The organism is Lacinutrix mariniflava (genome assembly GCF_001418015.1).
In the GTDB taxonomy this organism is placed as follows: Bacteria; Bacteroidota; Bacteroidia; order Flavobacteriales; family Flavobacteriaceae; genus Lacinutrix; species Lacinutrix mariniflava.
This window is the reverse complement of sequence record NZ_LIQG01000027.1, coordinates 1-57,671: the sequence shown is the minus strand read 5'-3', so window position 1 is coordinate 57,671 and position 57,671 is coordinate 1. Positions and strand designations below refer to the sequence as shown.

Here is a 57,671-nt window from a genome sequence, read left to right as displayed (position 1 = left end):
AAACAGCTAAAGAAAAATATAGTGATTTATTAAAATATAACTCGGACTTAATTAAAAGAGTCAAATTAGGGTATTTAGCTTCTTACCTTGGTATTACACAGGTTAGTTTAAGTAGAATTAGAGCTAAAATTAATTAATAATGTTTTTTAACATTTGTAAAAAGACAACTTAATTTATAATATAATCTTTGTCAAATATTTAAAAAGAATTTATTATGAATTGGATAATTTTAGTTATTGCAGGTTTGTTTGAGGTGCTATTTGCATTTTGTTTAGGTAAAGCTAAAGAATCTTCTGGAAATGAGGTTTATTGGTGGTATGGTGCTTTTTTAATCTGTTTAGGAATTAGTATGACTTTACTAATCAAAGCAACTCAAACATTACCATTAGGAACAGCATATGCCGTCTGGACTGGAATTGGTGCAGTTGGAACAGTTTTATTAGGAATTTTAATATTTAAAGACCCTGTTAATTTATGGAGAATCGTTTTTATTTTAATGCTTATTTTTTCAATAATTGGACTAAAATTTGTCTCAAATTAAGATTATTAAAGTACAACGCATAACATGCGTATATAACAAATAGAAATCGATGAAATGCACTTCTAAATTTAGATTTCGAGTAAACCAACCGAGTAAGCGCGTTAAGGATTGATGCGGCATCCTTTGTGCTATATAAAAAAACACAAATTTAAATTAATGTCCTCGCTTTGTAAAATGAGATCTCAAATCAAGTTTGAAACTGCTTAGCAGAAAGATATAGCGGAAAGCCTGACGTTTTTAAGCTTTTTCGGCTTAAAAAGGGAACGCCATAGTTACATGAATTTTACTCGAAAATTACACGACCATCAAAAAGCTCGTTTACTACTATAGTTGGAGGTGTGTTTACAGAAATAACGTTTCCTGTACTTACTAAACTTCCTTTTAAGGATACTTGCGGATTTACAGTAATATCGTTAGAGCCACGATGGTAAATGGTAACATTATCTGCAATAAGGTTTCGGCCTTCAAATCGACCATCGCCAGAGGCATGATTAACGCGTAGGTTAGTTGTTGTTCCAGAAATATAAACTGTGGTTGTATTATTAATTACTACAGAGATATTTGTTGCGTTTACTTCGAGATTAAAAATACCATTATTATAGAAATCGCCAGAATCGTCTTCGCTTAATAATGCTAAATCTGGATAATTTAAAACACCATTACTTCGTACTGTAAATTGGCTACTGTTCCTTATTTTAGTTAGATTAGGAGCACTAACATATACTTTAGTTAAACCGTAATCTCTTGTAAGATTACAGCCGTTATTGTCGTTTATTAACAATCTACCATTTTCAACTACTGCCGTTACTTCATCAATTAAATTCTCGCCTGTTTCTACTTTTACAGTGTAATCTAGCCCATCTGTAACGATTAATTCTATGTTTTTAAAAACGGTGATTTCTGTAAATGGTGTTACTATAATTTCTTTTTCAATTATATCTCCTGCATTTTTAAAACAATCTGGTGCGTTATCGTTATCGCAACTTGCAAAAAGTAATATTATAAATATGTATGCTATTTTTTTCATCTTATAATCGTATTCCAATTCCTAATTCTACTGCTTCTGCTTTGGCTCCATGAGATTTTAAAGTTAGTGCTCCATAAATTTTATCTCCAAAATAGCGTTTTAGCCCTACTCTGTTATACACACGACCTTCGAAATCGAAAGGATAATATACATAATAACCCAATTGTGTTATTAGTGATGTTTTACTAATAAATAGTTCGTGCCCAACAAAGATACCAACACGCTTATAATCTTCATCTCCACTTACATTATCTTCAGGAAAAGCGACGGCTTTATATTGTATATGTTTTTTTAGAAAATTCGAGAAAAACACATCTGTTCCCACTTGAATAGCACTTTTTCTATTTAATCGTTTATCTGCATAAGCAGATACAACATAAAAAGCGTACTGCCCTGTATTTATAACATCGCTTTCGTTTACTCCTGTTCTAAAGGCAACGTTATACTTTATTTTTTCTTTAAAAAATTTCTCTTCGGTTGATGGAATATATTCTGTTGGATTTTCGGAATCAAAAATATAATTTGCTCCTATATTAAAAGCGATACTATTTATAGAACTATTTGGTGCCTTTACGTTTGCATTAGAATAGTGAATTAAAGAAAAACCAGCTTGAAGACCTATGCCTTTAAAAATATTTTCCTTTTTATAGTTTAACATTAAATAAGTGGAACTTAATAAGTGTGATCCAAAAGCATTGTTTCTAAAATTCTCAACCTTATCATAAGGCGTATCATTATAAGCAAGACCTTGACCTATGCGAAACATAACATTCCGTTTAAAAAAGTAAAAATTATAGTGTGCATAGACTCCTATGTTTTCGCTTAAAAACTCATTATTAAATTTTTGATAGATAATTGATGCTCCAAAATCGGGATAATTAAATCTACTTTCCCAAGCTTTTTTACCAAAAGTTTTTTGATTAAAACTTAATAAAACACCAGAAGGATGACCAGTAATTAAATGTGAAATATCGGTATTGTGTTCTGCTATATTTCCATAGAAATAATTAACATCTATGGTAAAAGGATCTTTTTCTTCTTGAGCAGAAATACTGATAGAAAAAAATAGAATATAAGCGTAAAGTAAATACCTCATCAAGCAAATTTGTTAGAAGGCAAAAGTAAACTAAATATTACTTATTAGATTATAATTTTCAAGTGCTTAATCGAATAAGGTAGAAGACAGGTAACGATCACCTCTATCGCAAACAATGGCAACCACAACGCCTTGGTCTAAGTTTTCTATTAATTTTAAGGCTGTTGCTACAGATCCTCCACTGCTCATGCCTGCAAAAACACCTTCTTCTCTAGCTAAACGCTTGGTCATAGCAGCAGCTTCTTCTTGGCTTACTTCTATTACTTGATCCACTTTTAATGGATTAAAAATACTTGGCACATAGTCTGGCGACCATTTTCGAATACCAGGAATTCTTGAACCATCCATAGGTTGCGCTCCAATAATTTGAATGTTTTTATTCTGTTCTTTTAAAAACGTAGAGGTTCCCATTATGGTTCCTGTTGTGCCCATTGCCGAGACAAAATGAGTAACTTCACCTTTCGTGTCTTTCCAGATTTCTGGTCCTGTTGTTTTGTAGTGTGCTTTCCAGTTATCGTCGTTCTCGAACTGATTTAATAAAAGGTATCCTTTTTCGTCTCGCATTTTAAAGGCGATATCTCTAGAACCTTCAATACCTCTGTCTGATGCTGTTAAAATAACCTCAGCTCCATAAGCTCGCATTGTTTTTACACGTTCTATTGTAGAGTTTTCTGGCATGACTAAAGATATTTTTATACCAAATAGACTTGCTACATAAGCTAAAGCAATACCTGTGTTACCACTTGTAGCTTCGACTAAATGACCTCCTTTTTTTATGTCACCTCGCTTTACGGCTTCGGCAATCATATTATAAGCTGGTCTATCTTTAACGCTTCCGCCTGGATTATTACCTTCTAACTTTAGATATAGCTTAACATTAGGTTTAGACACTAAATTTGAAGCTTCTACTAAAGGTGTGTTTCCTATTTGTTTTAAAATACTCATAACGTTATCTTTTTGTTATTTTAATATCTGACTTGTAGGTAACAATAGAATTTTCTGGAATAGACTTAGTGATCCAAACATTTGCACCAATAATACTATTTTTACCGATTACAACATCTCCTCCTAAAACAGTAGCATTCGCATATATTGTAACATGATCATTAATTGTAGGATGCCTTTTAGTGTTTGCTAATGCTTTTTCTACTGTAATTCCTCCTAAAGTTACGCCTTGATAAATAACAACATGATTATGTATTAATGCAGTCTCACCAATAACAACTCCAGTGGCATGATCTATAAAAAACGAATGCCCAATGGTTGCTCCTGGATGAATATCTGTACCTGTTACTCCATGTGCATATTCTGAAATCATACGTGGTAAAACAGGAATATCTATTTGCCATAAAATATGACTTATGCGATACATGGCAATAGCATAAAAACCTGGATATGCTAAGTATACCTCTCTAACACTTTTAGCAGCCGGATCGTTATTATATGCAGCTTCTGCATCTAATTGCAATTTTGGTTTTAATGCTTTAATTCCGATTACAAATTGCTCCCATTTTGTATTACAAATACCACAATCTAAGGCTTTAGATATATAAAAAAAGGACTCCTTAATATTCTTAAGGAGTTCTATTTGTTTATCTGAAGATTCTAATGCGCAATAGAATAATTCTTTTGCGAGTTCTTCTACTTTTTCTTTAAACCTAAATGGAATTTGCAATGTCTCTTGCATCTTATTATTATTTAAACTTCTGGAGCCAATTCTATTTCTAAATTATGTAAAGCATCTGTAATAGGAATTTGACAACTTAATCTACTGTTATCTTTTACGTTGAAAGCTTCAGACAACATAGCATCCTCATCGTCTTCCATTGCATTAATTTCGTTATCCGAATTCACATAACATTGGCACGAAGCGCACATGGCCATACCTCCACAAATACCAACGGTTCCTTCTGGAGCTAACTCGTAAGAACGAATAACCTCCATAACATTCATTGCCATATCTGTAGGTGCTAAAACACTATGTTTTTTGCCTTCGCGATCTGTAATATGTAAAGTAACATCTTCCATTATACTATAGCCTTTACAACTGCTTTTGGTGATTCTTTTCGTGTTCCATCAAATCCATCTATACCACTTACTGTAGTATATTTTAAAACAAACTTCTTGCCTGGATTTAATATTTTATATGCAGATTGACACATTAATGTTGCTTCATGAAATCCACAAAGAATTAATTTTAGTTTCCCTTCATATGTATTAACATCACCAATAGCAAAGATACCTGGAATATTTGTTTGGTAGTCTACTGTATTTACTTTTATTGCATTTTTTTCGATCTCTAATCCCCAATCTCCAATTGGACCAAGCTTTGGCGACAATCCAAATAATGGAATAAAATGATCTGCTTCTAATTCTATAATTTCATCTCCTTTAGATAAAGTAATACCTTCGATATGGTTTTCGCCTTTTAAGCCAACAACTTCTGCTGGTGTGATTAAGTTTATCTTATTTAAAAGCTTTAATTCTTGCACTTTTTCTACAGAATCTAATGCGCCCCTAAACTCGTTTCTTCTATGTACTAAAGTAACTTCTGACGCAACATCTGCTAGAAAAATAGACCAATCTAATGCAGAATCTCCACCTCCAGCAATCACAACTTTTTTATCTCTGTAAACTTCAGGATCTTTAATAAAGTAATTAACACCTTTATCTTCATACTTCTCGATTCCTTCTAATTTAGGTTTTCTAGGCTCAAAACTACCTAAACCTCCTGCAATAGCAACAATTGGAGCATGATGTTGTGTACCTTTATTTGTTGTAACAATAAAACTACCATCTTCTTGCTTTTCTATCGTTTCTGCACGTTCTCCTAAAGTAAAACCAGGTTGAAATTGCTTGCCTTGCTCTAATAGGTTACCTGTTAAATCTCCGGCTAATATTTCTGGAAAACCAGGAATATCGTAAATAGGTTTTTTGGGATATAATTCGGAACATTGACCACCAGGTTGTGGTAATGCATCAATTAAATGGCACTTTAATTTTAACAATCCTGCTTCAAATACAGTAAATAAACCTGTTGGTCCTGCTCCTATTATTAATATATCTGTTTTAATCATACTATTTTATTTTTTCTACTAAGCCTTTAGTAAATTCATTTAATGTCTCCACTTTTTGTTCAAAATCTCCTTTTATAGTTTTTCTATAAACATTAAGATTTTTTACTAAATCGTCTATATTTTCTGGTATTACGTCTTCAAAAAACTGACGTAATCGTTTTGCTGTAGTTGGTGATTTTCCATTAGTCGAAATGGCAACTTTTACATTACCTTTTGTTACAATGCCTCCCATATAAAAATCACAATATGGCGGATTATCGGCAACGTTTACTAATTTACTTTGCGCACGACAATCGTTATACACTTGCACATTAACTTCTGGAATATCTGTGGTTGCAACAACCATATGCTTTCCTTCGAGATAACTATCGTTATAAGTGTCCTTGATTCTTGTTACGCATCCTGTATCTGCTATTGCAATAGTCCCTTCTCTAAACATTGGAGAAACCATAGTTACATGTGCATCAGGACTCGATTTTAATAAAAATGTTAATTTTTCTTCAGCTACATTACCGCCACCCACAATAAGTACTTGCAGATTTTTAACCTTTAAAAAAATAGGATACAAATTATTCCTTTCCATATGTTCTAAGCTGAAATAGGTTGTGAAAATTGAGGTGCTTTATTTGCTTTTTCATAAACTGAAGATAAATCTACACGTTGATTAACCACTTCTCCAATAATAATGATTGCTGGAGTAGATAATTGCTTTTCTTCAACAATAGCTTCTATAGTATTAATAGTCCCAATGCCGACTTTCTCGTTTTCTCGTGTCCCATTTTGAATGATTGCAACTGCAGTATTTTGTTTTCCTTCCGAAGAAAAAATCTCTACAATTTCTGCTAGTTTTCCCATTCCCATTAAAATAACAACTGTTGCTGTAGATTTTGCCGCTAATGAAATATCGCTAGATATTTGATGTGATTTCGTTGTACCTGTAATCACCCAAAAACTTTCTGAGGCATTACGTTTAGTTAAAGGAATTCCTTGATAAGCTGGCACTGCTGCAGATGAAGAAATACCGGGAACAACCGCAATTTCTATGGCATATTCCTTAGCATAATCTAACTCTTCTGCTCCACGACCAAAAATAAAAGGATCACCTCCTTTTAAACGTACAACATGACCACATCTTAAAGCACGTTCTACTATTAACTCGTTTATTTGACTTTGTTGATACGCATAACATCCTTTTCGTTTTCCAACAAAAATAATTTCTGCTGTTTTAGATGCGTAGTCTAATAATTCATCGTTTACTAAAGCATCATACAAAATAACATCGGCAGATTGTATTGCTTTTATAGCTTTTAATGTTATTAAGTCTGGATCGCCTGGTCCGGCGCCAACAACTGTTAATTTTGGATTTATCATGGAACTTTATTTTTAATAGTATTAACTAGTAGCTACTGCTTTCTGTCTAAAACCTCTTACTTTTTCTAAAAACTGTTCTGCATTTTCTATGTAACGCAATGCAAATTCTTGAGTTGGAGCGTGTACTTTTATTTGATACACTAAATCTGAAAAAGAAACACCTAAGTCTATTTTTTTTGTATCGATAAACAACTCATTAAACTGACTGATTATACCTGCTTGTGTGTTTGTTTTAATGTCTTCTGATATTAATATCGCTTTCGCGGAATTAACCATCGAGCGATACGCTTCGTAGATTGCTCCAGAATAGACCTTGTTATCGAAAGACTGTTTTGCCTCTTCAATTTTTTCATCACTTTCAAGAAATAAAGTTGCAATTAAATCGATAACAACACCGGCACACTCTCCAACACCAATAGCTTTAACGTATTCTTCGTCGGTTCCCCAATCAATAAAATCGTCTTGTGTTAGATTGTCTACATTAGATAAATCTGTTAGTAGACTGTAAAAATACTTTTCACCTTTTTCTATATAATATTCCCCAAATGATTGGCCCTTTCCATTAGCTTCAAAATCATTAAGAATACGACGTAAAGCTTCTGGACCTCTTCTACTTGGTACTTTTACTACTTTATCTGCAAAATAAGCCTTACCATCTCCAAGGTTTGCGCCACCTAAAAGCACTTGTAATGCTGGTGCAACTAATTTATCTTTTGTACGAATAGACATCCCTTGAAAACCAATATTTGCCATATTATGTTGTCCACAAGCATTCATACAACCACTAATTTTAATGACTAAATCTTCGTTAGATAAGTATTGTGGATACTCTGCTTTTATAACACGTTCTAATTCTTCAGCAATTCCTGTACTGCTAGAAATACCTAAATTACAAGTATCTGTTCCTGGGCATGCTGTAATATCTACGGCTTTATTATAACCTGCTTCTGCAAAGCCTAATTTTTCTAATTCAGTATAGAAAAAGGTTAACAATTCTTCTTTAACAAAAGGAATTAATATGTTTTGTCTTAAACTTAATCTCACTTCTCCTGCTGCATATTGTTCTACTAAATCTGCTAATAATCGTGCTTTGTCCGTGTAGAAATCTCCTAATAATACTTTAATACCAATAGCAACATAACCGTCTTGCTTTTGTGGAATAACATTAGTTGCCTTCCATAAATTAAAAGCCTCTTGATCTTTTATCTCAACCTTTGGAGCTTCAATAGAAACTGGAGTTGAAGCGGTGTAATTAGCTTCGTCTATAGTAACTGTTTTAAATTCGATTGCATCTTGCTCTTCTTCAACTAAAGCTTTAAAAGCCTCTAAACCGATATCTTTTAATAAGAACTTCATTCTTGCTTTAGCACGACTTTTACGCTCGCCATAACGATCGAAAACTCTTAAAACACCTTCCATTAAAGGAATAATTTTATCTGAAGCTAAGAAACTATACATTTCGTCTGCATGTCTTGGTTGCGACCCTAAACCACCACCTAACATCACTTTAAAACCTTTTACACCATTTTCAATTTTAGCTATAAAACCTAAATCGTGCATGTACGATAAACCTGTATCTTCATCTGTACCAGAAAAAGACACTTTAAATTTTCTACCCATTTCTTGACAGATTGGGTTACGTAAAAAGAATTTAAAGATAGCATCGGCATAAGGAGAAACATCAAAAGGTTCGTCTTTATCTATACCTGCAGTTTCACTAGCTGTTACGTTTCTAACAACGTTACCACAAGCTTCACGTAAAGTAACATCGTCTCTTTCTAATTCTGCCCAAAGTTCTGGCGTACGATTTAAATCGACATAATGGATTTGAATATCTTGACGCGTAGTAATATGCAATCTACTTCTAGAATATTCGTCTGAAACCTCAGCAATACGACGTAATTGTTTACTTAACACTTTTCCGTAAGGTAGTTTTATACGAATCATCTGCACGCCTTCTTGACGCTGACCGTAAACACCACGTGCTAAACGTAAACTTCTAAATTTTTCTTCGTCAATTTTTCCGTTATGAAAAAGCTCAATCTTATTGGCTAAATCTATAATATCCTGTTCTACAATAGGATTTTCAATTTCTGTTCTAAAACTCTGCATGTCTTAATATGTAAATCCCATAGGGTTAATAGGATAATTAAAATATATTTTTATTTGTCGAAATATCGATTCAATTTTTATTGAATAAAACCTGCGCCTACAGTATTGTTAGATTTCGAATCGACTAGAATAAACGAGCCATTAGTTCTGTGATCTTTAAAAGCATCATAAAAAATAGGCTTGTTTAATTTAAAAGATACCGTTGCAATATCATTAATTGCTAAAGCTTCTACCGTGTCGTCAACACCAGAATAATCTGGATTAATTTTATGATGAATACGATCTACTTTTGCCAACACTTTATTTACACCATGTTGTACAATATATTTGTTACCTGCTTTTAGGTTTTGAGAATCCATCCAAGAAATGGTTGCTGTAAATTCTTTTTCTCTTTTTGGTAAATCGTTAGCTCTAACAATCATGTCTCCTCTGCTAATATTTACATCGTCTTTCAACGTAATTAATACTGATGAACGACGCGAAGCTGTTTGTACTTTCTTGTCGTAGAAAAGAATCTCTTTAATCTTAGACTTCGTTTCCGATGGTAAAATGACAACGTCATCTCCAACGCTTAACTCTCCACCATAAACTTTTCCTGCATAACCTCTAAAATCGTGAAACTCGTCTGTTTTTGGACGAATAACATATTGTACAGGATACCTAGGAGTTCCGACATTAAAGACATCTTGATTATCAATATTTTCTAAATTCTCTAATAATGTCTCGCCTTTATACCATGGTGTTTTATCAGATTTATTAACAACATTATCTCCCTTTAAAGCACTTACAGGAATAAATGTTATTTTCTGGTCTTGGTAGTCACGCTTACTCATTAAAGCTTCAAAATCTGCTTTTATGGCGTTATACTTTTCTTCAGAAAAATCTACTAAATCCATCTTATTAATGGCAACAATTACGGTTTTAATTCTCAGTAAATTATTAATAAAGAAATGACGATTAGTTTGCTCGATCACTCCTTTTCTTGCATCTATTAATACAATCGCAACTTGAGATGTCGAAGCTCCTGTAACCATATTTCTTGTATATTCTACATGACCTGGAGTATCTGCAATAATGTAACTTTTATTAGCCGTAGAAAAGTAAATATGTGCAACATCTATAGTAATACCTTGTTCTCTTTCTGCTACTAAACCATCTGTTGCTAAAGAGAAATCTAGATAATCGTAACCTAATTGCTTACTCTTTTTTTCTATCGCTTCTAACTTATCTGATGTTAATGACTTTGTATCGTAAAGCAATCTCCCAATTAGAGTACTCTTTCCATCATCTACACTTCCTGCTGTTGCTATTTTTAAAACTTCCATATCTATCTTAACCTTCCTAAATGGAAGGACTTCATTTTTTAATTCTTAATTTAAAATTACTTTTTGAGATTTCCGCAGTTTACACTGAGCGCAGTCGAAGTGCGGAAATAAAAAAAAGCGACTTAGAAATACCCTTGTTGTTTTCTTTTCTCCATTGCAGCTTCCGAACGTTTATCGTCTATTCTCGCTCCTCTTTCTGATATTGAAGATTCTCTAATCTCTTGTACTACACTAGAAATATCTGCTGCTTCAGACAATACAGCTGCAGTACAACTCATATCTCCAACAGTTCTAAAACGTACAATTCTTTCTACAACTTCTTCTTCATCATCTCTATAAACAACAGCATCGTCTGCAGACCAGATTAATCCGTCTCTTAAAAAAGTAGCTCTCGTATGCGCGAAATAAATAGATGGAATTTCTATTTGTTCTTTTTGAATATATGACCAAACGTCTAATTCTGTCCAGTTAGAAATAGGAAACACACGTACATTTTGACCTAACTCGATATTACCATTAAGCATATCGAATAACTCTGGACGTTGATTTTTTTCATCCCATTGCCCAAAATCATCTCTTACAGAGAAAATACGCTCTTTAGCTCTCGCTTTTTCTTCATCACGTCTTGCTCCACCAATACAAGCATCGAATTTAAACTCTTCGATAGCATCTAAAAGCGTAGTCGTTTGTAATTGATTTCTACTGGCATAACGTCCAGATTCTTCTTTTACTTTACCTTCATCTATAGAATCTTGAACATCTCTAACAATAAGCTCTAATCCTAACTCCTTAACTAAACGGTCTCTAAACTCTATCGTTTCAGGAAAATTATGACCCGTATCGATATGCATTAATGGAAACGGAATTTTAGCTGGATAAAATGCTTTTTGCGCCAAACGCACTAACGTGATGGAGTCTTTTCCGCCTGAAAACAAAAGCACTGGCTTTTCAAATTGAGCAGCAACTTCACGCATGATGTAAATAGCTTCGTTTTCTAACGGATTTATACTTGATGTATCTTTCATTTCTATATTTTTAGGCGTGTAATCCACACTCTCTATTTTCTAATTGTTTTGTTGGATCGAAGTATTTAAACTCGTTTGGCAAATTGTTTTCTTCTAAATAAACATCCAATTCTTTATCTGTCCAATTGTAAAAAGGACTCACTTTTACGACTCCATTTTTATCTTGAGACACAATATTTATACTGTCTCTAAAAGCCGTTTGACCTTTACGTAAATTTGTAAACCAAACATCTGGTTTGTGCTCAACCATAGCACGTTTAAAAGGCTCCAACTTTACCTGCTCTGTAAACACAGCATGTTTTGGATCGTTAATATCCGGAATACCTAAAACCACATCGCGATGCGCTGTCGTTTGTTTAGGCACATATAATTTAACATTAAGTTCTAATGCTTCAATTACTTCTTCGGCATGCTTATAGGTGTTAGGTGTATTGTAACCTGTATCGCACCAAACAACTTTAATATCTTTTTTAACGTCGCTTGTTACTTTTAAAATAGCAGCCTCATATGGTCTAAAATTAGTTGTTACCACAGGAGATTTTGCAAAATCAATTGCCCATTCCACTATTTCTTTTGGTGTTTTATCACCTAACTGTTTGTTTATTTTATCTAAATCTAAGCTCATTACTTTCCCCATTTAATTTTTTCCCATGCACGTTCGTGAAAGAAGTACAATACCATTTTAGACACTAACTCTATTCCTCCTATTGAGAAAGCCAATGCCATTGTTCCTGTAATTATATACGAAATAGTTACTGTAGTTATAGTTCCTACAGCTCTCCAACTAATCGTTTTTACTAAACTTCTTTTAATATTTTCTGAGGACGTTTGTTCTTCTTTCTCCAAACTTACTTCCGAATTTATTACGTTTTCCATACTATCCTTTTATATTTAATCTAATTACCCTATAGGTTTAGTAGGATAAAGTGCAAACTTATAGATTATTAATCTAGAAATCAAGTATAATAATTAAAAAATTAGGTGTTAAAACTGAGAATCTGCTAATTAGACAAATCGGCAAGCGTAGTATTTCTAAAAATCTCTAGAGTATTATCTCTTACTTTAAGCATTATTTTATTGACTGCACAGGCATTTTCGTCTGGACAATCTTGACACTTTTCGTAAAAGTTTAAACTCACGCAAGGTATCATTGCTATCGGACCTTCGAGAACTCTCATAACTTCCGTCATAGGAATATCTTTAGGGTCTTTTAATAAATAATAACCACCACCTTTTCCTTTTTTAGAGCCTAATAATCCATTTTTACGAAGTGACAGTAAAATGGTTTCTAAAAATTTTAAAGAAATATTTTCACTTTCAGAAATCGTCGCAATTCTTACAGGAACATGTGTTTCCTGTTTCGCTAAATAGGTTAGCGCCTTAATTCCGTATTTTGTTTTCTTAGAAAGCATGTTACAAAAGTAACTCTTTTTCTATTTAAAAAAGGGCAGACGCTATGCTCTTTACATTATCACTTTTTCCCATAGAATAATAGTGTAAGATCGGTACTCCCGCTTTTTCCAATTCTTTAGATTGCTGTATTGCCCACTCCACTCCAACCTGTCTTACTTGTTTATTATCTTTACATTTAATAATCTCTTTTATTAAGGCTTCAGGTAAATCCACATGAAAGCGATGCGGTATTATATTGAGTTGTTTCCTTGTCGATATCGGTTTTAAACCAGGAATTATTGGTACTGTAATTCCTTCTTTTCTACATTTATCGACAAACTGAAAATACTTCTCGTTATCAAAAAACATTTGTGTAACAATATACTCAGCACCATTTTTTATCTTCTTTTTAAGAAAATGAATATCGCTATCTAGACTTGGTGCTTCCATGTGTTTTTCTGGATAGGCGCCCACACCAATGCAAAAATTAGTTGCCGAACAGTTTTGCAAGTCCTCATCTAAATACACAGCCTTATTCAAATCCGAAATCTGAGACACCAACTCACTCGCATAATGATGTCCTTCCTTTTCTGGTGTAAAATACGTTTCTGTTTTCACAGCATCTCCTCGTAAAGCCACCACGTTATCGATACCTAAAAAATCTAAATCTATTAAAAAATTCTCAGTATCCTCTCTACTAAAACCACCACACAAGATATGCGGTATGGCATCTACATTGTATTTATTCTGGATTGCAGCGCAAATACCTACCGTTCCAGGTCGTTTTTTTACCACTTGTTTTTTTAATAAACCGTCGCCTAAATTCTTGTAAACATATTCTTCGCGATGATACGTTACGTCTATAAAAGGCGGATTAAACTCCATTAAAGGATCTATATTATTAAATATAGATTGAATGTGTTGCCCTTTTAATGGCGGTAAAATTTCGAAAGAAAATTGTGTTTTCCCTTTTCCTTTAGTTATGTGATCTGTTACTTTCATAGTATTTCCCACGAAAGTGGAAGTCTTATTAAATTATTATTTATTTCTATTTGGGCGTTACCTAAAGGTCGGGCTTTCGGCAGTCGCTCTCTGCGAGGAGCTTCAACAAACGCCTTAATCCCTAACGCACTAATCAGCCATTTTTCAGCTTAAAAAGACTGTATCTCTCATCTATTATGAGACTACTTCCTTCACTGGCATTTACTCTGTTAAATTAGGATGCAACCACTTTCTTGCTTTTTCTAATGTGATATTCTTTCTTAGTGCAAAATCTTTAACTTGATCGTCTGTAATTTTACCCAATCCAAAATACTTCGCTTCTTCGTTTGCAAAATAATATCCCGAAACTGCAGCTCCTGGCCACATGGCTAAACTTTCGGTAAGCGTTACACCTATTTGTTCTTCTACTTTTAACAAGTCCCAAATCGTTTCTTTTTCTAAATGATCTGGGCACGCTGGATATCCAGGTGCTGGACGAATACCCTTGTAATTTTCCTTAATTAAATCTTCGTTTGTTAAGTCTTCATTTGCACCATAAGCCCAATGTTTTATTCTTACTTGCTTGTGCAAGTATTCGGCTAAACCTTCAGCAAACCTATCTGCAATTGCCTGAACCATTATGGCATTATAATCGTCTTCTTTATCTTTATATTTCTTAGCCAACTCGTCTGCTCCAAAAATAGCAGTACAAAAAGCACCCATATAATCGGTAATTCCAGTTTCTTTAGGCGCAATAAAATCTGATAACGCAAAACTTGGTTTTCCTGCTCGTTTTTTTAATTGCTGACGTAGCGTTCTAAAAACAGCTATTTCTTCTCCTTTTTTCTGAATAGAAATATCATCATCATTAATAGTATTTGCTTCAAACAAACCAAAAATAGCTTTCGGTTTTAATAACTGCTTATTTATAATTTTCTTTAAAATAATTTGAGCATCTTCAAACAAAATAGTGGCTTGCTCGCCAACAACCTCATCAGTTAAAATGTTTGGATACTTTCCATGTAAATCCCAACTTCTAAAAAACGGACTCCAATCTATAAATGGCAGAATTTCTTTTAAACTAACCTGCTCTAACGTTTGAACACCTAGTGTTTTTGGTTTTACAATATGACTTGTATTCCAATCGATTTTAAACTTCTCTTCCCTTGCTTTTTCAATGCTGATGTATGATTTTTCCTTACCACGTTTTAAAAACTTGGTTCTAAACTCGTCATAATCCTTCTTTAATTTAGCAACATATAAATTACTTGTTTTAGGATTCAATAAATCACTAACAACAGTTACTGCTCTAGAGGCGTCATTAACATGTACAACTGCATTTTTATATTGCGTATCAATCTTTACAGCGGTATGCGCTTTAGAGGTTGTTGCACCACCAATTAACAACGGAACAACAAAATTCTGGCGTTCCATTTCTTTAGCCAAATACACCATTTCGTCTAACGACGGTGTAATTAAACCACTCAAACCTATAATGTCTACATTTTCTTCAATAGCAGCTGCTATTATTTTTTCTGGCGATACCATAACACCTAAATCTACAATCTCATAATTATTACAGCCCAAAACAACACTCACAATATTTTTACCAATATCGTGTACATCTCCTTTTACAGTTGCCATTAACACCTTACCTAAAGCTTTTTGTTTTTCACCTTTTTCGGCTTCAATAAATGGATTTAAGTAGGATACTGCTTTTTTCATGACACGAGCAGATTTCACCACTTGTGGTAAAAACATTTTTCCTGCACCAAATAAATCTCCAACCACATTCATTCCTGCCATTAAGTTACCTTCTATAACTTCAATAGGTTTATCTGCTTCTTGCCTTGCAATCTCTACATCTTCAATAATAAAAGCATCTATACCTTTAACTAAAGCGTGTGTAATTCTATCTTGTAATGGGTTTTCTCTCCAAGTTAAATCGGCTACTTTTTCTTTTTTAGAACCTTTTACAGTGTCTGCAAAATCTAATAAACGTTCGGTAGCATCGTCGCGTCTATCTAAAATAACATCTTCTACGCGCTCTAATAAATCCTTAGGAATATCATCGTAAATCTCCAACAAGGCTGGATTTACAATTCCCATATTCATACCTGCTTGAATAGCATAATATAAAAATACAGAGTGCATAGCTTCGCGAACACCATCATTTCCTCTAAAAGAAAAAGACACATTACTTACACCACCACTTACACTTGCATTTATTAAGTTTTCTCTTACCCAACGTGTTGCTTCAATAAAATCGATAGCATTTCTGCGGTGTTCGTCCATTCCTGTCGCTACAGGAAATATATTTAAATCGAAAATGATATCTTCCGAAGGAAAACCTACTTTATTTACTAAAACATCGTAAGAACGCTGTGCTATTTCTATTCGTCTGTCGTAATTATCTGCTTGCCCAACTTCATCGAAAGCCATAACAATAACTGCTGCTCCATAACGCTTAATTTGCTTGGCTTGCCAGATAAAATTTTCTTCGCCTTCTTTTAAAGAAATAGAGTTTACTACACACTTACCTTGTACAACTTTTAAACCTTCCTCTATGATTTCCCATTTAGAACTGTCAATCATAATAGGCACTCGACATATATCTGGCTCTGCTGCAATAAGATTTAAAAAACGAACCATAGACTTTACACCATCAATTAAACCATCGTCCATATTAATGTCGATAATTTGGGCGCCTCCATCTACTTGATGTCTTGCAACATCTAGTGCTTCATCAAATTCTTCGTTTTTTATTAATCGTAAAAACTTACGCGAACCTGCTACATTTGTACGCTCACCAATATTTATAAAGTTCATGTTTTCGTTTAAAACCAAAGGCTCTAAACCAGACAGTTTCATGTACTTTGTTTGTTTAACGTTTGCTTTTTTATGGATGTAAGTTTTACTCATCTATTAATACCTTATACTAACTTTATACATTTGTTATAAAACTTTTTCAAGTTTCACTTTTGTTTTATTCCTGAAATAAGTTTCAAATTTTTTAAAACCTATTATTTTGTTTCCAATCTGTAAAAAACAAATTATTAAACATAATGTTCTACAGTTGGAAATGGCTCGTAAAAACGATGCAATAATGCTTTCCATTGCTGATACTCTTCTGATTGTCTAAATCCTATCTCGTGATCTTCAATTGTCTCCCAATGCACTAATAATATATATTTATCGTCTTCTTCAATGCATTTTTTTAATTGATGAGAGATATAACCTTTCATTGATGAAATAATCTCTTGAGCTACCAAAAATGTTTTTTCAAACTCTTGAGACAATCCTTTTTTTATATTTAAAATTGCGACTTCTAAAATCATAACTTCCTATCTTAATGAGACGCTTCGACTGCACTCAAAATGGTCGTTTGGCGAGGTTTATATTTTGTTGCAATATTTGCAATAACACTAATATGTTCTGGACTTGTACCACAACAACCACCAATAATATTTATTAAATCTCTTTTTAAATACTCTTCTATTTGTTCCCCCATTTCTTCTGGAGTTTCATCATACTCACCAAAAGCATTTGGTAATCCTGCATTTGGATGTGCCGAAATAGCAAACTCTGTTTTACTAGCAATAGCCTCTAAATGCGGTTGTAATAAATTAGCACCTAAAGCACAATTAAAACCTACAGATAATAATGGAATATGCGATATAGAAATTAAAAAAGCCTCTGCTGTTTGTCCAGACAATGTTCTACCTGAAGCATCTGTAATTGTACCACTTAACATAATAGGCACCTCTATATTTCTTTCGTCTTTAACTTCTTCAATAGCAAATAAAGCTGCTTTTGCATTTAAGGTATCGAAAACCGTTTCTACCAATAACAAATCTGCTCCACCATCTATTAACGCTTCTACTTGTTGCTTGTAAGCTATACGCAACTCATCGAAAGTTACTGCTCTATAGCCAGGGTCGTTTACATCTGGAGACATACTTGCTGTACGATTTGTAGGCCCAATTGAACCTGCTACAAAACGTGGTTTATGTGGTTCTCTTTCCGTAAACTCGTCTGCTACTTCTTTTGCTATTTTAGCCGATTGGTAATTTAGTTCGTACACCAAATCTTCCATTTGGTAATCTGCCATCGCAATTGTAGTTCCAGAAAAGGTATTGGTTTCTATAATATCTGCTCCAGCTTCAAAATACTTACCATGAATGGTTTTTATAGCTTCTGGTTGCGTGATGGATAACAAATCGTTATTTCCTTGTAATGGCGTAGCATAATCTTTAAAACGTTCGCCTCTAAAATCTTCTTCAGAAAATTTATAAGCCTGTAACATGGTACCCATTGCACCATCCAACACTAAAATTCGTTTTTTTAATTCCTCTCTAATATTTGCCATCCTTAATACTATATTTCAACTACACCTAAGAAAACCTTAAGTACTATTATTATTTGTTCTCGATACTATTTCATTCCTTCGTCATAAAATCACTCGAACTGACGTTAATTATTTACTCTTGTCTTTTACTTCAATCTTTATACTAGATTACTGCCTAATCAGGAATGACAAATCGATGTAAATATTTTATTATTTTACAAATAAGATTCTACATTTTCCCATGGTCCTCCATTAATAACATCTAAGCCATTGTCTTCTAAAAGTTCTTTTGCTCTTTCGCTTCTTGCTCCACTTCTACAACATGTTATTATTGGCTTATCAAGCGCTTTTAGTTGGTCTATTTCATATTCCAATTCATCTAAAACGATATGTAATGAATTATCTACATGACCTTCATTATACTCACCTTCCGTTCTAACGTCTAATATTACAGCACCTTTATCTAGATACTCTTGAATGTTTTTAAATTCTGAATTTTTACTCATAATCTGTGTTTTTTATTTTATAATGCTAATGCTTGATTTAAATCTTTAATAATATCTTCTGGATGCTCTAATCCTACCGAAACACGCACTAAACCGCCAATAATACCCGTTAATAATCTTTCTTCTTCGGTTAGCTTTGCATGTGTTGTTGATGCTGGATGCGTGACAATACTTCTAGTATCACCAAGGTTTGCAGATAACGATAATAGCTTAATATTATTTAAAAACTGTCGTCCTGCCTCAATACCACCTTTAACTTCAAAAGCAACAATATTACCACCAGCTTTCATTTGCTTTTTAGCCAATTCGTACTGTGGATGCGATTTTAAAAAAGGATATTTTACAACATTTACTTTATCGTGACTTTCTAAAAATGTTGCTATTTTTAATGCGTTCTCACAATGTCTATCTAATCTAACCGCTAAAGTCTCTAAACTTTTAGACAATACCCATGCATTAAAAGGTGACAATGCTGGACCTGTATTTCTTGAAAACAAATAGACTTTCTTAACTAAATCAGCTCTACCAACTGTAATACCACCTAGTACACGACCTTGACCATCTATTAACTTTGTTGCCGAATGGATTACCAAATCTGCTCCAAATTGTATAGGTTGTTGTAAATAAGGTGTTGCAAAACAATTATCGATAATTAAAATAAGATTATGCTTTTTAGCAATGCGACCTAAAGCTTCTAAATCCAAAATATCTACTGCTGGATTTGTTGGGCTTTCTGCATAAATAACCTTAGTACTTGGTTGAATTAAGCTTTCAATTTTATCAAGTTCATTTATTTTAAAATAACTGGTAGAAATATTCCACTTTGGTAAAATATTTTTAAACATGGTTTGTGTAGAACCAAAAACACTGTTACATGAAATAATATGATCTCCTGCATCTAATAAAGCTGCAAATGTTGAAAATATAGCAGACATACCCGAAGCAAAAGAATAACCACTTTCTGCGCCTTCCATTTTACAGATTTTATCTATAAACTCTGATGTGTTTGGATTTGAATAGCGACTGTAAATATTACGATCTTTCTCGTCTGCAAAAGAGGCTCGCATATCTTCGGCATCTTCAAATACATAACTAGATGTTAAGTATAAAGGTGTAGAATGCTCTAAATACTGAGAACGCTCTGTTTGTGTTCTTATGGCCTGGGTTTCAAAATTATTAGAATCCATTTAAGTTATTATTCTTCATTGTTCTCGATACAATTTTATTCCAAAGTCATAAAATCACTCGAACTGACAATTATTATTTAATTATTCTTTTCTGTTAGTCTTAAAATATCTCCAAAAACACCTCTTGCTGTTACTGATGCTCCAGCTCCTGCGCCTTGAATAACAATGGGTTTTTCGCCATAGCTTTCTGTGTATATTTCGAAAATAGAATCGGCTCCTTGCAACGCTCCTAAAGGCGATTGACTAGGCACAGACTCCAGTTTAACATCTAATTTCGCTCCGTTTTCTTGCGATAAATCACCGTGTAAATCGCCAATGTATCTTAATACGTGACCTTCTTTTTGTGCTTCTTTTATCTTTTGAAAAACAGTATTCATTTCATCTAAACTATCTAAAAACTGAGACGTTTCAATTTCTCTAAGCGGCTCTGGAATTAGGTTTTCGATAGTTACATCGCTAATTTCATTATGTAAATCTAATTCTCTCGCTAAGATTAATAGTTTTCTTGCGACATCGTTTCCGCTTAAATCTTCTCTTGGATTTGGTTCTGTAAACCCTTTATCTAGAGCTTGCTGTAATACGGTTGCAAACGAGGTGTCTTCCGAAGAAAACGTATTAAACAAATAACTTAACGATCCAGAAAACACACCACGAATACGCACAATATTTTCACCCGAAAGGTGCAATAATTTAATAGTATCTATTAGCGGTAAACCTGCACCAACATTAGTTTCGTATAAATAGCTTTTTTGATGCTTCTCTAAAGTATTACGTAATTGGTTATAGAATTCTAAATCTATAGTATTTGCTATTTTATTAGACGATACTAAATCGAAACCTTGCTCTACCAACTTAATATAATTAGATACAAACTCTAAGCTTGACGTATTATCTATAGCTATTAAGTTTTCTAAATGATTGTCTTTTGCAAATTGAAAGACATCTTCAATCTTATAATTTCCACCGTTAGTTTCTAATGTGTTTTTCCAGTTTTTATCGATGCCATTTTTATTGAATATTGCCTTTTTGGAATTGGCAATCGCAAAAATATTAAGCTTAATACCTTTACGTTTTTCGATATCTTTAGCTGAAGCAATAATTTGATTCACTAAAGCACCACCAACTAAACCATGTCCAAAAATGGCTAGATTTATCTTTTTTGAGATTCCGAAGATCTCTCCATGAATAACATTCAAGGCTTTATGAAGTTCCTTTTTTCTAACTACAATACTCACATTTTCGCCAGTAATTGTGTTATTGAAAAGGATAGGAATAATCTGGTTTTTAATTAAGGCATTAAACGGTTTGTGAAACGTGCTTAACTCTTGACCGATAATTGAAATGACAGACACATCGTCTATAACACTAATTTTATTAATGTCTTGCGAATAGAAATCATTCTCGAACTCTTGTTCTAAAACAATAACGGCTCTATTTGCATGTTCGGCTTCAATGACCAAACCAATACCACGCTCTGACGAGCCTTGAGAAATAATACTAACGCTTATATTCTCTTTACTTAAAGCAGTAAAAATCCTAGCATCTACACCGACTTTACCCAATAAACCACGTCCTTCGATATTTACTAAAGCCACATTATCTAAAACAGATAACGAACGGATACCTTTATCTTTATTTTGAGCCGTTATTATTGTGCCTTTATCTTCCGGATTGAATGTGTTTAAAATACGTAATGGAATATTTTTTTCTATTAAAGGAATAATAGTTTTTGCGTGTAAAATGGTCGTTCCAAAATTAGCCAATTCATTAGCTTCTGTAAAAGACAGTCTTTCAATTTTTCTAGCATCTGATACCAAATCGGGATTAGCGGTATAAATACCATTCACATGCGTATAATTTTGTAACTCTGCGGCATCAAGATAATTAGCCAATAATGCAGCAGTGTAATTACTACCATTACGACCTAAAGTTGTTGTTTTGTTATCTCTATTAGACGCTATAAAACCAGTGACTACATTAACTGTAGTGCCATTATTTTGTTTAAAATAAGCGACTACATTTTTCTTAGACAACGCATCTATTGGTTTTGCATTACCAAAGGTATCGTCTGTTTTTATAAACGTTCTAGCATCTGTTGCTTTTGCATTAATATTTTTTTCTATTAATAATGCCGTAACAACTTTAGCTGAAATTAATTCGCCTTGCGCTAACACTTCATCTTTAATTTTCTGACTATAATCCCCTAACAATTGCACACCTGCAAACAAGCTATCGAGCCTTGAAAATTCTGTTTCAAAATCTATGTTTGCAACTTCTTTTTGATAGTTTTTAAAAAATTCTAATTCTGTTTTATAACATTCATCAATTACTGCTTTTTCAAGAATGTTTTCTAATTGATCTGTGGCTTTTCCTCTTGCTGAAACCACAACAACGATATTTTCTTCGGCCTTAACTTTATTTTCTATAATAGAAATAACGCGGTTTAAACCTTCTCCATTGGCTAAAGATTTTCCTCCGAATTTTAATATTTTCATTTTATTCTCTTTTAATTCAGGCTTAAAAATGCCTTTTATTATTTTTTCGAGTTGCTCGAACTCTATTAAAAACGCATCGTGCCCGTGAATGGAATTAATTTCATTATAAGTAACATTGGGATGCGTTAATGCTAACTGTTTTTGTGTCTCTCGGTTTTCTTCAGCAGTAAAAAACAAATCAGAATCTACTGCAACAATTGTAATTTTAGATTGAATACCATCTAACACCTTATTGTTTAATTCTCTTCCCTTAGTAACATCGATGCTACGTAGTAATTGATTCATTAATTTATAAGCCGATAATTGAAAACGTTCCTGCAATTTATTACCATGATGCAACAACCAACTTTCTACATTAAACAGGTCTAAATCTTCGTTTTTAGAACGCTGAAACCTTGATTTAAAAGATTCTGGCGTACGATAACACAACATAGCATGCATGCGAGCGTCATGTACTGGGTTTTTAGAATTAACCAAAAACTGTTCTTGTATTTGACAATTAGCCATTAACCAATCTGTAGCTTTCCAATCTGTAGCCACAGGAATAAAATGTGTTGCTAAATTGGGTTTTAAAACTGCCATTTCCCAAGCAATTCCTCCTCCAAGAGAACCTCCAACCATAGCGTAAACCGAGTTGATGTTTAGTTTTTCTAATCCTATTAAAAATAGTTTTGCTATATCTCTAGCAATAAAATCTTTATAATTTTCAATTAAAAAACCATCATATCCGTTTCCTGGGATATTAAATGCTAAAACGGTATATTGTTTAGTGTCGATAACTTTATTATCGCCAACCAAATCGGACCACCAACCGCCTTCTCCTGCAACATTACTATTACCTGTTAGCGCATGATTTACCAATACAATTGGAGCTGTATGTAATGCTTTACCAAAAAGCTGATAAGACAACTTTATTTTAATTGCCTTACCACTTTGAGTAACATAATCGATACTGTCTATGTATTGTAAATCTGTCATTAATTAAGGTTGTATTCTTTTTGCACTGAGATTTTTACTGGTGTATTATTAGATAAATTATCTCTAACTGGACATCGTGCTTCAACAATTTCTAACCATTTAACTAATGTTTCAATGCTGGCAGTAGTTTCTGGCACTAGTTTTAATTCTATATTTTTAAAACCTGCGCGCTCATTATTTGATGTCCCTAGAAACTTACCTGGGTTAATATCTCCTGATACTTCTATGTTTAATTTATCAATTTTAAAACCAAGTTCTTTAGCTACTAAATGACCAACAACGTTAACACAGCCTGCAAATCCTGCAAGAATATATTCTACTGGATTAGCACCTTCGTCTGCACCATTTAAAGCTTCGGGTTCATCTATTACTAATTTAAACTGCCTTGCTTTTCCAACAAATTGTGTCGCAGATGTACTTACTCCTGCTACTGAAAATTTTAAATCACTCATCTTTTCTGAATTTTAATTAAGTAACGTCTTAAGCTAAAACTGTTTTTTTAACGACTGCGAAAGCTTCTTTTAAATCGGCTTTTAAATCTTCTATATTTTCGATTCCTACGGATAGTCTAATTAAATCCTTAGTCACTCCTGTTAATTGTTGTGCTTCATCACTTAATTGTTGATGCGTAGTACTTGCAGGATGAATGATTAATGATTTTGTATCACCAATATTGGCCAATAGCGAGAATAATTTTGTGGTGTCTGCTATTTTTTTAGCCGATTCAAAACCACCATCAACCCCAAAAGTAACCACACCACTTTGTCCTTTTGGTAAATATTTTTTAGCTAAACTATTATATTTACTAGTCTGTAATCCTGGATAATTTACCCAAGTTACTTCTGGTTGCTCTTGCAACCATTTTGCTAGCGCTAATGCATTTTGAGAGTGCTTTAAAATTCTTAATTCTAATGTTTCTAATCCTTGAATGATTTGAAAAGCGTTAAACGGACTTAATGCGCCACCGTAATCTCTTAAACCTTCGATTCTAACTTTAGCAATAAATGCAGCCGCACCAATAGCTTCGCTATACACTAAACCATGGTAACCAGCAGACGGCTCTGTAAATTCAGGGAATTTTCCGTTAGTCCAATCAAATGTTCCTCCATCTATAATGATACCACCAAGCGATGTTCCATTACCATTAATATATTTAGTTAAAGAATGGATTACAATGTTTGCGCCATGCGCAATTGGGTTTAATAAATAAGGCGTTGCCACTGTATTATCTACAATTAAAGGTACTTTAATTGCTTTGGCTTCTTTAGAAATAGCCTCTAAGTCTAACACATCTAATTTTGGATTTCCTAGAGACTCTACAAAAATAGCTCTTGTATTTTCTTGCGCTGCTTTGCTAAAATTTTCTGGATCTGAAGGATCTACAAAAGTTGTCGTAATACCATGTCTTGGCAATGTAACACTTAACAAATTGTATGTTCCACCGTATAAACTACTTGATGCTACAATATGATCGCCTGCTTTTAACAACGTTAACAATGTTGTAGAAATTGCTGCTGTACCAGATGCTGTTGCGACTGCCGCAATACCACCTTCGAGTGCTGCGATACGTTGCTCTAAAATATCGTTTGTTGGGTTGTTTAATCGGGTGTAAATAAAACCTGGCACAGAAAGATTAAATCGTCCTGCGGCGTCATCTGAATCGTCAAAAACATAAGATGATGTTTGATAAATAGGAACCGCTCTTGTTCCTCCTGTTTTACTTGTGTCGTGTCCTGCGTGTAATGCTTGTGTTGCAAATTTTTGTGTACTCATTTTTCTAAGTTTTCGAGTTAAATAAATTAATTCAAAAGTCAAATAAGCTTCATTTGAAGCGTACATATTAGAAAAATGTTAAAAAGAAATACTAATCACAGATGAGTAATTAGATTTTAGTTATCTATCCAATGTTCGATTAATGAATCGAAAATTAAGTAGAATTTAGCACCTTCTTAGTAAGTCTAAGGGTTGCTAAGGTTTCAGCGAGTCTATCTCTCCACCTTTCTTGATAACATTTCAGTAAGTGTTTGAACTTTGTGAGCACAAATATTGTGAAAAAAAATCTAATTAACCAAACTAAAAAGAATATTTTTCCGAATAATTAATTTAAAATAATTAAAACAGAAAATAAATCTTTAGAGTCAATATTAAACAAAATATATTTCACCAAAAACAGTCTATTACTATTTTATAAAACTAAAATTATTTTAATAAAAAATATTGTCTTTTAATTATCACGTTTTCTGACTTAAAGATTTAATCCTTAAAGATAAAGTTTTCATAAAATTGTAAAAAGGAATTTCTATCCATATAATTTTTTATACTTTTGTCGAAATTAATTACGAGGACGGATTTGACTGATTGCAACCTCATTAAAAAATGCTAAAGGCAGTGTAAACTTCCTTCGACGCTTTCGTCAAATCCTGTATATATAAAATTTAAAAAAAAGTTATGGCGTATTTATTTACATCAGAAAGTGTATCTGAAGGACATCCAGATAAAGTTGCAGATCAAATTAGTGATGCATTAATCGACAATTTTTTAGCATTCGATAGTGAATCTAAAGTTGCTTGCGAAACCCTTGTTACTACAGGACAAGTAGTTCTTGCAGGAGAAGTAAAATCTAACACGTATTTAGACGTACAACAAATTGCAAGAGATACTATAAACAAAATTGGCTATACTAAGAGCGAATATATGTTTGATGGTAATTCTTGTGGTGTTTTTAGTGCTATCCATGAACAGAGTGACGATATTAATCGTGGTGTTGATAGAGACACAAAAGAAGAACAAGGTGCAGGAGATCAAGGAATGATGTTTGGTTACGCAACTAGCGAAACAGAAAACTATATGCCTTTGGCGTTAGATTTATCTCATAAAATATTAATTGAATTAGCAGAATTACGTCGTGAGAATAAAGACATTACTTACATAAGACCAGATTCTAAAAGTCAAGTAACTATAGAATATAGCGATGATAATACACCGCAACGTATAGAAGCTATAGTTGTTTCTACACAACATGATGATTTTGATAGCAATGACGATGTTATGCTAGCTAAAATTAGAAAAGATATTGTTGAGATATTAATACCAAGAGTAGTAGCGAAATTACCGGAAGCTATCCAAGCGTTGTTTAATGATGATATTAAATATCACATTAACCCAACAGGAAAGTTTGTAATTGGTGGACCACATGGTGACACAGGATTAACTGGACGTAAAATTATTGTAGACACCTATGGTGGAAAAGGTGCTCATGGTGGAGGTGCTTTTTCAGGAAAAGACCCTAGTAAAGTAGACAGAAGTGCTGCTTACGCAACAAGACACATTGCAAAAAACTTAGTTGCTGCAGGTGTTGCTGAAGAAATTTTAGTTCAAGTTTCTTACGCTATTGGTGTTGTGGAGCCTATGGGAATATTTGTTGACACTTATGGTACTTGTCCATTTAATATGACAGACGGAGAAATTGCAAATAAAATTTCGAAAGTGTTTGACATGAGACCATCTGCAATAGAATCTCGTTTAAAACTACGTAATCCAATATACAGCGAAACTGCTGCTTATGGACACATGGGAAGAATAAACGAAACAGTTACTAAAACATTTTCTAGACCAAATGGAGATGACATTACTTTAGATGTTGAGTTGTTTACTTGGGAAAAACTAGATTACATTGATAAGGTGAAAGCAGAGTTTGGTATTTAAACTTCAGCTACATAAAAACAAAAAAGCCTTCTCAAACGAGAGCTTTTTTATTTTCCGCTTAAAGCGACATCTATCAACCCAGCAACACATTGTTGGTTATAATAAACTTCACTTGTTTATATAACAAAAAAAGTCTGTACATATGTACAGACTTTTCTAATTTGTGTGGGGAGAATAGGATTCGAACCTATGAAGACGTAGTCAGCAGATTTACAGTCTGCCCTCGTTGGCCGCTTGAGTATCTCCCCCAAAACTGATGGCAAATATATTATAGTTTTTACAAGCCTACAAACTTTTTTATCAAAAAAAGCGAGTTAAAAACTAACTCGCTTTATTTTAACCTATTAACGCTTTACAAACTATAGATAATTCTAAAAGTTAAAAATCTTGGTTGTATAAAGTATTCTGTTGCACTTACAGAAAAAGCTCCTGCATTGGTATTATTTTGAGATTTGGTATCCAACAAGTTAGTTGCTTTTACTTCGTATTCAAACTTACTATCTTCATCTTTTCTATATGCTAAAGAAGCATTCCAAAATTCGTAAGTATTAAGTGAGGTTTCTTCATTTCTAAAATCGTTATACGTATAATCTGTTTTAAAAGTAAAACTCTTAAGCATTAAAGCATCGAAACTTACGGATGGAGAGTGTGTAAAGAAGCTAGATCTCGTTGCTCCTTGATCGTTATCATTAATTGTATAACCGTAACTAAAATCAAAATTTGGAGCATCTCTAAAGTTAGAGCTTAAACCAGCACTATAAGTTTGAGAATAACTCTCGTTAGTAGAGACGTTATCATTAATTAATTGATTGTATTTAGAATAATTAAAGTTACCTCTAACAGAAGCTTTTAATTTCCCAAACGAACGCTGAAATCTTCCGAAGGCAGTAACGCTTTCGTCAGCAAAATCTGAATTTATAGACGACCCAACATTAACTACACTTCCTGGCTGAAAAGAAGAAGCTCCTCTAATACCATCTATATTTTTTGTGTACGATAGTCTTCCGAAGACATTTGTATAATTAAACATATTAAAACTAAAATAGTTTAAACTTAAATTATGAGCTGTTGCACTTTCTAATTCTGGATTTCCAGAGTATAGAGAGTTATAATTATTTAATACTAAACCACGTGCTAAGTTAGTAACGTCTGTAAAAGTAGTTTGCATGCGATAATTCAATTGGACACTCTCACTCTTTTTAAGCTGAATAACCATGTTGAAATCTGGCAACAGTCTAAAGAAATTGTCTTTAACCTCTGTACCATACTGAGAATTATTAGAACTATAAGCATGTGCTGAAACACCTGGCGTAAAAGTAAATATTCCCGTTTTAAAACGGTAATGAGCACCTACATAAACATCACTAAAATTATACTCTGTGTCGTTAGCATCTAAACCATCATTAATAGTTGCTGTTGTATCAAATTGAGAACCATTATCTAAAAACTGAAAAATATCGGTGTTAAAATTTTGCTTACTTAAAATGGTTCCTAAAGTTAAATTGATATTACTTTTAGGTGTTAACACATTCCAGTAATCTAACTTTGCATCTAATTGATTAGACTTTACTCTTTTATCTTGCCCAATGCTATAATTCGATTGCGCTTCGTCTAAACCTAACGCTGCTGCTGTGTTACCATAATTTATTTTATCTTCTAAAATAGCATTATAAAAAGGATCTTCGTCTGAAATTTCATGTAAGCCTGCAAAAGCAAAAATATTATTCTCATCTAAGGTGTAATAATACTTTAAACTTTGATTTAAACTAAACGGTTTAGAGTTTTCAACCTGACCAATATCTCCAACAACAGAAGAAAAGAAACTTTGGCGTTGTTCTTCCTTTGTTACTTTAGCCAACACATCATAATCTAATTGATTGTTTCCATTTGGCTTGTACTTAGCTTTAAACTTTAATAAACCAGCATCACTACTTTGTCTTGTATTACTTGCTGTTGTTTCATCCGGTATACCTAAAGCTTCATCTGTATACTCTACACTTTGGTTTTCTTGAAGTTCTATTCTACTACTCGTAAAAATAGCAAAACCACCAATATCTAAAGCCTCATTTGGAGAGACATTAAAGTTTACTGCTCCAAATTTTGTATTTATATCTTTAGCTTTATCATTTTGAAGATTAGAAAAGTTTAATCCACCATCTCCAATATTTATATTTGTTCCACTTTGTTGACTTGGAGCACTAAAACCTCCACTAAAATTTCTAAAATCCCTGCGCGAGAATGCTAATTCTCCAATATTATTTAAATCTCCAATAAAATTGATACTCTTATTAGGACTATAATAAAATAACTTAGGCTGTGCTAGGTATAGTCCCTCAGTGTCAGAGTTTCCACTTCCTGCTGTTACTGTACCAAACCAAAAATTCTTTTTACCATCTTTAAGCTTAATATTAATAGCGACATTATCTTGGTTGTTTTGCACACCACTTAACTGTCCAACGTTAGAGAAGTTCTTTAAAACTTGCACTTTATCTATCGCATCTGCAGGAATGTTTTTAGTTGCCAATTTCGAATCTCCATCGAAAAAATCCTTTCCTTCAACCATTAATTTATTCACAACCTTACCTTCTACCTCTATTTGCCCATCTGCATTAATCTCTACACCTGGAAGCTTTTTCAAGACATCTTCAAGTTTTCGCTCTGTTCCGTTTTTAAAGGAATCTGCATTATAAACAATAGTATCTCCTTTAATAGTAACTGGCATTTCATAAACCAACTCTACTTCTTCAAGACTATTATCCATAACCAAACTAAAATCTTTATTTAAAGACTCCTCTTTTGTTGTTATTTCTTGTTCAAATGTGGTAAAACCAATATAGCTAACTTGTATTTTGTACGTCGTATTTTTACCTAAATTAAGTTTATAGCGTCCAGCATCATTTGTTACTGCATAAGACTCTAATACTTTAGATTCTTTGTTTATAGCTATAACATTTGCAAACTCCAAAAGCTCTCCTTCGGTATCTTTTACTATACCTTCAAATTTAACTTGTGCAAAAGCTGTGCTTGTTACTATTAAAAGTAACAGTGTAAAAAAGTGTTTCATCTATTTTTGTATGGTTTTTTTTTAACAAACAACCTCTATTTGTTTTTACTATATTTTTAGTAAAAACAATTCTATGTTCGCTTTTGTAATTGTATTGGCTTATTCTAAAATTCGAGATTAACGTCCTCCTCCACGACCACCGCGATTTCTTCCTCCGTACATTTCTCTCATTTCTTCCATTTTCTTTTTAACGATGTCGTTATATTCAGCTTTCGTAACCTCTTTCCCTTTTGAAGGTTTTTTAATCTCTTGCTTTTCCGAAGGATTCATTACTATTTTAGAACATAGAATAGTAGTTCGACCCGAATTGATTTCTAAAATTAAACCTGGTAATCCCCAAAAATCTCCAGGACCACTATTTACAGGTATTTGCATTGTATACCAAGCAACAACCTCTTCTTCTTTTGGAACCTCTATTTCATCTGATATAACTGTAGTCTTTTCTTCAGTCGATGCTAATGTAGAAGAATCGTTTACTTTCTCTCCCTCTTTACCTTCTCCCTTTCCAAAAGCACTAACCGTTCTATCACCTTTAGTCTTTGCTTCTTCTTTCTTCTTATCATCATCTCTTCCTCTTCTTCTCATTTTAGAAAAGTCCATTTCATCAACCTTTTTTGTTGCAACAGCTTTCATAGCCATGTATTTACCAATTTGCTTGGTTTCACCTGTCATTTTCCACTCTAATTTTTCTAAATCATCTTTAATAAGAAACTGCTTTCCAAAAAACTCTTGATCTTGAATTAACTGCCCTTCTTTAATATTCTTGTATTGCGCACCAGCAGTAAAACTACTCATCATACCTCTAAAACCTCCTCCAGCACCTGGAGCCTCCAAAGCCTCATCTTCTTTATAAGTAGATTCCGATCTATTAAATGTTAAAATATAGGTCTTTTCTAACATACCTTTCATTCTCTCTGCTATAGCCTTTTTTCTTTCCGGACTCATATCCTTTCCTCCAAAACCGTCCATATCCATTGTTGTTTTAGACATGTAAGTTGCTACTCCTTGAAAATCGTCTTGTGCAGACAAAAGTGAAGCCGAGAATAACGTAATACAGATTAGTAATGCTTTTAATTTCATAATATTATTTCTAAATTGGTTTTGTAAAATTACAGATAACAACTGTTAGACGACCAAAAGCAAAAAATGTTTAATCCATAGATGTTAAATATTTCACAAAAAAAAATAAGCTTAAAATTATTAATTAACCATAATAAAACTTTAACTAAGTAAGTGGTCCAATTTTTGTATTTTCCAATCCTCTATGAAACAACTACTTTATTTATTACTTCTACTTCTTACATTTTCTACAAATGCTCAAGAAAGCATTAGTGCAGAACTTATAGATAAAATCGAATTTAAAGCCGATTCTATTATTGGCATCGATAACTTCGGCACGACATTCTACACTTTAAACAATACTTTAATAAAAAAACAAGAAGACCAATTACTTAAATACAGCAATGTACAATTAGGCACAATAACATCTGCAAACAGCTTTAATCCACTTAAAATAAATGTTTTTTACAAAGCATTTAACACTGTTACAATCTTAGATAATCGCTTAGCCGAAATCTATAAAATAGACTTCAACCAAACCGAACCATATAAAAACGTCTCCAACATTTCTACAGGAAGCGATAATACCATTTGGGTTTTTAATCAAGACTTAATGCAACTAGAATTATACGATTACAAAACAAAAACAGTCCGTACAAAAACGCTACCCATAGAAAGTAACGTATTAGATATTGCAAGCAACTATAATTCCTGCTGGCTACTAACAAAAAACCATCTTTACAAATACAATTACTTTGGAAGTTTAGTCTATAAAATGCCTAATAATGGCTACACTAGCATTAAAGAAAGTAACGAAAACATCATCTTAAAAAAAGACAACAAGTTATTTTACATTGCAAAAAACACAGAAACAACTAAACCTCTTAACATTACAAATTTGTTAATAAGTCAGTTTTTTGTAACCAATCAAATCGTGTATATTTACACCGATAAAGTGCTTTATCATTACCAACTTAAATTAAAATAATATGCACGTTGCCATTGCAGGAAACATTGGAGCTGGAAAAACTACGCTCACAAAACTATTAGCTAAACATTATAAATGGGAAGCGCAATTAGAAGACGTTGTAGACAATCCATATTTAGATGATTTTTACAACCAGATGGAACGTTGGAGTTTTAATTTACAAGTTTACTTCTTAAACAGTCGTTTTCGTCAAGTAGGCCTTATTCGTGAAAGCGGAAAAGACATTATTCAAGACCGTACCATTTATGAAGATGCACATATTTTTGCACCAAACCTTCATGCTATGGGATTAATGACTAATCGCGACTTCGAAAACTACTCATCACTTTTCGAACTTATGGAGAGCTTTGTGCAAGGTCCAGATTTATTAATTTATTTACGCAGTTCTATTTCTAATCTAGTTTCTCAAATCCACAAACGCGGTCGCGATTACGAAAACTCTATTAGCATAGATTATTTAAGCAGATTAAACGAGCGTTACGAAGCCTGGATCACAGGTTACGACAAAGGTAAATTACTAATTATCGATGTAGACAATCTTGATTTTGTAGACAACCCAGAGGATTTAGGATTGATTCTGAATAAAATTGATGCCGAAATAAACGGTTTATTTTAACCCATTAATTACTAATTTTATAGCGTTTCTTTTTACTCATACCTGCCAGGTTTAAAACCTTGCAGGATCGCAAAAAGTCAGGCTTTCACTACTCGCTCTCTGCGAGGAGCTCAAACATGCCGTTCAATCCTTAACGCCTTACTCTTATAAACTAAAAAGCGCTTCGCCTTTTTCCAAAATTAGTTGCGTTTTATTAAAATAAAACATCATTATACTTTATAAATAGTAAAGCGAAACAAAATCTCCACTTACTTTTTTTAAAGCTTCAAGCTATTTCATTTTTTTTCTGTAATTTCAAGTTTTTAAAACACTAAACTCTAGCTACGTTTACATGATTAAATTTTTCAAGTCCAAAAATAATGATGGTGAGACCAATAAAGCAACACTCTTTATCGCCTCAGGTTTTTCACTAACACAATTAAAAACCATTATAGAATCTAGCTTAGAGCAAATTAAAACTACTTCATTTAAGTTAAAAACTAAAGACAACACACTTGTTTTAGACTATAATATAAAAGAAGAAAAAGAACACATTCAAGCCTCTCGTTTTAGATTTATAAAAGAAGATAATAAGGTTACAATCTTTTCAGAATCTATAAATATAAATCTAGACACCTACAAAGAAACCATTAGCGTAGCAAAAGAATCTATTACAAAAAGCACTCTTTTTAAAGCCGTTCAAAATCAAGTAATAGAAACTCAAGACGACGGTTTGTACGCATTACATAATACCCAAAACTTAGGTTTTATACAACAACCAGATCTCTTTACTAAAAACTACATTTTTCATTTACTTAAAAAACAAGAATATATTTTAAGTCTTTTAAATACAAGTTCTGTAACATTAAAAACTAATACACTCGATTTTCCAGACAATACTACCTGGTATTTTATTGTTACCTCATTAAGAAATTTACTTATTGGCCACTCAAGTGGAACACATTATGTTCTCGATATTTCTAATGAAAAATTAACCTTAACCGAAAAAACAGGCAAAGATCTTATTACAGGAGAAACGTTTTCTCTATTAACTGAATTAATGAATGACGGTTATTACTCCGCTTTATTTCCTGTTATAACCTCGAAAAACAACAGATTAGACCTTTTTGGGGATTGCTTACTAAAAAAACACAATAGCAAAACAAAATATTTAAAACTTGCAGCAAAATGTTATGCACTACAACTAGAACATAACACTCTTGATATTTACGCACTAAAGAGCGAATTAATTGTATTAATGGAATCGCTAAAAATAGACAAAAAGAAACAGGAAGAAATTAGGCTACTTTTTAAAAAGCATAGTTTACGCTCTACTCTTTTTGGCGAAAATATCTCCAAAGTAATCGCTTCTTGGAATTTAGATTATAAAACACAACGTGAATTCTCGACCATTTTATTTAAAAAACAAGATATTCTATCTATTGAAAATAGTCTTACTTTTCAGCGTTCCTTTAGACCACTATTTCTAAAAAACGAAGACAAGCCTGAAAAGCAATTTGAATTCAATCTTAATTTCGCAAAAGCCCTAGCAAAGTCTAAATTCTATATCGATGCAATCGAAATCTACAAAAACATATACACAACATTACCAGACGCCAGCATCTTAGATTTAATTCCCACAAACGCCACAAATATTTTAAATGGACAAAACGGGCAAGAATTAAAAACTACCATTTTAGAGTCTATTTTAGATTGTGAGCAAAAAGCGCACTTAAATACAGAAGAAACGCTTCTAAAACTAGCACAATTACAGCCCTTAGTTACTACTAGAATTGAAGCGTTAAACCAAACTAGATTCCAACAGCTTTCTAAAACAATAGAGCAAACACTACACTTAGATAATGTAGAACCTGCTCCCATAGATTTTAACGAAAAAAACTACAACAAACTTGAAAAAACTAATGTTTTAGAAGCCGTAACACCTGATTGTTTCAAGAATGCTTCAGGTTTTTTCGATACCCTAAATGGCTATATTGCGAACATTAAACAGCCAGATTACAGTGCTGTTATTTCTTTTTCAGATAAATTAAACTCTAGCAACTATCCGGAAATTTATAAAGTGGTAACAAATATATGTTATGCACTTAATTTACAAACTCCAGAATGTTATATCGGTCGTGCAAATTACGCCAATACTATTATTGGCATAGAAGGCAAGCCTCCTTTTTTAATTATTGGTATTAATTTTATTAAAACCGAAACGCCAACACAACTTAATATTAATGAATTACGGTTTTTAATTGCGGTAGAGCTTGCTCACATTTATTTTGAACACTCAAAAATCACCTCAAGCGATGTTTGGAGAGGTGCTGCCGAAAAAGGTTTTTCGGTTATAAGTGTGTTACTTACCATACTGCCTTTTGCAGGAAGCTTAGGCTCAATACTTGGCAATTTTACTAATGTCGACAAATATCTAAAAATTGTAAGCAATGTAGAAAAAGCCTCTAATGTTGCCGAAAAGAGTCAAGACATTCTAGAAGTTGGCGACAAACTAAATATTAATTTCTTGAATAAAAATGATGAGACTACTAGTTCTCAAGACCTTTTAATTACCTCTAGATTAATGGAAATAATGGCAGATAAGGTTGCTCTTCTTTTTTCTGATGATTTGTATGCGGCCGTTAGAAGCATTATTTTAAGCACTCCAGCTTTCGAAAAAGAGTTACCTGCAATATCTAAATATGGTTTAAAAAATGTGTTGGAACGCATTAATGACAAAGAAGAATTTCATCATCAAGAAACCATTATAAGAATTAAAAGTTTATGTTCTTTTTATCTTTCCGATACTTTTACCGATTTAAAAAACAAACTTAATAAAGCTTAACAATTATTACTTTATAAAGCCATTAACTTTTGCATGCTCAATAGCCTGATCGCTACTTTCAACCAACAAAGCTGGTGTAGTTTTGTAATTTTCTAGTAATCCTTTTACTCGTATTATTCTCTTTTCATGTTTTACACTACGCAAATAAATCGCTTTAATTCTATCCGGAAACAGTTCTGCTATTTCTAAATAAATATCCACATCGTGCTCACCACTATCACCTATTAAAATAAACGGTAAATCTGGATATGTTTTAAGTAAATTTAAAATCTCTTTTTGCTTTTGTGGCTTTTCGTTTGGAGTCTTTTTCTTTAGCATATTACTAAAGCTTCTTAATAAAATTGGTCCTTTAGGGAAATCGTTTTGCTTTAGAAATAATTCTAAATAGAGATACAAATTCCAAGGACTATGACTTACATAAAATATTGGATTTGCATTCTCGCCAGATTTACCTCTATGCAACAAATGATAAAACTCGGCAGCTCCCTTGAGAGGCAAGCGCATTTTTGCCGATTTAAAAAGCGTATTATATAAAAGCCTCCATTTTAGCGTAGACACTACTCCTGTATGCAGAATAGTATCGTCGATATCACTAGCAACACCAAACTCGGCCTTGGTAGACGGTATTAAAATTTCAGCAGGAAATCGATTATTTTCCTGAATGTTTCGTTTTACATTAACATCACTATAAGCGACTTCACAAGCTAACCAACCTTCAGTATTTGCCATGATTCTTAAATCCTGTAAATCGGCTTTCACTTTAAAATAGCCTTTAGCATCGCTTTCCGTTTTTAAAATCGTCCCGTCTGGTAATTTTATATTAATTCCAACATGTCTAGCTTCATCGGTTTCAATACGTTTCCAACTATTAATTAACAATCTAAAAAAACCACCTTGCTCTAAATCTATAGATTCGTCTTGCAATGCTCTGCCTCTTAAATAAAAATGGGAGTCTGTTCCATAACTTTGGAATGCTATAATTTGTAAAGGATCTTTCTTAAACACAGATTGAATAAATTAAGTGCTCAAGATACTAAAATCGAAAAAACAAGCACTCTATTAATATTGGTAATTTACTGTACTCTTATAAGTCGTTTAATGTTTGCTTTAATTTCAACAAGATCTTCCATTAGCATATTATGCTCTTCTTTTATCCTGAAAGACAATTGAGCTAATGCTTCATTTTCACTATAGTCTAAAGTAATTTTACAGAGTGCCAAATCGTGCTCAAGCTGTCCCTTTTTATGATCTAACATATAAATACGCGAAACCACCGCTTTAAATTCATTCCTTAAATTTAAAATAAGCAAAGATTTTCTTGGCAACAACGCACTTAAACTATCTAGAAGCTCCTCGAAATTATGGTTAGAAGACGAATGCGCACAACCAAGTCTTACTACTCGATCTTCAGTATTACATAGTTTTTCACGATTAAAAACAAGGGTCTTGTTATCTTCTCTATAAACCGGTTTTTTGTTTAACCCGAACACAACATGCTCATGATACATACCACATTTTACGATTTCAAATTTTTGAAACTGTAGCCGTAACTTATTTATTTTTTCAGATTTATTAATCACACTATTAAAAGTAAATAAATATAAGAGAAATTGCAATAGGTAAAACTACCTGATTTTAGAGCACAAAAAAAACCATGCATAAAAGCATGGTTTTTAAACTTACAAATATGTTAATTAGTTTCTTCCCTTCTCTTCTTCGTTTTTGGCATATTCAGTGGCATCTTTTTCTACATCCTGTAAGTTGCCTTCAAACATTTTTTTACTGATTTCTATATTATTATCATCAATAGTTTTTGTGGTTGTAATTGTTGCTTTTGCTGCTCCCTCTATAATTCCATCATCATTTGTTTCAACTGATATTTCCTTAGTTACTTCGACATTAGAATTATTCATTGCATAACCTTCTTCAGCATGTCCTCCTAAAATAGGCGCAATTACTAAACCAATTAAACAAGTTAATTTAATTAATATGTTCATTGATGGTCCAGATGTATCTTTAAATGGATCTCCAACGGTGTCTCCAGTAATTGCAGCTTCGTGGGCCGCAGAACCTTTGTGAGTCATTTTTCCATTAATCACAACACCTGCTTCAAAAGATTTCTTTGCATTATCCCAAGCTCCACCTGCGTTATTTTGGAATATTGCCCAAAGCACACCAGATACAGTAACACCTACCATATAACCACCTAACATTTCAGCTATAGCTAAATTATCCATTCCAAAAATCATAGGAACGAAAGCAATTATTAATGGAAAGCCAATAGTTAATAAACCCGGTAACATCATTTCTTTTAAAGAGGCTTTAGTCGAAATTGCTACACATTTATCGTATTCTGGTTTCCCAGTACCTTCCATAATTCCTGGAATCTCTCTAAATTGCCTTCTTACTTCTTCTACCATTTCCATGGCAGCTTTACCTACTGCATTCATTGCTAAAGCAGAAAACACAACGGGCACCATACCACCAACAAATAACATAGCTAAAACGGGTGCTTTAAAAATATTAATTCCGTCGATTCCAGTAAAGGTTACATAAGCTGCAAATAAAGCCAAAGAGGTTAATGCTGCTGACGCAATAGCAAATCCTTTTCCTGTTGCTGCTGTTGTATTGCCAACGGCATCTAAAATATCTGTACGCTCTCTTACAATTGGTTCTTGTTCGCTCATTTCGGCTATTCCACCTGCATTATCCGCTATTGGTCCAAAAGCATCAATAGCTAATTGCATAGCTGTTGTGGCCATCATTGCAGATGCAGCTAAAGCAACACCGTAAAATCCTGCAAACGCATAAGAAGCCCAAATAGCTCCGGCGAATAATAATACCGATGGGAAGGTGGAAATCATTCCTGTTGCTAAACCTGCGATAATGTTTGTACCTGCACCCGTAGAAGATTGCTGTACAATTTTTAATATTGGTTTTTTACCTAATCCTGTATAGTACTCTGTAATTCCAGAAATAGCTGCTCCAACTACTAAACCTACAAGTGTTGCGTAAAATACGCGCATTGATGTAATTTCAATTAAACCCTCTCCGAAGAAATTCATTTGCATAGTTTCTGGTAACATCCATTTACATAAACCAAAACAAGCAATAGCAACTAAAACAATTGCTGTCCAATTCCCTTTATTAAGTGCTCCCATTACCTGAGATTCTTTAGCATCATTACTGCTAATATTAACTAGCATAGTGCCAATTATAGAAATAATAATGCCTACACCAGCAATTGACATTGGTAGTAGAATTGGCCCAATTCCGCCAAAGGCTTCACCAATATTTCCACCCATATCTTTTATAATATAATTACCAAGAACCATCGCTGCCAATACCGTTGCAACGTAAGACCCAAATAAATCGGCTCCCATTCCTGCCACATCACCTACATTATCTCCAACATTATCAGCAATTGTCGCTGGATTTCTTGGATCGTCTTCAGGAATACCCGCTTCAACTTTACCTACTAAATCAGCACCAACATCTGCAGCTTTTGTATAGATCCCTCCACCAACACGTGCAAATAATGCAATCGACTCTGCTCCTAAAGAGAAACCTGCTAAGGTTTCAAGCACAATAGTCATGTCCATTGTATTTGTCCAAACACCTCCCATAAAAAACTGAAAGAATGCGATAAAGAAAATCGTTAAACCTAAAACAGCCAATCCTGCCACACCAAGCCCCATTACTGTTCCACCTCCAAAAGACACTTTAAGCGCATTTGGCAAACTAGTCTTTGCCGCTTGTGTTGTTCTTACATTAGTTTTAGTAGCTATTTTCATACCTAAATTTCCTGCGAAAGCAGAAAACACAGCACCACAAATAAATGCAACTACTATTAGCCAATGCGTAGTAGGTACAACAACTGAAACTATCGTTAATAATATACTAACTATTATTACGAAAATTGTAAGCAATCTATATTCAGCATTTAAGAAGGCTAAAGCACCTTCGTAGATGTGATCTGAAATCTCTTTCATTTTACCATCTCCAGCATCTTGTTTCATAACCCACTTTTGCTTAATAGCCATATAGACTAAACCTAAAATTGCCAATACTATTGGCAAATAAATCATCATTTTATCCATAGTTAGTTTTTAGTTTGATTAGTTCTTACGAAAGCTAATGTAATAAATTCAAATTTAAGCTCAAAAAATATAGAAAATCACATCTTTTTAACCTAAAAAACAAGAATACATTAATACCAAAAACACAACCACCTAATTATGAGACTTCTAACATAGTGTTTCGTAAGAAACAACACATAACACACTAGTAATCAGTAAACAAAATCACATCTGACAAAAAAACAAAAAAAAAGCCTGTTCATTATGAACAGGCTTTTTATGTTATGAAAAACTACTTATTAGTTTCTTACTCTATTTTTAAATTTATCAAACTCTCCTTCTTTAACCTCTCTTGGCCAAGAGTTATTAGAAGTATCAACATCTGCAGTTTCTAATTTAGGATCTACAGTAATTCCAACAATCTCCTTCTTTGAAGATATTGCTTTACTTACTTCTTTATCATTAAGTCTCCAAATTTGCGCTGGATACGTTTCAGTTTTACTAGTTCCATCTGCATAAGTATATTCTACTATAATTGGCATAACTAATCCTCCTGGCTTGTTGAAAGTTACGTTATAGAAAAACTTAGGCTCTTCCATTTTTGTGCGTTCTTCAGCAGTAAAATTATCCATTAAATACTCTTTTAGCGTGGTAGACTCATCTGAAATACTTTCGCTTTTCATTCCTGCCGTATGCTCTTCACTTCCATCTTCAACAAAATACACTAAATCTTTTTCGTCCATTCCAAAACGTTTAGCTAAATCTCCGCCAGCTTTATTTGCTTTAGTTGTTACATAGTATTTTTTCACATCTTTAATTCCAATATCAACATAATCTGTTGTGTAGAACCATCCTCTCCAATACCAATCTAAATCGAATGCTGAAGCATCTTCCATAGTACGGAAAAAATCTTCTGGTGTTGGGTGCTTAAACATCCAACGTTGCGCATATTCTCTAAATGCATAATCGAACAATTCTGGTCCCATTACTGTTTCTCTAAGAATATTTAATGCAGTTCCTGGCTTACCATAAGCATTGTTTCCAAACTGGTAAGTGTTCAAACCTTTAGTCATGATAGGAGCAATAAAATCTTGATCTCCTCCCATATATCTTGTAATATTTGCTGCTGGTCCACGACGTGAAGGATATGCCGATTGTCCTTCAGATAAAGCACCTGGATACCATTTTCCGAAATCTTGTTCTGCAACGTACTGTACAAAAGTATTTAAACCTTCGTCCATCCATGTCCATTGGCGCTCATCACTGTTTACAATCATTGGGAAGAAGTTATGTCCAACCTCATGAATAATTACAGACATCATTCCAAATTTAACACGGTCACTATAGTTCCCATCTTTATCTGGTCGACCATAATTCCAGCAAATCATTGGATACTCCATACCTTGCTGTTTAGCATGTACTGAAATAGCTTTATGATAAGGATAATCGAAAGTCATACGTGAGTAAGATTTTAATGTACTTGCCACTGCTTTAGTAGACCAATCTTCCCATAACGGGTTTCCTTCTTTTCCATACATAGAAACAGCCATAACATCTTTGTTTCCAATTTTTACAGACATCATGTCCCAAATGTAACGTCTTGAAGTTGCAAAACCGAAATCTCTAACGTTCTCTGCATATAATTTCCAAGTTTTTGTTTTTGAAGATTTAGTTTTTAGTTTTTCAACTACTTCATCTTGAGTAACAACTACAACTGGCTCATCGTATGATTTCTTCGCTTTCTCGTAACGCTTCATCATATCTTTAGAAAATACGTCTTTCCTATTAGTTAACTTTCCTGTACCATCTAAAATATGATCTGCAGGCACTGTTATATTCACTTCAAAGTTTCCGAATGGTAACGCAAATTCGTCACGTCCCCAAAACTGAGAGTTTTGCCATCCTTCTACATCATTATAAACAGCCATTCTAGGATAAAACTGTGCCATTACATACGCTCTATTATCGTCTTCTTTAAAGTACTCGTACCCAGAACGACCTCTTCCATTAACGTGGTCATTAATATTATACCACCATTTTATTGAGAATGAAAATTGCTCTCCAGACGCTAATGGTTCAGGCATATCCACACGCATCATCGTACGATTAATCATGTGTTGTAAAGGCTTACCATTTGTTCCTTTTACTTCTTCTATATTAAAACCACCATCGAAACCATCACTCATGTAATCGTTAGCGTAAGAAGAAATTTGAGCTGCAGGTCTAACTCCACTACCTTCAATTAAAGGCGTTTTAGAATCTTTAGCTCTCATGTTTTGATCTAATTGCACCCAAAGATATTTAAGTACATCTGGAGAATTATTAGTATAAGTAATCGTTTCGAAACCAGATAATTTAGCATTAACATCGTCTAATTCTAAATCCATCTTATAATCTGCTTGTTGCTGATAATACGCAACTCCAGGTGCTCCAGATGCAGCACGATACATGTTAGGAGTAGAAAACTCCTCGTAAAGTTGCTTGAATTTGTTTTGATTAACGTGCCCTTGTTGAGGCTCTTTTTTTTCTTGATCTTGCTGAGCAAACACGCCAACAGTAACAAAAAGTGCAGATAGCACCAAGTACTTAAAATTGTTCATTTTTTTGTTGTTTTCAGAATAGAGGCTGAATTTAACAAATTTTAAGATTTAAACATTCCTTTTTTTAGAAGTTTAACATTCCTTTATCGTTTTCAGGGATTAGAATAAAAGATTTATCCTTACCGTTTATATGTGTTCTCACGATGTTTTTTTGATCGCTAAACAAATCATATAGCACATTATTTTCAACACTAAAAGATTTAATGTTTTCTACTTTTTCAATTTCCATATAACACTGCACTACATCTCCATCGTATTCTTTACCAATAAATTTTATAACAGATTGCTCTCCATTAACATCTATTTTTAGCCTAGAAAGTAAATACTTTTTAATGTAGTTATCTATTTGTATTTCATCTGTACTTGTATTTAAAACAATTCTATCGTCGAATCGCTCTTTAAGAAGTCTCTCGAAATCGTCTATAAAAATTCGCGTAATAATTTGCACAGATTGCTGCTCTTTTACGTATTCAATTTTAGTAATACTTACATAATATTTATGTGCATTAGTAAAGGCTAATGACACAACTAAAGTTAAAAATAAAATCGATTTAAAAATTTTCATGTATATATGTTTCGATTGCTAAATTACTTAAAGTAGACAAAAAGTATTCCAAGTTTTTAGTTATTCTTTTAAAGCAAGATTTTCTTTATAAACACTATACTTTTCTTTCATAAAAACTAAAGCTTCTAAATCACTAGAAGTACATCTAGTTTCGAACGCATCATCTTCTGCACAGAAATAAAAAAACTCTGCTCTAAGTTCTTCTTTTAATTCATTCTCTTTAAAAAAAGGTTCAGATAACCTGTTTTTTAAAGCATTCATTAATTTTGTGTTATTTTCAATATCAACACGTTTTTTAAGCTCTTTAGTTCTTCCTGAAATTCCATTTAAAATTGGATTTAAAGGAATTGAGCCTCCAAGGATCCCCAATAACATTATAGGCTTAAATTCTCCTGCTTCTGCTAATAATCGCTCGCTTTGGGTTTTTCTTTTGCCTTTATAACCAGGAATTCCCACATCGTAGAAATCTATTGATCTTTTCACATCAGAATTTAAAACATCATTACTTAAATCTCCTGTTAGAGTAAAGCCTATTAATGCTTCTGGCAATTGATTTACCTGAGTCTCAAGATTAACATTAAGCGTTTTGCTTTTAATATTCTCAAATATTACAATGTGTGTTAAAGATTTATACTGTACCGATGTAAAAACAATCGTATCATTTACAATTGCTTCTATCATAAATTCACCTTTATCGCTTGTAGTAGCATATTTTTTTTGAGAACGATTAATAACATGAATTCCATCAACACCTTCTTCTCCATCAACAACACCTACTAAAATTGTGTTTTGAGAAAAACTAAAAAAAGAAATTAAAAATAACAGATAAAAAACATTATTCTTTACCGCCATCTTCAATCCCTAAGAATGCTTTACTTTTTTCAAATAAATATTCAATTAATTTTAATTCATTTTTAGGCTCTAAAAGTGTATCATCGAAATGAGATTCTTCGATAAAACCAATAAACTCTTGTACTCTATCTTCTGGAATATTGTAATTTTCTATAAAATATGAAGGACTAAAGGCGTAGGAAACACTAGAAATTGGAGTTTCCAATCTTGGATCTACCTTGTCTTTATTTCTATTCTTCTTATTTTTAAAAATCCAATTACTTAACAAACCTATAATTGCCATACCGTCTGCCTGAAATCGCTGACGATCGTTTTGAGTACCTATCGCTATATTATCTACCTTAGAATGGTAATCGTCTGGCATTTCAAAATTCTCGAAACTTCCAAATTCAAAAACAATAGCATCAGACACTTTAGCATCTTTAGCATCTGTGGCAAGATCACCTGTTAAATCATATGGTAGTAAAACCACCTCATCAAGTGTATTTACATATTCTTTTAAATATATTTTCAACACTTTAGTATCTATAACTGGCTCGGTTATTTTTGTTGTAAAAGGAATTAATTGAACAGAAGAAACACGAATCTCATCATTTAAAGCAACCTTAATTACAAAATTCCCAATAGAATCTGTAATCGTTCCTTTATTTGAAGTCGTATTATAGACAGTAATGTTCTCGACATCGTCTACGTCTACAATTATTTTACCTTTAACTTCAATTCGTGAAACATCTTGAGCGAACATAGACATTGTTGCTAAAGAAAAAAATAGTAGAAATAATAATGGTTTCATATGGCTTGGTTTAGTTCTGTAAATAACGGATTTCATTTCTTAATTAAATTTTAAAAGAGTTTTAAACTTTTGTTAAAAAGAGAACTCTTTACATTTTATCGTTAAATTAGTGACATATAAATTTACAACAAATAAACTATAATGAGAAGTATAATTATTGCCAGTACATCAACCGTTTTTGGAGGTAAACCATTAGACTATCTTTTAGATGAATTAAAAAATCATTTTAAAGACTCGGATGACATACTTTTTATTCCTTACGCAAGACCTGGTGGGATTTCTCACAATGAATACACTGAGAAAATTAAAAAGCCTTTTGAAAGTATAGGTAAAAAAGTAAAAGGTATTCATGAGTTTAAAAATGCAACTGAAGCCATAAAACAAGCTAAGGGTATTTATGTTGGAGGAGGTAATACATTTGTTCTAGTCAATCAACTTTACAGAAACAAATGTTTAAATATTTTAAAAGAAGCTATTAATAGCGGTATTCCATACTTAGGAACAAGTGCTGGTAGTAATATCTGTGGACTCACCATGAACACAACCAATGATATGCCAATTGTGTATCCACCAAGTTTTAAAACCTTAGGTTTTGTACCTTTTAATATTAACCCACATTATCTAGACCCAATAACAGGAAGCAAACATATGGGAGAAACAAGAGAAACACGCATAAAAGAGTTTCATCAATTTAACACGCAACCAGTAATTGGTCTACGAGAAGGAAGCTATATTGAAGTTCAAGGAAAAGATATTACTTTGAAAGGCAAATTGAAAGCCAGAATTTTTGAGCACGAAAAAGAGGCTTATGAAATTGATACAAATACATCTTTAAACTTATTAAAATAAAAACACACCTAATAACCTAGTAAGACCAATTTAAGCTTAACTAGTCGGGTTTCGTCTACAACAAAAGAAACCTATTAAACTTCATGAATAAAACTACTATCTATTAATTTTAAAAAATAGGCACAAAAAAAACTCCAATATTTCTATTGAAGTTCTTTGAGCGAGAGACCAGGTTCGAACTGGCGACATTCAGCTTGGAAGGCTGACGCTCTACCAACTGAGCTACTCTCGCATTTCCGATGGCAAAAATAGTAATTATTATGGATTCAGCAACATAATTATTAAGCATTATGTCGAATTTTTAGGTTATTCATCGATTTTATGAAGTGAACTAAGCTTTTTCATCGCTAAATCAGCTAATCAAGGCTATTTTTGAAATAAAAAGCCCTTAAATGAAAAAGATATTTTTAATTTTAATTCTCTTACTTACTACAAATGCATTTGCACAAGTTAAAATAGGAGACAATCCACAAACAATAGATCAAAACTCGATTTTAGAACTAGAGAGTTCTGAAAAAGTATTAGTGGTAACAAGAATTTCTGAAGCAGAAATGAATGCTATTACTCCTTTAAACGGAGCAATAGTGTACAATACCGACGAGAATTGCTTATTTCAATTTAACAACAATACATGGAATAGCCTCTGTGTTGATGTTATGGAAAATGAAACTATAACATCTATTTCTCAAAATAACGATGGAAGTTTCACATATACTAATGAAACAGGCACACCTATTACTATTAGTATAGCTGGACCTCAAGGTCCTCAAGGTGATGCTGGAATAAATGGAAATGACGGTGCAACAGGCGCTCAAGGGCCTCAAGGTGAAGTTGGAACGAACGGAAACGATGGTGCAACTGGTGTTCAAGGCCCACAAGGTGATGCTGGAACAAATGGAATAAACGGAAATGACGGTGCAACAGGTGCTCAAGGGCCTCAAGGTGAAGCTGGAACGAACGGAAATGACGGAAACGATGGTGCAACTGGCGCTCAAGGCCCACAAGGTGATGCTGGAATAAACGGAAATGACGGAAACGATGGTGCAATTGGCACTCAAGGTCCACAAGGTGAAGCTGGAGTAAATGGAATTGATGGTGCAACTGGTACTCAAGGCCCTCAAGGTGAAGCAGGAACTAACGGAACTGATGGTGCAACTGGTGCTCAAGGTCCTCAAGGTGATGCCGGAATAAACGGAACTGATGGTGCAACTGGTACTCAAGGCCCTCAAGGTGATGCTGGAATAAATGGAAACGATGGCGCAACTGGTGCTCAAGGTCCTCAAGGTGATGCTGGGATAAACGGAACTGACGGAAACGATGGCGCAACTGGCGCTCAAGGTCCACAAGGTGATGCTGGAATAAACGGAAACGACGGTGCAACTGGTGCTCAAGGTCCACAAGGCGAAGCTGGAACTAACGGAAACGATGGCGCAACTGGCGCTCAAGGTCCACAAGGTGATGCTGGAATAAACGGAAACGACGGTGCAACTGGTGCTCAAGGTCCACAAGGAGAAGCTGGAACTAACGGAAACGATGGTGCAACTGGTGCTCAAGGTCCACAAGGTGATACTGGAACAAATGGAACTGACGGTGCAACTGGCCCTCAAGGCCCTCAAGGTGAAGCTGGAACTAACGGGAACGATGGTGCAACTGGCGTTCAAGGTCCTCAAGGTGATGCCGGAATAAACGGAACTGATGGTGCAACTGGTACTCAAGGCCCTCAAGGTGAAGCTGGAACTAACGGGAACGATGGTGCAACTGGCGTTCAAGGTCCTCAAGGTGATGCTGGAGCAAACGGAACTGACGGTGCAACTGGTGCTCAAGGTCCACAAGGTGATCCTGGAACAAATGGAAACGATGGTGCAACTGGCGCTCAAGGCCCACAAGGTGATGCTGGAATAAACGGAAACGATGGTGCAACTGGCGCTCAAGGGCCACAAGGTGATGCTGGGCTAAACGGAAACGATGGTGCAACTGGTGCTCAAGGTCCACAAGGTGAAGCTGGGATAAACGGAACTGACGGAAACGATGGCACAACTGGCGCTCAAGGTCCTCAAGGTGAAGCTGGAATAAATGGAAACGATGGCGCAACTGGTGCTCAAGGTCCTCAAGGTGATGCTGGAGTAAACGGAGCTGACGGAAACGATGGCGCAACTGGCCCTCAAGGTCTTCAAGGTGATGCCGGAGTAAACGGAACTGACGGAAACGATGGCGCAACTGGCGCTCAAGGTCCTCGAGGTGAAGCTGGAACTAACGGAAACGATGGTACAACTGGCGCTCAAGGCCCACAAGGTGATGCTGGAGCAAACGGAAACGATGGTGCAACTGGTGCTCAAGGTCCACAAGGTGATACTGGAACAAATGGAACTGACGGTGCAACTGGCCCTCAAGGTCCTCAAGGTGAAGCTGGAACTAACGGAAACGATGGTGCAACTGGCGTTCAAGGTCCTCAAGGTGATGCCGGAATAACGGAACTGATGGTGCAACTGGTACTCAAGGCCCTCAAGGTGAAGCTGGAACTAACGGGAACGATGGTGCAACTGGCGTTCAAGGTCCTCAAGGTGATGCTGGAGCAAACGGAACTGACGGTGCAACTGGTGCTCAAGGTCCACAAGGTGATCCTGGAACAAATAGGAAACGATGGTGCAACTGGCGCTCAAGGCCCACAAGGTGATGCTGGAATAAACGGAAACGATGGTGCAACTGGCGCTCAAGGGCCACAAGGTGATGCTGGAATAAACGGAACTGACGGTGCAATTGGTGCTCAAGGCCCACAAGGTGATGCTGGAACCAACGGAAACGACGGTGCAACTGGAGCTCAAGGCCCACAAGGTGATTCTGGAACAAACGGAAACGATGGTGCAACTGGTGCTCAAGGTCCTCAAGGTGATGCTGGAATAAACGGAAACGATGGTGCAACTGGTGCTCAAGGTCCACAAGGTGATGCTGGAATAAATGGAAACGATGGTACAACTGGCCCTCAAGGTCTTCAAGGTGATGCCGGAGTAAACGGAACTGACGGAAACGATGGCGCAACTGGCGCTCAAGGTCTTCAAGGTGATGCCGGAGTAAACGGAACTGACGGAAACGATGGCGCAACTGGCGCTCAAGGCCCACAGGGTGATGCTGGAATAAATGGAAACGATGGTGCAACTGGTGCTCAAGGTCCTCAAGGTGATGCTGGAATAAACGGAATTGACGGAAACAATGGTGCAACTGGTCCTCAAGGTGATGCTGGAGTAAACGGAGCTGACGGAAACGATGGTGCAACTGGTGCTCAAGGTCCACAAGGTGATGTTGGAACAAATGGAAACGACGGTGCAACTGGTGCTCAAGGTCCTCAAGGTGATGCAGGAATAAACGGAAATGATGGTACAACTGGCGCTCAAGGTCCAGAAGGTGAAGCTGGAATAAACGGAAACGATGGTGCAACTGGTGCTCAAGGTCCTCAAGGTGATACCGGAATAAACGGAAACGATGGTGCAACTGGTGCTCAAGGTCCACAAGGTGATCCTGGAACAAATGGAACTGATGGCGCAACTGGCGCTCAAGGCCCACAAGGTGATGCTGGAATAAATGGAAACGATGGTGCAACTGGTGCTCAAGGTCCTCAAGGTGATGCTGGAATAAACGGAATTGACGGAAACAATGGTGCAACTGGTCCTCAAGGTGATGCTGGAGTAAACGGAGCTGACGGAAACGATGGTGCAACTGGTGCTCAAGGTCCACAAGGTGATGTTGGAACAAATGGAAACGACGGTGCAACTGGTGCTCAAGGTCCTCAAGGTGATGCAGGAATAAACGGAAATGATGGTACAACTGGCGCTCAAGGTCCAGAAGGTGAAGCTGGAACTAATGGAACTAACGGTGCAACAGGTGCGCAAGGACTTGTTGGTCCATCGAATGCATACGTAGGACATTTTATTATTACAGCAACTGGCAGTAAAATAATAACAGGTATTCCTTTTGAACCTTCTCAAGTAACATTTCAAGCCTATGCTAATGTTGAAAGTGAAAACATAAATTCAGACAATGGTGTTGGAAACAATAATAATGGCTTCAACAACGCTTTTGGAGGAATGACAGGTTATGCAAGAGGAGCAACGCAACAAGTAATTTATGTTGGAGGTAGTGGTAATTCTATTAATGATATTTCTCGTTACGCTTCAAGCTCCCATTGTATAGGAATAAGATACTCTAATAATAACGGAGACAATCAAGGTTTAACATCTGCAAGTTTTACATCGTTTAATGCAACTGGATTTACAATTAATGTGGATAACAAAACAGAGAACATACTAGTAATTTATACAGCTTATGAATAAGACACAAAATATAATAATAGGAGTCTTAGTTATCTTGTTTTTCAATATATCAAAGGCACAACAATCTTTCCATAATTTTGGAAACGTACAAATTCACGACCAAGGTCAAATGGGTTTCCACATCGATTTAGAAAACGATGGAACCTTCAACCAAAATTTAGGTTTAGCTGGTTTTTATAATTCAGCTAATGCATTAACAATATCTGGAACAGAAATACCTACCTTTTATGATATGGATGTTGCCGTTCTCGATAATTTATTTCTAGAAGTTAGCACCGAAGTTTCTAATGGTTTGAATTATATTATTGGTCATACAATAACACCAAGAAACAACCCAATTATTTCACTTGACTTTCTAAATGACACCTTTTATGTTTCAGAAGATGACCTTAGACTCACAGACGGATATGCTTCTTTTAAAGGAAACAACTCATTTACGTTTCCTATTGGGGATGATAATAAATTAAGACCTTTAATAATACCAGAACAAATTAACAGTCCTAAATTTAAAGCAGCATACTTTAACGAAGACCCAAATTTTCCATCAACGTTTGTAGAAAGCTTTGATACAAATAATTCCGAAGCCATTATTAATGCCATTAGCAAAGAAGAGTTTTGGGATTTTAATGGTTCTAAAAAAACATTAGCTACTTTAACTTGGGATCAAGAAAGTCAGATTTCGTTATTAGTAAATGACTTAATGAACCTAAGAATTGTTGGATGGAGTAAAGCAGAAAATAGATGGTTAGATTTAGGTAACACTTCTGTAACTGGAGACATAAACAACGGAACAATTAGTTCTTTTGAGTTTACGCCAAATGACTATACAATTATAACCTTTGGAGCACTAATTGGTAGCGATGGCCTTACAGTCTATAACGGAATAAGCCCTAACAACGACGGTTTAAACGATGTATTCATAATTGAAGGCGTTGAATTATTCAATAATACTTTAAAGATTTTTAATCGTTGGGGAAGAATTGTTTATGATGTACAGAACTACAAAAACACATTTAATGGCATCTCAAACAAAAAAGTAGTCGGTACTCAAGGAAACAAACTTCCTGTAGGAACCTATTTCTATGTTTTAAAAACCGAAGACAACAAGAGCTATTCTGGTTGGTTATATCTTAATTACTAGTTATAACGTTTTAAAAAAGTGATAACCATAAATTTCATACCCTTCATTATAATAAAATTTATGTGAAGGGTAATTTTGTACATAAGTATTTAATTCTGAAGTATTGCATCCTTTTGATTTTGCATAATCGTACAACCATTTAAAGAATTCTTTACCCAAACCTTTTCCTTGATAAGCCTCTTCAATATAAACATGATCTACTTCCATAGATTTACCTGCATAATGTCTTGTCTGAAACCACATACCACAAACACCAATTAGTTTTTCATTATCAAAAACACCTGCGCATTCGTAATTCTCCTCTACCATTGCAGCAAAACGTTCTTTTAGTACATTTTCAGAATTTGCATTACTCGTTAATTTTCTAACTAACGGAATAATAGTATTTATATCTTTTTTATCAATAATTTTAAAGCGAAATACCATCGTTATTTTTTCAGTAAATTTAATTAAATTTGAAAACATAAAACAACAATAAATGCCGTTTGAACCTAAAATAATAAATGCTTCAAGAATTACGATTAAACAAATAAGCGGCTTAGAAACTATTCCTGTAAGACATGCTGTATTACGAAAAGGAAAACCTGTTGACGCTTGCGCGATTCCTCAAGATAATCTAGATAGCACTTTCCACTTTGGTTTATTCTATGAGGATAAATTGGTTGCTGTTTCCTCTTTTGTAGTCGATAAGTCTCCTTATTTTAAAGACACTAAACAATATCGATTGCGTGCAATGGGTGTTTTAGAAGAATATCAACGCCATCAATTTGGTCAAAAATTATTAACGCATGGTGTCGCTTTTTTAAAAGATAAAAAAATAGAACGCTTGTGGTTTAATGCACGCATAATTGCTCTTAATTTCTACAAAAAAAACGGATTTGAAACCATTGGTAATATTTTTAACATACCCAATGTAGGAGATCACTACCTAATGCACAAAAAACTATGATTAGAAACACATTTTTAAAGCTTATACTATTAATGGCTATAGCTACTCTTCCGCAACTCTCTTTTGCACAAATCACTATTTCTTCAGAGCAATTAATAGGGAAAGGCAATCCTGAGTTATTTGGTGAAGGCTATAAATTAAGAAAAGAAGCATTTACAGCTTTTAAACAAATGCAAACCGAAGCTTTAAAAAGCAACATTAAAATTGGAGCTGTTTCAAGTTATAGAAGTTTTGCCCACCAAAAACGTATTTGGGAACGCAAATTTAAAAGCAACCAAGCAAAAGGACTTTCAACTACAGAAAATATTAAAAAAATTATAGAATATTCTACCATTCCAGGAACATCAAGACACCATTGGGGAACAGACATAGATATTTACCAAACCAATGTTAAACAACCAAGAGGTCTATTATTAGAAGGGAATTTTCATAACAACGGTGCTTTTTGTAAACTTAAAGAATGGATGGACAAACATGCTAAAGATTATGGTTTTTATCTTGTTTACACAGATTTACCCAACAGAAAAGGCTTCAAATATGAACCTTGGCATTACAGCTACAAACCACTATCTTCTCAATATTTAAAAGACTATAACCAATTAGATATTGTTGAAATTCTAAAAACAGACAAACTTTTAGGAAGCCAAAATTTCTCTAAAGAATTTATCACCAAGTACACAGAAGAAAACATTCTAGACATCAATCCTGAACTTCTGTAATTTTATAAATAATAAAAATGGTGAATTTAAATCGTAGCTCTAAATAAGAGCATGCTTCAATTTTTCTACTAAAAAAAGCATCAGCAGAAAAAATTAGCACAAAGAATATTAGAAAATCAACTAAAACGTTTTCGCTTAATTATATAGTAAAGTCCTGCATTTGCGGGACTTTATTATTTATATTTGTTACTCAAACTCTAAGAAAATGAACAAAAAAGTCATCCTAATGATTCTTGATGGTTGGGGAAAAAGCCCAGATCCTAAAGTCTCTGCAATAGATAATGCCAACACACCATTTATAGATAGTTTATACACTAAATATCCGCATGCACAACTAAGAACAGACGGTTTACATGTTGGTTTACCAGAAGGTCAAATGGGAAACAGTGAAGTTGGACACATGAATTTAGGTGCCGGACGTATTGTTTATCAAGACTTAGCGAAGATTAATTTAGCAATTGAGAATAATACTTTAGCACAAGAAAAAGTGCTAATAGATGCTTTTAATTACGCTAAAGCGGAAGGCAAAAACGTTCATTTACTAGGTTTAGTTAGTAATGGTGGTGTACATTCTCACATTAACCATATTAAAGCATTAGTCGATGCATCTGAAAATGCAGGTGTAAAAAACACATACATTCATGCTTTTACAGATGGTAGAGATGTAGATCCTAAATCTGGAAAAGGTTTTATAGAAGATTTAGAAAATTACACGAAAGATAAAAACACAGAAATCGCCTCAATAACAGGTCGTTATTACGCAATGGATCGCGATAACCGTTGGGAGCGTGTTAAGTTAGCTTATGATGCTTTAGTTAATGGAGCAGGTGAATTATCTAATAATTTACCAGACAGCATTCAAAAGCACTACGATGCAGATATTACAGACGAATTTATAAAGCCAATTATAAAAGCAAATGCTGAAGGACTTCCGTTAGCAACAATAAAAGAAGACGATGTTGTTCTGTTTTTTAATTTTAGAACAGATAGAGGTCGTGAGTTAACAGATGCTTTATATCAAAACGATCATCATGAGCAAAACATGCATAAATTGAATTTGTATTATGTTACAATGACGAATTATGGTGATGCTTTTAAGGGTATTCATATTATTTTCGATAAAGACAATATTACAGAAACCTTAGGTGAAGTTTTAGAAAAGAATAACAAAACACAAATTAGAATCGCAGAAACAGAAAAGTATCCTCATGTTACCTTTTTCTTTTCTGGCGGAAGAGAAAAACCATTTAAAGGTGAGTCTCGCATATTAAAAAACTCACCAAAAGTAGCGACTTACGACTTAAAACCCGAAATGAGTGCTTTTGAATTAACAGATGCTTTAGTACCGGAACTACAAAAAGGAGAAGTCGATTTTGTATGTTTAAATTTTGCAAATGGCGATATGGTTGGACACACAGGCTCTATGCCTGCTGCCATTAAAGCCTGTGAAGCTGTAGATACTTGTGTAGAAAAAGTAATCACAACTGCTCTAGAAAATGGTTACACCACTTTACTAATTGCAGATCATGGTAATTGCGAAACAATGATGAATCCTGATGGCTCTCCACATACAGCACACACCACTAACCCTGTTCCTGTTATTTTAATAGACAACGAATTAAAAGACATTAAAAATGGTGTCTTAGGTGACCTAGCTCCTACTATTTTAAAACTAATGGGTGTTGAAAAACCTGCTGTTATGACACAAGAAAGCTTAGTTTAAAAATGAAAAAAATAATAATTATAATGCTCTTACTTATTAGTTTTACTAATTGTAAAGATTATAATCCTAAAAAATTTGAATCTGTAAAATGGAAAAATGCTAGCCCAAGAGAAAAAGGGCTTATGGCTTCAGACTTAGTTGAAAGCAAAATATTAATTGGCAAAAGTAAAACTGAAATACTTGAACTTATTGGCAAGCCTAAAGACAGCAGCAACATTAACTTTCATTATCTTATTGAATTTGGATATATGGCTCCGTTTCATTTAGACATAACCTTCGATAAAGAAAATAATAAAGCCATTAATGCAATATTATTAGACTGAAGATAAACTTCAATACCTCTTTTTTGATTTTTTTTAAAATAAAACAAAATAGTTCTCCTCTTAAAATAAGTCGAGGGCTATTTTTTTTCAATCTTATCGTTTCATTTAAAGCTTTAATTTTTATCGTATTTTTGTAATCAATTAAAACTTGAATGAATATTTCTAAAGGACTTATTATTGCTGTAGATTTCGATGGTACTATTGTAGAAGATGGTTATCCTGGTATTGGAGACGAACGCTTATTTGCATTCGACACTTTAAAACGGTTACAAGCAGATGGTCACCGTTTAATTTTATGGACCTATCGCCATGGTAAAAAACTTGACGAAGCCGTAGAATTTTGCAAATCTAATGGTATTGAATTTTATGCAGTAAACCGAAGTTTCCCTGAAGAAGAGAACCTCGATAATGCTAGCAGAAAAATTCATGCAGATTTATTTATAGACGACAGAAATATTGGTGGCATACTGGGTTGGGGAGAAATATACCAAATGCTTACAAACGAAAGACCTCAGCCTAAACAAAAAAAGAAAAAAGGATTTTTCAGATTCTAAAACAGTAGTTATTCACAGATTATGATTATAGTAAAAACAAGAGAAGAAATAGAATTAATGCGCGAAGCTGCACTTGTAGTTTCTAAAACATTAGGAGAAATAGCAAAAGCTGTAAAACCTGGTGTAACAACATTAGAGTTAGATAAAATTGCAGAAGAATGCATTAGAGACCAAGGAGCAATACCTGGTTTTTTAGGTCTTTACGATTTTCCTAATACGCTTTGCATGAGTCCAAACTCTCAAGTTGTACACGGTATCCCAAATAACACACCATTAGAAAATGGTGATATTATTTCTATAGATTGTGGTTCTATAAAAAATGGTTTTTATGGTGATCATGCTTACACTTTTGCTGTAGGTGAAATAGATCCTGAAACCGAGAAATTATTACAAATCACTAAAGAGTCTTTATACGTTGGTATTAAAGAATTAAAAGTTGGTAATCGTGTTGGCGATGTTGGTTATGCCATACAGAAATATTGCGAAGATCATGGTTATGGTGTTGTAAGAGAATTGGTTGGACATGGATTAGGTCGTGTTATGCATGAAGATCCAGAAATGCCGAACTACGGTAAACGTGGTCGTGGCAAAAAGTTTATTGAAGGTATGGTTGTTGCCATCGAACCTATGATAAATCTTGGAACACAACGCATAAAACAACATAGAGACGGTTGGACTATTACAACTCAAGATGGTAAGCCTAGTGCACATTTTGAACATGATGTAGCTATATTAGACGGAAAACCTGAGATACTATCTACTTTTGCTTATGTTTATGAAGCTTTAGGTATTACTTCTACAGAAGAAGATGAATTTAGACAGAAGGCTTTAGTGCTTTAAGTTTTTTGACACGAATTTCACTAATTATCACTAATTTGCTAACTTAAACTTTATTAATCTAATCTAAATTCATGTCGAATCTTATATACAAAGAAGACGCTTACAAAATAGTTGGCATCTGTATGGAAGTTCACAATCAATTAGGAAAAGGTTTTAACGAAGTTGTTTATGCAGATGCTTTAGAAATAGAATTAACGGATAATAATATTCCGTATTCTCGTGAGATGAAATATGGTATAGTATACAAAGGCAATTTATTACCTCATAAATACAAGGCCGATTTTATTATAGATGATAAAATAGTTTTAGAATTAAAAGCCATTAGCTGTTTAACAGTAGCCCATACAAAACAAACATTAAATTATTTAGCTGTATCTAAACTAAAACTAGGATTACTCATTAATTTTGGAGAAGACAGTTTAAAGTATAAAAGAATCGTCCTGTAAGGATTCTTGAAAATTCGTGAAATTCGTGTCAAAAAAACTATTCAAATTAATACTTAACACCATCCCGAGACCTTTATTAATTAGGTTAAGCTATGTTGCACGTCCAATTTTAGCTTTCTTTTTAAAAGGCAATACATTTACAGACCCAATAGACGGCAAAAGCTTCAAATCTTTTCTTCCTTATGGCTATGGAGAACAACGCAACAATGTGTTATCTCCCTCTACTCTATCTTTAGAAAGACATCGATTATTATGGTTGTATTTACAAAATGAAACCGATTTCTTTTCTGCTGAAAAAAAAGTACTTCATTTTGCTCCAGAACAATGTTTTTTAAAACGCTTTAGAGTCTTAGACAATTTAGACTATACAACTACAGATTTATTATCTCCAATTGCCGACGTTAAAGCAGACATATGCAACCTTCCATTTGAAGATAATAGTTACGATATTATTTTATGCAACCATGTTTTAGAGCATATACCTGATGATACTAAAGCCATGCAAGAACTGTTTCGTGTTATGAAACCTGGTGGCTATGGTATATTTCAAATTCCTCAAGATTTATCTAGAATGGCAACGTTTGAAGACGATACCATAACTGACAAAAAAGAACGCGCTGAAATATTTGGACAATACGATCATGTGCGTGTTTATGGTTGCGATTACTTTAGTAAGCTTAGAGACATAGGTTTTATGGTTAATGAAGAAGATTACACAGCAAGACTTACAAAAGAAGACGTTGAAAAATACTGTTTAGCTAAAGGAGAAATTATTCCAATAGTTTATAAATAAAAAACACAATGACACAAGAAATTATAATAGCTACAGGTGCCTTTTTTGGTATGTTTTCAGTCATTTTTGGAGCCTTTGGAGCGCATGCCTTAAAGAAGATTTTATCTGCAGAACAATTAAACAGTTTTGAAGTTGGCGTAAAATACCAAATGTATCATGCAATAGTATTATTGGTTTTAGGTTTTAACGCCTCAAATATAACTGCTGCCACATATTGGTGTTTTACACTAGGTATTGTTTTATTCTCTTTTAGTATTTACGGCTTAATTTTATCTAGTGCCAAAGGAAAAAAGCTTCGCTTTCTAGGACCAGTAACTCCAATTGGTGGTTTACTTTTAGTTATTGGCTGGTTGCTTTTATTAATTAATTCTTTTTGAAAAAAGAAAAAAATTATATAAAAAAA

General features: G+C 33.9%; 51 protein-coding genes, 2 tRNA genes and 1 riboswitch (1 of these 54 running past the window's edge). Of the genes, 18 read left to right on the top strand and 35 right to left on the bottom strand.

The features are described from left to right. Together ASC44_RS12760 and ASC44_RS12755 are read left to right on the top strand one after the other, a co-directional pair. Positions 1–137: the end of a Crp/Fnr family transcriptional regulator gene (locus ASC44_RS12760; protein ID WP_055448016.1), read on the top strand. It extends 427 nt beyond the left edge of the window; the window shows 137 of its 564 coding nt (coding positions 428–564); its start codon lies off the left edge, out of view; the stop codon is at positions 135–137. A 77-nt stretch (positions 138–214) separates the two neighbouring features. After that, entirely contained in the window at positions 215–541 is a 327-nt protein-coding gene (locus ASC44_RS12755) for a DMT family transporter (RefSeq protein WP_055448015.1), read from the top strand. 283 nt (positions 542–824) lie between these two features. Here ASC44_RS12755 and ASC44_RS12750 read toward each other — a convergent pair whose 3' ends face one another. The 23 genes from ASC44_RS12750 to ASC44_RS12640 form a co-directional block, all read right to left on the bottom strand. Beyond that, the gene (locus ASC44_RS12750; RefSeq protein ID WP_055448014.1) at positions 825–1,568 is read right to left on the bottom strand and encodes a head GIN domain-containing protein; all 744 of its coding nucleotides are present in this window, start codon (positions 1,566–1,568) and stop codon (positions 825–827) included. Position 1,569: 1 nt separating this feature from the next. Beyond that, positions 1,570–2,664, bottom strand: coding sequence for an acyloxyacyl hydrolase (locus ASC44_RS12745; RefSeq protein WP_055448013.1), 1,095 nt, complete (start codon positions 2,662–2,664; stop codon positions 1,570–1,572). A gap of 66 nt (positions 2,665–2,730) precedes the next feature. Then, complete coding sequence (cysM, locus tag ASC44_RS12740; protein WP_055448012.1) at positions 2,731–3,609, bottom strand: cysteine synthase CysM; 879 nt, start codon at positions 3,607–3,609, stop codon at positions 2,731–2,733. A gap of 4 nt (positions 3,610–3,613) precedes the next feature. Then, on the bottom strand, positions 3,614–4,351 hold the full coding sequence (epsC, locus tag ASC44_RS12735; protein ID WP_055448011.1) for a serine O-acetyltransferase EpsC: 738 nt from the start codon (positions 4,349–4,351) through the stop codon (positions 3,614–3,616). An 11-nt stretch (positions 4,352–4,362) separates the two neighbouring features. Next, the gene (locus ASC44_RS12730; RefSeq protein ID WP_055448010.1) at positions 4,363–4,692 is read right to left on the bottom strand and encodes a 2Fe-2S iron-sulfur cluster-binding protein; all 330 of its coding nucleotides are present in this window, start codon (positions 4,690–4,692) and stop codon (positions 4,363–4,365) included. After that, a complete protein-coding gene (locus tag ASC44_RS12725) occupies positions 4,692–5,741 on the bottom strand; it encodes an NAD(P)/FAD-dependent oxidoreductase (protein ID WP_055448009.1) in 1,050 nt (349 codons plus the stop codon). Before ASC44_RS12725 ends, ASC44_RS12730 begins: the two co-directional genes overlap by 1 nt. 1 nt (position 5,742) lies before the next feature. After that, a complete protein-coding gene (locus ASC44_RS12720) occupies positions 5,743–6,324 on the bottom strand; it encodes a precorrin-2 dehydrogenase/sirohydrochlorin ferrochelatase family protein (protein WP_055448008.1) in 582 nt (193 codons plus the stop codon). A gap of 5 nt (positions 6,325–6,329) precedes the next feature. Continuing rightward, a complete protein-coding gene (cobA, locus tag ASC44_RS12715; protein ID WP_055448007.1) occupies positions 6,330–7,112 on the bottom strand; it encodes a uroporphyrinogen-III C-methyltransferase in 783 nt (260 codons plus the stop codon). A gap of 21 nt (positions 7,113–7,133) precedes the next feature. Then, positions 7,134–9,224: a HEPN domain-containing protein gene (locus tag ASC44_RS12710; RefSeq protein WP_055448006.1), complete on the bottom strand. Its 2,091-nt coding sequence runs from the start codon at positions 9,222–9,224 to the stop codon at positions 7,134–7,136. Between the two features lie 77 nt (positions 9,225–9,301). After that, on the bottom strand, positions 9,302–10,549 hold the full coding sequence (locus tag ASC44_RS12705; protein ID WP_055448005.1) for a sulfate adenylyltransferase subunit 1: 1,248 nt from the start codon (positions 10,547–10,549) through the stop codon (positions 9,302–9,304). A 122-nt stretch (positions 10,550–10,671) separates the two neighbouring features. Continuing rightward, positions 10,672–11,574, bottom strand: coding sequence for a sulfate adenylyltransferase subunit CysD (cysD, locus tag ASC44_RS12700; RefSeq protein ID WP_055448239.1), 903 nt, complete (start codon positions 11,572–11,574; stop codon positions 10,672–10,674). A 10-nt stretch (positions 11,575–11,584) separates the two neighbouring features. After that, positions 11,585–12,199, bottom strand: coding sequence for a phosphoadenosine phosphosulfate reductase domain-containing protein (locus ASC44_RS12695; protein ID WP_055448004.1), 615 nt, complete (start codon positions 12,197–12,199; stop codon positions 11,585–11,587). Then, positions 12,199–12,450, bottom strand: a complete 252-nt coding sequence (locus tag ASC44_RS12690) for a DUF2061 domain-containing protein (RefSeq protein ID WP_055448003.1) — start codon at positions 12,448–12,450, stop codon at positions 12,199–12,201. The genes ASC44_RS12695 and ASC44_RS12690 overlap by 1 nt, the downstream gene beginning before the upstream one ends. 125 nt (positions 12,451–12,575) lie before the next feature. Next, entirely contained in the window at positions 12,576–12,986 is a 411-nt protein-coding gene (locus ASC44_RS12685; RefSeq protein ID WP_055448002.1) for an RrF2 family transcriptional regulator, read from the bottom strand. Between the two features lie 25 nt (positions 12,987–13,011). Further along, positions 13,012–13,968: a methylenetetrahydrofolate reductase [NAD(P)H] gene (metF, locus tag ASC44_RS12680; RefSeq protein ID WP_055448001.1), complete on the bottom strand. Its 957-nt coding sequence runs from the start codon at positions 13,966–13,968 to the stop codon at positions 13,012–13,014. 201 nt (positions 13,969–14,169) lie between these two features. Continuing rightward, the gene (metH, locus tag ASC44_RS12675) at positions 14,170–16,869 is read right to left on the bottom strand and encodes a methionine synthase (protein WP_055448000.1); all 2,700 of its coding nucleotides are present in this window, start codon (positions 16,867–16,869) and stop codon (positions 14,170–14,172) included. Between the two features lie 134 nt (positions 16,870–17,003). After that, positions 17,004–17,285, bottom strand: coding sequence for an antibiotic biosynthesis monooxygenase family protein (locus ASC44_RS12670; protein ID WP_055435101.1), 282 nt, complete (start codon positions 17,283–17,285; stop codon positions 17,004–17,006). An 11-nt stretch (positions 17,286–17,296) separates the two neighbouring features. Further along, the gene (locus tag ASC44_RS12665) at positions 17,297–18,316 is read right to left on the bottom strand and encodes a homocysteine S-methyltransferase family protein (RefSeq protein WP_055447999.1); all 1,020 of its coding nucleotides are present in this window, start codon (positions 18,314–18,316) and stop codon (positions 17,297–17,299) included. A gap of 194 nt (positions 18,317–18,510) precedes the next feature. After that, entirely contained in the window at positions 18,511–18,801 is a 291-nt protein-coding gene (locus ASC44_RS12660) for a rhodanese-like domain-containing protein (protein WP_055447998.1), read from the bottom strand. Positions 18,802–18,818: 17 nt separating this feature from the next. Continuing rightward, complete coding sequence (locus ASC44_RS12655; protein ID WP_055447997.1) at positions 18,819–19,988, bottom strand: trans-sulfuration enzyme family protein; 1,170 nt, start codon at positions 19,986–19,988, stop codon at positions 18,819–18,821. A gap of 77 nt (positions 19,989–20,065) precedes the next feature. Further along, entirely contained in the window at positions 20,066–23,461 is a 3,396-nt protein-coding gene (gene thrA, locus ASC44_RS12650) for a bifunctional aspartate kinase/homoserine dehydrogenase I (RefSeq protein WP_055447996.1), read from the bottom strand. Next, positions 23,461–23,913, bottom strand: coding sequence for an OsmC family protein (locus ASC44_RS12645; RefSeq protein ID WP_055447995.1), 453 nt, complete (start codon positions 23,911–23,913; stop codon positions 23,461–23,463). Before ASC44_RS12645 ends, thrA begins: the two co-directional genes overlap by 1 nt. A 28-nt stretch (positions 23,914–23,941) precedes the next feature. Continuing rightward, positions 23,942–25,234 (bottom strand): O-acetylhomoserine aminocarboxypropyltransferase/cysteine synthase family protein, encoded by a 1,293-nt coding sequence (locus ASC44_RS12640; protein ID WP_055448238.1) that lies wholly within the window; start codon positions 25,232–25,234, stop codon positions 23,942–23,944. Positions 25,235–25,351: 117 nt separating this feature from the next. Continuing rightward, positions 25,352–25,473: riboswitch (SAM riboswitch) on the bottom strand. A gap of 436 nt (positions 25,474–25,909) precedes the next feature. Between ASC44_RS12640 and metK the strand changes: the two genes are divergently transcribed. Next, positions 25,910–27,166 (top strand): methionine adenosyltransferase, encoded by a 1,257-nt coding sequence (gene metK / locus ASC44_RS12635; RefSeq protein ID WP_055447994.1) that lies wholly within the window; start codon positions 25,910–25,912, stop codon positions 27,164–27,166. 166 nt (positions 27,167–27,332) lie between these two features. Here the strand turns inward: metK and ASC44_RS12630 are convergent. The 3 genes from ASC44_RS12630 to ASC44_RS12620 all read right to left on the bottom strand — a co-directional run bounded on the left by ASC44_RS12630 (position 27,333) and on the right by ASC44_RS12620 (position 31,310). Then, a tRNA-Tyr gene (locus tag ASC44_RS12630) sits at positions 27,333–27,414 on the bottom strand. A gap of 104 nt (positions 27,415–27,518) precedes the next feature. Then, the gene (locus ASC44_RS12625) at positions 27,519–30,230 is read right to left on the bottom strand and encodes a carboxypeptidase regulatory-like domain-containing protein (RefSeq protein WP_055447993.1); all 2,712 of its coding nucleotides are present in this window, start codon (positions 30,228–30,230) and stop codon (positions 27,519–27,521) included. Positions 30,231–30,347: 117 nt separating this feature from the next. After that, positions 30,348–31,310 (bottom strand): GLPGLI family protein, encoded by a 963-nt coding sequence (locus ASC44_RS12620; RefSeq protein WP_055447992.1) that lies wholly within the window; start codon positions 31,308–31,310, stop codon positions 30,348–30,350. A 184-nt stretch (positions 31,311–31,494) separates the two neighbouring features. Here ASC44_RS12620 and ASC44_RS12615 point away from each other — a divergent pair, with 184 nt between their 5' ends. From ASC44_RS12615 to ASC44_RS12605, 3 genes are all read left to right on the top strand, one after another. After that, positions 31,495–32,277, top strand: a complete 783-nt coding sequence (locus ASC44_RS12615; RefSeq protein WP_055447991.1) for a hypothetical protein — start codon at positions 31,495–31,497, stop codon at positions 32,275–32,277. Between the two features lies 1 nt (position 32,278). Next, a complete protein-coding gene (locus tag ASC44_RS12610; RefSeq protein WP_055447990.1) occupies positions 32,279–32,893 on the top strand; it encodes a deoxynucleoside kinase in 615 nt (204 codons plus the stop codon). A 331-nt stretch (positions 32,894–33,224) separates the two neighbouring features. Continuing rightward, the gene (locus ASC44_RS12605; protein ID WP_055447989.1) at positions 33,225–35,717 is read left to right on the top strand and encodes a M48 family metalloprotease; all 2,493 of its coding nucleotides are present in this window, start codon (positions 33,225–33,227) and stop codon (positions 35,715–35,717) included. A gap of 6 nt (positions 35,718–35,723) precedes the next feature. Here the strand turns inward: ASC44_RS12605 and ASC44_RS12600 are convergent, their stop codons facing one another. The 7 genes from ASC44_RS12600 to ASC44_RS12570 all read right to left on the bottom strand — a co-directional run bounded on the left by ASC44_RS12600 (position 35,724) and on the right by ASC44_RS12570 (position 44,606). Further along, on the bottom strand, positions 35,724–36,722 hold the full coding sequence (locus ASC44_RS12600) for an App1 family protein (protein WP_055447988.1): 999 nt from the start codon (positions 36,720–36,722) through the stop codon (positions 35,724–35,726). Between the two features lie 68 nt (positions 36,723–36,790). Beyond that, complete coding sequence (locus ASC44_RS12595) at positions 36,791–37,297, bottom strand: hypothetical protein (RefSeq protein WP_161805024.1); 507 nt, start codon at positions 37,295–37,297, stop codon at positions 36,791–36,793. Positions 37,298–37,411: 114 nt separating this feature from the next. Beyond that, the gene (locus tag ASC44_RS12590) at positions 37,412–39,817 is read right to left on the bottom strand and encodes a sodium-translocating pyrophosphatase (protein WP_055447986.1); all 2,406 of its coding nucleotides are present in this window, start codon (positions 39,815–39,817) and stop codon (positions 37,412–37,414) included. Positions 39,818–40,095: 278 nt separating this feature from the next. Beyond that, positions 40,096–42,396: a M1 family metallopeptidase gene (locus ASC44_RS12585; protein WP_055447985.1), complete on the bottom strand. Its 2,301-nt coding sequence runs from the start codon at positions 42,394–42,396 to the stop codon at positions 40,096–40,098. A 64-nt stretch (positions 42,397–42,460) separates the two neighbouring features. Then, complete coding sequence (locus tag ASC44_RS12580) at positions 42,461–42,961, bottom strand: DUF6702 family protein (protein ID WP_055447984.1); 501 nt, start codon at positions 42,959–42,961, stop codon at positions 42,461–42,463. Between the two features lie 60 nt (positions 42,962–43,021). Then, on the bottom strand, positions 43,022–43,813 hold the full coding sequence (locus ASC44_RS12575) for a peptidase associated/transthyretin-like domain-containing protein (RefSeq protein WP_055447983.1): 792 nt from the start codon (positions 43,811–43,813) through the stop codon (positions 43,022–43,024). Further along, a complete protein-coding gene (locus ASC44_RS12570; RefSeq protein WP_055447982.1) occupies positions 43,797–44,606 on the bottom strand; it encodes a hypothetical protein in 810 nt (269 codons plus the stop codon). The genes ASC44_RS12575 and ASC44_RS12570 overlap by 17 nt, the downstream gene beginning before the upstream one ends. Before the next feature lie 141 nt (positions 44,607–44,747). On the opposite strand from ASC44_RS12570, the gene pepE reads away from it, so the two are divergent. After that, the gene (gene pepE, locus ASC44_RS12565) at positions 44,748–45,455 is read left to right on the top strand and encodes a dipeptidase PepE (protein ID WP_055447981.1); all 708 of its coding nucleotides are present in this window, start codon (positions 44,748–44,750) and stop codon (positions 45,453–45,455) included. 159 nt (positions 45,456–45,614) lie between these two features. Here pepE and ASC44_RS12560 read toward each other — a convergent pair. Continuing rightward, positions 45,615–45,687, bottom strand: a tRNA-Gly gene (locus tag ASC44_RS12560). Positions 45,688–45,847: 160 nt separating this feature from the next. Between ASC44_RS12560 and ASC44_RS18340 the strand changes: the two genes are divergently transcribed. Both ASC44_RS18340 and ASC44_RS12550 read left to right on the top strand, forming a co-directional pair. Beyond that, positions 45,848–49,780, top strand: coding sequence for a beta strand repeat-containing protein (locus tag ASC44_RS18340; RefSeq protein ID WP_055447980.1), 3,933 nt, complete (start codon positions 45,848–45,850; stop codon positions 49,778–49,780). Next, positions 49,773–50,921, top strand: coding sequence for a T9SS type B sorting domain-containing protein (locus ASC44_RS12550; RefSeq protein WP_055447979.1), 1,149 nt, complete (start codon positions 49,773–49,775; stop codon positions 50,919–50,921). The genes ASC44_RS18340 and ASC44_RS12550 overlap by 8 nt, the downstream gene beginning before the upstream one ends. On the opposite strand, the gene ASC44_RS12545 is transcribed toward ASC44_RS12550, so the two are convergent. After that, positions 50,922–51,386 carry a GNAT family N-acetyltransferase gene (locus ASC44_RS12545; RefSeq protein ID WP_338035194.1) on the bottom strand — a complete coding sequence of 155 codons (465 nt, stop codon included), beginning with the start codon at positions 51,384–51,386 and terminating at the stop codon, positions 50,922–50,924. It lies immediately after the preceding gene. Between the two features lie 13 nt (positions 51,387–51,399). Here ASC44_RS12545 and ASC44_RS12540 point away from each other — a divergent pair, with 13 nt between their 5' ends. From ASC44_RS12540 to ASC44_RS12500, 9 genes are all read left to right on the top strand, one after another. Then, complete coding sequence (locus ASC44_RS12540) at positions 51,400–51,870, top strand: GNAT family N-acetyltransferase (protein WP_055447978.1); 471 nt, start codon at positions 51,400–51,402, stop codon at positions 51,868–51,870. Next, positions 51,867–52,589, top strand: a complete 723-nt coding sequence (locus ASC44_RS12535) for a M15 family metallopeptidase (protein ID WP_055447977.1) — start codon at positions 51,867–51,869, stop codon at positions 52,587–52,589. The genes ASC44_RS12540 and ASC44_RS12535 overlap by 4 nt, the downstream gene beginning before the upstream one ends. Positions 52,590–52,794: 205 nt before the next feature. Further along, positions 52,795–54,312 carry a 2,3-bisphosphoglycerate-independent phosphoglycerate mutase gene (gene gpmI, locus ASC44_RS12530; protein WP_055447976.1) on the top strand — a complete coding sequence of 506 codons (1,518 nt, stop codon included), beginning with the start codon at positions 52,795–52,797 and terminating at the stop codon, positions 54,310–54,312. Positions 54,313–54,314: 2 nt separating this feature from the next. Next, positions 54,315–54,635 (top strand): hypothetical protein, encoded by a 321-nt coding sequence (locus ASC44_RS12525; protein WP_055447975.1) that lies wholly within the window; start codon positions 54,315–54,317, stop codon positions 54,633–54,635. Positions 54,636–54,787: 152 nt separating this feature from the next. Beyond that, a complete protein-coding gene (locus ASC44_RS12520) occupies positions 54,788–55,189 on the top strand; it encodes a BT0820 family HAD-type phosphatase (RefSeq protein WP_055447974.1) in 402 nt (133 codons plus the stop codon). A 21-nt stretch (positions 55,190–55,210) separates the two neighbouring features. Continuing rightward, complete coding sequence (gene map, locus ASC44_RS12515) at positions 55,211–56,029, top strand: type I methionyl aminopeptidase (protein ID WP_055447973.1); 819 nt, start codon at positions 55,211–55,213, stop codon at positions 56,027–56,029. A gap of 71 nt (positions 56,030–56,100) precedes the next feature. Beyond that, positions 56,101–56,475: a GxxExxY protein gene (locus ASC44_RS12510; protein ID WP_055447972.1), complete on the top strand. Its 375-nt coding sequence runs from the start codon at positions 56,101–56,103 to the stop codon at positions 56,473–56,475. Positions 56,476–56,500: 25 nt separating this feature from the next. After that, entirely contained in the window at positions 56,501–57,268 is a 768-nt protein-coding gene (locus tag ASC44_RS12505) for a class I SAM-dependent methyltransferase (protein WP_055447971.1), read from the top strand. 8 nt (positions 57,269–57,276) lie between these two features. Continuing rightward, complete coding sequence (locus ASC44_RS12500) at positions 57,277–57,645, top strand: DUF423 domain-containing protein (protein WP_055447970.1); 369 nt, start codon at positions 57,277–57,279, stop codon at positions 57,643–57,645. Positions 57,646–57,671: the final 26 nt, after the last annotated feature.

Coding starts and splice junctions, on each gene's coding strand:
- metH (WP_055448000.1), bottom strand. CDS start 16,869: ATGAGTAAAACTTACATCCATAAAAAAGCAAACGTTAAACAAACAAAG.
- epsC (WP_055448011.1), bottom strand. CDS start 4,351: ATGCAAGAGACATTGCAAATTCCATTTAGGTTTAAAGAAAAAGTAGAA.
- ASC44_RS12500 (WP_055447970.1), top strand. CDS start 57,277: ATGACACAAGAAATTATAATAGCTACAGGTGCCTTTTTTGGTATGTTT.
- ASC44_RS12590 (WP_055447986.1), bottom strand. CDS start 39,817: ATGGATAAAATGATGATTTATTTGCCAATAGTATTGGCAATTTTAGGT.
- ASC44_RS12620 (WP_055447992.1), bottom strand. CDS start 31,310: ATGAAATTAAAAGCATTACTAATCTGTATTACGTTATTCTCGGCTTCA.
- ASC44_RS12665 (WP_055447999.1), bottom strand. CDS start 18,316: ATGGCAAATATTAGAGAGGAATTAAAAAAACGAATTTTAGTGTTGGAT.
- cobA (WP_055448007.1), bottom strand. CDS start 7,112: ATGATAAATCCAAAATTAACAGTTGTTGGCGCCGGACCAGGCGATCCA.
- map (WP_055447973.1), top strand. CDS start 55,211: ATGATTATAGTAAAAACAAGAGAAGAAATAGAATTAATGCGCGAAGCT.
- ASC44_RS12745 (WP_055448013.1), bottom strand. CDS start 2,664: ATGAGGTATTTACTTTACGCTTATATTCTATTTTTTTCTATCAGTATT.
- ASC44_RS12580 (WP_055447984.1), bottom strand. CDS start 42,961: ATGAAAATTTTTAAATCGATTTTATTTTTAACTTTAGTTGTGTCATTA.
- ASC44_RS12730 (WP_055448010.1), bottom strand. CDS start 4,692: ATGGAAGATGTTACTTTACATATTACAGATCGCGAAGGCAAAAAACAT.
- ASC44_RS12645 (WP_055447995.1), bottom strand. CDS start 23,913: ATGAGTGATTTAAAATTTTCAGTAGCAGGAGTAAGTACATCTGCGACA.
- ASC44_RS12720 (WP_055448008.1), bottom strand. CDS start 6,324: ATGGAAAGGAATAATTTGTATCCTATTTTTTTAAAGGTTAAAAATCTG.
- cysD (WP_055448239.1), bottom strand. CDS start 11,574: ATGAAAGATACATCAAGTATAAATCCGTTAGAAAACGAAGCTATTTAC.
- ASC44_RS12605 (WP_055447989.1), top strand. CDS start 33,225: ATGATTAAATTTTTCAAGTCCAAAAATAATGATGGTGAGACCAATAAA.
- ASC44_RS18340 (WP_055447980.1), top strand. CDS start 45,848: ATGAAAAAGATATTTTTAATTTTAATTCTCTTACTTACTACAAATGCA.
- ASC44_RS12640 (WP_055448238.1), bottom strand. CDS start 25,234: ATGAGTACACAAAAATTTGCAACACAAGCATTACACGCAGGACACGAC.
- ASC44_RS12710 (WP_055448006.1), bottom strand. CDS start 9,224: ATGCAGAGTTTTAGAACAGAAATTGAAAATCCTATTGTAGAACAGGAT.
- ASC44_RS12615 (WP_055447991.1), top strand. CDS start 31,495: ATGAAACAACTACTTTATTTATTACTTCTACTTCTTACATTTTCTACA.
- ASC44_RS12610 (WP_055447990.1), top strand. CDS start 32,279: ATGCACGTTGCCATTGCAGGAAACATTGGAGCTGGAAAAACTACGCTC.
- ASC44_RS12535 (WP_055447977.1), top strand. CDS start 51,867: ATGATTAGAAACACATTTTTAAAGCTTATACTATTAATGGCTATAGCT.
- pepE (WP_055447981.1), top strand. CDS start 44,748: ATGAGAAGTATAATTATTGCCAGTACATCAACCGTTTTTGGAGGTAAA.
- ASC44_RS12545 (WP_338035194.1), bottom strand. CDS start 51,386: ATGTTTTCAAATTTAATTAAATTTACTGAAAAAATAACGATGGTATTT.
- ASC44_RS12750 (WP_055448014.1), bottom strand. CDS start 1,568: ATGAAAAAAATAGCATACATATTTATAATATTACTTTTTGCAAGTTGC.
- metK (WP_055447994.1), top strand. CDS start 25,910: ATGGCGTATTTATTTACATCAGAAAGTGTATCTGAAGGACATCCAGAT.
- ASC44_RS12525 (WP_055447975.1), top strand. CDS start 54,315: ATGAAAAAAATAATAATTATAATGCTCTTACTTATTAGTTTTACTAAT.
- cysM (WP_055448012.1), bottom strand. CDS start 3,609: ATGAGTATTTTAAAACAAATAGGAAACACACCTTTAGTAGAAGCTTCA.
- ASC44_RS12695 (WP_055448004.1), bottom strand. CDS start 12,199: ATGAGCTTAGATTTAGATAAAATAAACAAACAGTTAGGTGATAAAACA.
- thrA (WP_055447996.1), bottom strand. CDS start 23,461: ATGACAGATTTACAATACATAGACAGTATCGATTATGTTACTCAAAGT.
- ASC44_RS12690 (WP_055448003.1), bottom strand. CDS start 12,450: ATGGAAAACGTAATAAATTCGGAAGTAAGTTTGGAGAAAGAAGAACAA.
- ASC44_RS12625 (WP_055447993.1), bottom strand. CDS start 30,230: ATGAAACACTTTTTTACACTGTTACTTTTAATAGTAACAAGCACAGCT.
- gpmI (WP_055447976.1), top strand. CDS start 52,795: ATGAACAAAAAAGTCATCCTAATGATTCTTGATGGTTGGGGAAAAAGC.
- ASC44_RS12575 (WP_055447983.1), bottom strand. CDS start 43,813: ATGGCGGTAAAGAATAATGTTTTTTATCTGTTATTTTTAATTTCTTTT.
- ASC44_RS12755 (WP_055448015.1), top strand. CDS start 215: ATGAATTGGATAATTTTAGTTATTGCAGGTTTGTTTGAGGTGCTATTT.
- ASC44_RS12585 (WP_055447985.1), bottom strand. CDS start 42,396: ATGAACAATTTTAAGTACTTGGTGCTATCTGCACTTTTTGTTACTGTT.
- ASC44_RS12540 (WP_055447978.1), top strand. CDS start 51,400: ATGCCGTTTGAACCTAAAATAATAAATGCTTCAAGAATTACGATTAAA.
- ASC44_RS12660 (WP_055447998.1), bottom strand. CDS start 18,801: ATGAGTAAAAATTCAGAATTTAAAAACATTCAAGAGTATCTAGATAAA.
- ASC44_RS12570 (WP_055447982.1), bottom strand. CDS start 44,606: ATGAAACCATTATTATTTCTACTATTTTTTTCTTTAGCAACAATGTCT.
- ASC44_RS12725 (WP_055448009.1), bottom strand. CDS start 5,741: ATGATTAAAACAGATATATTAATAATAGGAGCAGGACCAACAGGTTTA.
- metF (WP_055448001.1), bottom strand. CDS start 13,968: ATGAAAGTAACAGATCACATAACTAAAGGAAAAGGGAAAACACAATTT.
- ASC44_RS12705 (WP_055448005.1), bottom strand. CDS start 10,549: ATGGAAGTTTTAAAAATAGCAACAGCAGGAAGTGTAGATGATGGAAAG.
- ASC44_RS12520 (WP_055447974.1), top strand. CDS start 54,788: ATGAATATTTCTAAAGGACTTATTATTGCTGTAGATTTCGATGGTACT.
- ASC44_RS12510 (WP_055447972.1), top strand. CDS start 56,101: ATGTCGAATCTTATATACAAAGAAGACGCTTACAAAATAGTTGGCATC.
- ASC44_RS12655 (WP_055447997.1), bottom strand. CDS start 19,988: ATGGATTCTAATAATTTTGAAACCCAGGCCATAAGAACACAAACAGAG.
- ASC44_RS12685 (WP_055448002.1), bottom strand. CDS start 12,986: ATGCTTTCTAAGAAAACAAAATACGGAATTAAGGCGCTAACCTATTTA.
- ASC44_RS12670 (WP_055435101.1), bottom strand. CDS start 17,285: ATGATTTTAGAAGTCGCAATTTTAAATATAAAAAAAGGATTGTCTCAA.
- ASC44_RS12550 (WP_055447979.1), top strand. CDS start 49,773: ATGAATAAGACACAAAATATAATAATAGGAGTCTTAGTTATCTTGTTT.